The 57,671-nt window shown below is 32.9% G+C and carries 59 protein-coding genes, 5 pseudogenes and 2 riboswitches (1 of these 66 running past the window's edge); of the genes and pseudogenes, 35 read left to right on the forward strand and 29 right to left on the reverse strand.

The features are described 5' to 3' along the window. The first annotated feature begins 176 nt into the window (after positions 1 to 176). From LOK41_RS13240 to LOK41_RS13260, 5 genes are all read left to right on the forward strand, one after another. Complete coding sequence (locus LOK41_RS13240; protein ID WP_174099881.1) at positions 177 to 593, forward strand: hypothetical protein; 417 nt, start codon at positions 177 to 179, stop codon at positions 591 to 593. Positions 594 to 769: 176 nt separating this feature from the next. Further along, positions 770 to 2,005, forward strand: a complete 1,236-nt coding sequence (locus tag LOK41_RS13245; protein WP_241816920.1) for a cytochrome P450 family protein — start codon at positions 770 to 772, stop codon at positions 2,003 to 2,005. A 275-nt stretch (positions 2,006 to 2,280) separates the two neighbouring features. Then, complete coding sequence (locus tag LOK41_RS13250) at positions 2,281 to 3,552, forward strand: MFS transporter (RefSeq protein WP_241816921.1); 1,272 nt, start codon at positions 2,281 to 2,283, stop codon at positions 3,550 to 3,552. Next, on the forward strand, positions 3,542 to 4,192 hold the full coding sequence (locus tag LOK41_RS13255; protein WP_241816922.1) for a Vat family streptogramin A O-acetyltransferase: 651 nt from the start codon (positions 3,542 to 3,544) through the stop codon (positions 4,190 to 4,192). The genes LOK41_RS13250 and LOK41_RS13255 overlap by 11 nt, the downstream gene beginning before the upstream one ends. A 72-nt stretch (positions 4,193 to 4,264) precedes the next feature. Then, positions 4,265 to 4,420, forward strand: coding sequence for a DUF1540 domain-containing protein (locus LOK41_RS13260; protein ID WP_174099877.1), 156 nt, complete (start codon positions 4,265 to 4,267; stop codon positions 4,418 to 4,420). Positions 4,421 to 4,519: 99 nt separating this feature from the next. Here LOK41_RS13260 and LOK41_RS13265 read toward each other — a convergent pair whose 3' ends face one another. Beyond that, complete coding sequence (locus LOK41_RS13265) at positions 4,520 to 5,017, reverse strand: PadR family transcriptional regulator (RefSeq protein ID WP_241816923.1); 498 nt, start codon at positions 5,015 to 5,017, stop codon at positions 4,520 to 4,522. 138 nt (positions 5,018 to 5,155) lie between these two features. Here LOK41_RS13265 and LOK41_RS13270 point away from each other — a divergent pair, with 138 nt between their 5' ends. The 3 genes from LOK41_RS13270 to LOK41_RS13280 all read left to right on the forward strand — a co-directional run bounded on the left by LOK41_RS13270 (position 5,156) and on the right by LOK41_RS13280 (position 9,672). Beyond that, positions 5,156 to 6,367, forward strand: a complete 1,212-nt coding sequence (locus LOK41_RS13270) for a cytochrome P450 (protein ID WP_241816924.1) — start codon at positions 5,156 to 5,158, stop codon at positions 6,365 to 6,367. A 331-nt stretch (positions 6,368 to 6,698) separates the two neighbouring features. Further along, positions 6,699 to 7,559: a Cof-type HAD-IIB family hydrolase gene (locus LOK41_RS13275; protein ID WP_241816925.1), complete on the forward strand. Its 861-nt coding sequence runs from the start codon at positions 6,699 to 6,701 to the stop codon at positions 7,557 to 7,559. 331 nt (positions 7,560 to 7,890) lie between these two features. Further along, entirely contained in the window at positions 7,891 to 9,672 is a 1,782-nt protein-coding gene (locus LOK41_RS13280) for a PAS domain-containing sensor histidine kinase (protein ID WP_241816926.1), read from the forward strand. An 84-nt stretch (positions 9,673 to 9,756) separates the two neighbouring features. Here LOK41_RS13280 and LOK41_RS13285 read toward each other — a convergent pair whose 3' ends face one another. Beyond that, the gene (locus LOK41_RS13285; protein WP_174099868.1) at positions 9,757 to 10,437 is read right to left on the reverse strand and encodes an aspartate/glutamate racemase family protein; all 681 of its coding nucleotides are present in this window, start codon (positions 10,435 to 10,437) and stop codon (positions 9,757 to 9,759) included. 310 nt (positions 10,438 to 10,747) lie between these two features. Continuing rightward, a riboswitch (SAM riboswitch) is annotated at positions 10,748 to 10,865 on the forward strand. A gap of 138 nt (positions 10,866 to 11,003) precedes the next feature. Here LOK41_RS13285 and LOK41_RS13290 point away from each other — a divergent pair. The 5 genes from LOK41_RS13290 to LOK41_RS13310 all read left to right on the forward strand — a co-directional run bounded on the left by LOK41_RS13290 (position 11,004) and on the right by LOK41_RS13310 (position 15,508). Then, positions 11,004 to 11,552, forward strand: coding sequence for an ECF-type riboflavin transporter substrate-binding protein (locus LOK41_RS13290; RefSeq protein ID WP_241816928.1), 549 nt, complete (start codon positions 11,004 to 11,006; stop codon positions 11,550 to 11,552). A gap of 10 nt (positions 11,553 to 11,562) precedes the next feature. Then, on the forward strand, positions 11,563 to 13,263 hold the full coding sequence (locus LOK41_RS13295) for an ABC transporter ATP-binding protein (RefSeq protein ID WP_241816929.1): 1,701 nt from the start codon (positions 11,563 to 11,565) through the stop codon (positions 13,261 to 13,263). Then, positions 13,256 to 14,083, forward strand: a complete 828-nt coding sequence (locus tag LOK41_RS13300; protein ID WP_241816931.1) for an energy-coupling factor transporter transmembrane component T family protein — start codon at positions 13,256 to 13,258, stop codon at positions 14,081 to 14,083. Before LOK41_RS13295 ends, LOK41_RS13300 begins: the two co-directional genes overlap by 8 nt. A 161-nt stretch (positions 14,084 to 14,244) precedes the next feature. Then, complete coding sequence (locus tag LOK41_RS13305) at positions 14,245 to 14,352, forward strand: YjcZ family sporulation protein (RefSeq protein WP_088229366.1); 108 nt, start codon at positions 14,245 to 14,247, stop codon at positions 14,350 to 14,352. Positions 14,353 to 14,728: 376 nt separating this feature from the next. Continuing rightward, positions 14,729 to 15,508 (forward strand): alpha/beta fold hydrolase, encoded by a 780-nt coding sequence (locus LOK41_RS13310; protein ID WP_241816933.1) that lies wholly within the window; start codon positions 14,729 to 14,731, stop codon positions 15,506 to 15,508. 128 nt (positions 15,509 to 15,636) lie between these two features. On the opposite strand, the gene LOK41_RS13315 is transcribed toward LOK41_RS13310, so the two are convergent. Next, complete coding sequence (locus LOK41_RS13315) at positions 15,637 to 16,893, reverse strand: sensor histidine kinase (protein ID WP_241816934.1); 1,257 nt, start codon at positions 16,891 to 16,893, stop codon at positions 15,637 to 15,639. Between the two features lie 435 nt (positions 16,894 to 17,328). On the opposite strand from LOK41_RS13315, the gene LOK41_RS13320 reads away from it, so the two are divergent. Then, the gene (locus tag LOK41_RS13320; protein ID WP_241816935.1) at positions 17,329 to 17,844 is read left to right on the forward strand and encodes a GrpB family protein; all 516 of its coding nucleotides are present in this window, start codon (positions 17,329 to 17,331) and stop codon (positions 17,842 to 17,844) included. A gap of 93 nt (positions 17,845 to 17,937) precedes the next feature. Here LOK41_RS13320 and LOK41_RS13325 read toward each other — a convergent pair whose 3' ends face one another. Together LOK41_RS13325 and LOK41_RS13330 are read right to left on the reverse strand one after the other, a co-directional pair. Beyond that, the gene (locus LOK41_RS13325) at positions 17,938 to 18,261 is read right to left on the reverse strand and encodes a hypothetical protein (RefSeq protein ID WP_241817090.1); all 324 of its coding nucleotides are present in this window, start codon (positions 18,259 to 18,261) and stop codon (positions 17,938 to 17,940) included. A gap of 356 nt (positions 18,262 to 18,617) precedes the next feature. Continuing rightward, the gene (locus tag LOK41_RS13330; protein ID WP_174099851.1) at positions 18,618 to 18,773 is read right to left on the reverse strand and encodes a hypothetical protein; all 156 of its coding nucleotides are present in this window, start codon (positions 18,771 to 18,773) and stop codon (positions 18,618 to 18,620) included. Between the two features lie 360 nt (positions 18,774 to 19,133). Between LOK41_RS13330 and LOK41_RS28965 the strand changes: the two genes are divergently transcribed. Together LOK41_RS28965 and speD are read left to right on the forward strand one after the other, a co-directional pair. Next, positions 19,134 to 19,259, forward strand: a complete 126-nt coding sequence (locus LOK41_RS28965; protein ID WP_277818617.1) for a hypothetical protein — start codon at positions 19,134 to 19,136, stop codon at positions 19,257 to 19,259. A gap of 361 nt (positions 19,260 to 19,620) precedes the next feature. Further along, positions 19,621 to 20,487 carry an adenosylmethionine decarboxylase gene (gene speD / locus LOK41_RS13335; RefSeq protein WP_241816937.1) on the forward strand — a complete coding sequence of 289 codons (867 nt, stop codon included), beginning with the start codon at positions 19,621 to 19,623 and terminating at the stop codon, positions 20,485 to 20,487. Between the two features lie 175 nt (positions 20,488 to 20,662). Here speD and LOK41_RS13340 read toward each other — a convergent pair whose 3' ends face one another. Then, complete coding sequence (locus LOK41_RS13340; protein WP_174099847.1) at positions 20,663 to 21,100, reverse strand: cell wall hydrolase; 438 nt, start codon at positions 21,098 to 21,100, stop codon at positions 20,663 to 20,665. Between the two features lie 526 nt (positions 21,101 to 21,626). On the opposite strand from LOK41_RS13340, the gene LOK41_RS13345 reads away from it, so the two are divergent. Further along, entirely contained in the window at positions 21,627 to 22,358 is a 732-nt protein-coding gene (locus LOK41_RS13345) for a YrrS family protein (protein ID WP_241816938.1), read from the forward strand. Positions 22,359 to 22,442: 84 nt separating this feature from the next. On the opposite strand, the gene LOK41_RS13350 is transcribed toward LOK41_RS13345, so the two are convergent. Further along, complete coding sequence (locus LOK41_RS13350) at positions 22,443 to 22,979, reverse strand: GNAT family N-acetyltransferase (protein WP_241816940.1); 537 nt, start codon at positions 22,977 to 22,979, stop codon at positions 22,443 to 22,445. Between the two features lie 218 nt (positions 22,980 to 23,197). On the opposite strand from LOK41_RS13350, the gene LOK41_RS13355 reads away from it, so the two are divergent. Next, complete coding sequence (locus LOK41_RS13355; RefSeq protein WP_241816941.1) at positions 23,198 to 23,704, forward strand: DUF3189 family protein; 507 nt, start codon at positions 23,198 to 23,200, stop codon at positions 23,702 to 23,704. A gap of 30 nt (positions 23,705 to 23,734) precedes the next feature. On the opposite strand, the gene LOK41_RS13360 is transcribed toward LOK41_RS13355, so the two are convergent. Then, on the reverse strand, positions 23,735 to 24,445 hold the full coding sequence (locus LOK41_RS13360; protein WP_241816943.1) for a hypothetical protein: 711 nt from the start codon (positions 24,443 to 24,445) through the stop codon (positions 23,735 to 23,737). A 562-nt stretch (positions 24,446 to 25,007) separates the two neighbouring features. On the opposite strand from LOK41_RS13360, the pseudogene LOK41_RS13365 reads away from it, so the two are divergent. From LOK41_RS13365 to LOK41_RS13375, 3 genes and pseudogenes are all read left to right on the forward strand, one after another. Then, positions 25,008 to 25,721 (forward strand): annotated as a pseudogene (locus tag LOK41_RS13365) (MFS transporter); the annotation flags it as partial. A 193-nt stretch (positions 25,722 to 25,914) separates the two neighbouring features. Beyond that, positions 25,915 to 26,769: an alpha/beta fold macrolide esterase gene (mle, locus tag LOK41_RS13370; RefSeq protein ID WP_241816946.1), complete on the forward strand. Its 855-nt coding sequence runs from the start codon at positions 25,915 to 25,917 to the stop codon at positions 26,767 to 26,769. Between the two features lie 155 nt (positions 26,770 to 26,924). Further along, positions 26,925 to 27,650 (forward strand): annotated as a pseudogene (locus LOK41_RS13375) (serine hydrolase domain-containing protein); the annotation flags it as partial. A 153-nt stretch (positions 27,651 to 27,803) separates the two neighbouring features. On the opposite strand, the gene pdxR reads toward LOK41_RS13375, so the two are convergent. Further along, the gene (gene pdxR / locus LOK41_RS13380) at positions 27,804 to 29,255 is read right to left on the reverse strand and encodes a MocR-like pyridoxine biosynthesis transcription factor PdxR (protein ID WP_241816947.1); all 1,452 of its coding nucleotides are present in this window, start codon (positions 29,253 to 29,255) and stop codon (positions 27,804 to 27,806) included. Between the two features lie 157 nt (positions 29,256 to 29,412). Here pdxR and LOK41_RS13385 point away from each other — a divergent pair, with 157 nt between their 5' ends. From LOK41_RS13385 to LOK41_RS13430, 10 genes are all read left to right on the forward strand, one after another. Continuing rightward, entirely contained in the window at positions 29,413 to 30,324 is a 912-nt protein-coding gene (locus tag LOK41_RS13385) for a DMT family transporter (RefSeq protein WP_241816949.1), read from the forward strand. A gap of 190 nt (positions 30,325 to 30,514) precedes the next feature. After that, entirely contained in the window at positions 30,515 to 31,006 is a 492-nt protein-coding gene (locus LOK41_RS13390) for a GNAT family N-acetyltransferase (RefSeq protein WP_241816950.1), read from the forward strand. Between the two features lie 112 nt (positions 31,007 to 31,118). Next, positions 31,119 to 31,565 carry an NUDIX domain-containing protein gene (locus tag LOK41_RS13395; protein ID WP_241816951.1) on the forward strand — a complete coding sequence of 149 codons (447 nt, stop codon included), beginning with the start codon at positions 31,119 to 31,121 and terminating at the stop codon, positions 31,563 to 31,565. Between the two features lie 459 nt (positions 31,566 to 32,024). Beyond that, a complete protein-coding gene (locus tag LOK41_RS13400) occupies positions 32,025 to 32,282 on the forward strand; it encodes a heterocycloanthracin/sonorensin family bacteriocin (RefSeq protein WP_174099828.1) in 258 nt (85 codons plus the stop codon). A 165-nt stretch (positions 32,283 to 32,447) separates the two neighbouring features. After that, positions 32,448 to 33,476, forward strand: a complete 1,029-nt coding sequence (locus LOK41_RS13405; protein ID WP_241816953.1) for a serine hydrolase domain-containing protein — start codon at positions 32,448 to 32,450, stop codon at positions 33,474 to 33,476. 29 nt (positions 33,477 to 33,505) lie between these two features. Next, positions 33,506 to 33,649 carry a hypothetical protein gene (locus LOK41_RS13410; protein ID WP_174099824.1) on the forward strand — a complete coding sequence of 48 codons (144 nt, stop codon included), beginning with the start codon at positions 33,506 to 33,508 and terminating at the stop codon, positions 33,647 to 33,649. A 285-nt stretch (positions 33,650 to 33,934) separates the two neighbouring features. Then, complete coding sequence (locus LOK41_RS13415) at positions 33,935 to 35,143, forward strand: L-lactate MFS transporter (RefSeq protein ID WP_241816954.1); 1,209 nt, start codon at positions 33,935 to 33,937, stop codon at positions 35,141 to 35,143. A 433-nt stretch (positions 35,144 to 35,576) separates the two neighbouring features. Continuing rightward, positions 35,577 to 36,014 (forward strand): NUDIX hydrolase, encoded by a 438-nt coding sequence (locus LOK41_RS13420; protein ID WP_241816955.1) that lies wholly within the window; start codon positions 35,577 to 35,579, stop codon positions 36,012 to 36,014. A gap of 163 nt (positions 36,015 to 36,177) precedes the next feature. Continuing rightward, a complete protein-coding gene (locus LOK41_RS13425; RefSeq protein ID WP_241816957.1) occupies positions 36,178 to 36,636 on the forward strand; it encodes a hypothetical protein in 459 nt (152 codons plus the stop codon). A gap of 102 nt (positions 36,637 to 36,738) precedes the next feature. After that, positions 36,739 to 37,443: a hypothetical protein gene (locus LOK41_RS13430; protein WP_241816959.1), complete on the forward strand. Its 705-nt coding sequence runs from the start codon at positions 36,739 to 36,741 to the stop codon at positions 37,441 to 37,443. A 160-nt stretch (positions 37,444 to 37,603) separates the two neighbouring features. On the opposite strand, the pseudogene LOK41_RS13435 reads toward LOK41_RS13430, so the two are convergent. Then, a pseudogene (locus LOK41_RS13435) lies at positions 37,604 to 38,411 on the reverse strand (erythromycin esterase family protein). 450 nt (positions 38,412 to 38,861) lie between these two features. Here LOK41_RS13435 and LOK41_RS13440 point away from each other — a divergent pair. Further along, positions 38,862 to 39,444 (forward strand): annotated as a pseudogene (locus LOK41_RS13440) (LAGLIDADG family homing endonuclease). A gap of 580 nt (positions 39,445 to 40,024) precedes the next feature. On the opposite strand, the gene LOK41_RS13445 reads toward LOK41_RS13440, so the two are convergent. From LOK41_RS13445 to LOK41_RS13470, 6 genes are all read right to left on the reverse strand, one after another. Continuing rightward, a complete protein-coding gene (locus LOK41_RS13445) occupies positions 40,025 to 40,213 on the reverse strand; it encodes a hypothetical protein (protein WP_241816960.1) in 189 nt (62 codons plus the stop codon). Positions 40,214 to 40,491: 278 nt separating this feature from the next. Then, on the reverse strand, positions 40,492 to 41,307 hold the full coding sequence (locus LOK41_RS13450; protein WP_241816962.1) for a YwqG family protein: 816 nt from the start codon (positions 41,305 to 41,307) through the stop codon (positions 40,492 to 40,494). 78 nt (positions 41,308 to 41,385) lie between these two features. Then, complete coding sequence (locus LOK41_RS13455) at positions 41,386 to 41,793, reverse strand: DnaJ family domain-containing protein (RefSeq protein WP_241816964.1); 408 nt, start codon at positions 41,791 to 41,793, stop codon at positions 41,386 to 41,388. A gap of 21 nt (positions 41,794 to 41,814) precedes the next feature. Beyond that, on the reverse strand, positions 41,815 to 43,011 hold the full coding sequence (locus LOK41_RS13460) for an alpha/beta hydrolase (protein ID WP_241816965.1): 1,197 nt from the start codon (positions 43,009 to 43,011) through the stop codon (positions 41,815 to 41,817). A 114-nt stretch (positions 43,012 to 43,125) separates the two neighbouring features. Beyond that, the gene (locus tag LOK41_RS13465) at positions 43,126 to 43,518 is read right to left on the reverse strand and encodes a YxiJ-like family protein (protein ID WP_241816966.1); all 393 of its coding nucleotides are present in this window, start codon (positions 43,516 to 43,518) and stop codon (positions 43,126 to 43,128) included. 18 nt (positions 43,519 to 43,536) lie between these two features. Further along, a complete protein-coding gene (locus LOK41_RS13470; RefSeq protein WP_241816968.1) occupies positions 43,537 to 44,388 on the reverse strand; it encodes a patatin-like phospholipase family protein in 852 nt (283 codons plus the stop codon). Positions 44,389 to 44,579: 191 nt separating this feature from the next. Here LOK41_RS13470 and LOK41_RS13475 point away from each other — a divergent pair, with 191 nt between their 5' ends. Then, a complete protein-coding gene (locus LOK41_RS13475) occupies positions 44,580 to 44,957 on the forward strand; it encodes a PH domain-containing protein (protein ID WP_241816969.1) in 378 nt (125 codons plus the stop codon). 176 nt (positions 44,958 to 45,133) lie between these two features. On the opposite strand, the gene LOK41_RS13480 is transcribed toward LOK41_RS13475, so the two are convergent. From LOK41_RS13480 to LOK41_RS13495, 4 genes are all read right to left on the reverse strand, one after another. Next, a complete protein-coding gene (locus tag LOK41_RS13480) occupies positions 45,134 to 45,607 on the reverse strand; it encodes a GNAT family N-acetyltransferase (RefSeq protein ID WP_241816971.1) in 474 nt (157 codons plus the stop codon). Between the two features lie 5 nt (positions 45,608 to 45,612). Then, entirely contained in the window at positions 45,613 to 46,134 is a 522-nt protein-coding gene (locus LOK41_RS13485; protein ID WP_241816972.1) for a YfiT family bacillithiol transferase, read from the reverse strand. 32 nt (positions 46,135 to 46,166) lie between these two features. Continuing rightward, entirely contained in the window at positions 46,167 to 46,676 is a 510-nt protein-coding gene (locus tag LOK41_RS13490) for a GNAT family N-acetyltransferase (protein ID WP_241816973.1), read from the reverse strand. A 91-nt stretch (positions 46,677 to 46,767) separates the two neighbouring features. Then, positions 46,768 to 48,090: a glutamate synthase gene (locus LOK41_RS13495; protein WP_174099810.1), complete on the reverse strand. Its 1,323-nt coding sequence runs from the start codon at positions 48,088 to 48,090 to the stop codon at positions 46,768 to 46,770. 342 nt (positions 48,091 to 48,432) lie between these two features. On the opposite strand from LOK41_RS13495, the gene LOK41_RS13500 reads away from it, so the two are divergent. Then, complete coding sequence (locus LOK41_RS13500) at positions 48,433 to 48,822, forward strand: cupredoxin domain-containing protein (protein ID WP_241816975.1); 390 nt, start codon at positions 48,433 to 48,435, stop codon at positions 48,820 to 48,822. Positions 48,823 to 49,079: 257 nt separating this feature from the next. Here LOK41_RS13500 and LOK41_RS13505 read toward each other — a convergent pair whose 3' ends face one another. From LOK41_RS13505 to LOK41_RS13535, 7 genes and pseudogenes are all read right to left on the reverse strand, one after another. Then, positions 49,080 to 49,859, reverse strand: coding sequence for an undecaprenyl-diphosphate phosphatase (locus tag LOK41_RS13505; protein ID WP_241816976.1), 780 nt, complete (start codon positions 49,857 to 49,859; stop codon positions 49,080 to 49,082). Positions 49,860 to 49,996: 137 nt separating this feature from the next. Next, positions 49,997 to 50,179, reverse strand: a pseudogene (locus tag LOK41_RS13510) (hypothetical protein); the annotation flags it as partial. Between the two features lie 68 nt (positions 50,180 to 50,247). After that, positions 50,248 to 50,622 (reverse strand): nucleotide excision repair endonuclease, encoded by a 375-nt coding sequence (locus tag LOK41_RS13515; RefSeq protein WP_241816978.1) that lies wholly within the window; start codon positions 50,620 to 50,622, stop codon positions 50,248 to 50,250. Positions 50,623 to 50,713: 91 nt separating this feature from the next. Then, positions 50,714 to 51,277, reverse strand: coding sequence for a GNAT family N-acetyltransferase (locus LOK41_RS13520; RefSeq protein ID WP_241816979.1), 564 nt, complete (start codon positions 51,275 to 51,277; stop codon positions 50,714 to 50,716). A gap of 386 nt (positions 51,278 to 51,663) precedes the next feature. Next, positions 51,664 to 52,083 carry a VOC family protein gene (locus LOK41_RS13525; protein ID WP_241816981.1) on the reverse strand — a complete coding sequence of 140 codons (420 nt, stop codon included), beginning with the start codon at positions 52,081 to 52,083 and terminating at the stop codon, positions 51,664 to 51,666. A 358-nt stretch (positions 52,084 to 52,441) separates the two neighbouring features. Then, complete coding sequence (locus LOK41_RS13530; RefSeq protein WP_241816983.1) at positions 52,442 to 53,557, reverse strand: NAD(P)/FAD-dependent oxidoreductase; 1,116 nt, start codon at positions 53,555 to 53,557, stop codon at positions 52,442 to 52,444. Positions 53,558 to 53,784: 227 nt separating this feature from the next. Beyond that, a complete protein-coding gene (locus LOK41_RS13535) occupies positions 53,785 to 54,435 on the reverse strand; it encodes a YdeI/OmpD-associated family protein (RefSeq protein WP_241817091.1) in 651 nt (216 codons plus the stop codon). Positions 54,436 to 55,003: 568 nt separating this feature from the next. On the opposite strand from LOK41_RS13535, the gene LOK41_RS13540 reads away from it, so the two are divergent. Next, a complete protein-coding gene (locus LOK41_RS13540; RefSeq protein WP_241816985.1) occupies positions 55,004 to 55,837 on the forward strand; it encodes a VanW family protein in 834 nt (277 codons plus the stop codon). A gap of 167 nt (positions 55,838 to 56,004) precedes the next feature. Here the strand turns inward: LOK41_RS13540 and LOK41_RS13545 are convergent, their stop codons facing one another. Both LOK41_RS13545 and LOK41_RS13550 read right to left on the reverse strand, forming a co-directional pair. Beyond that, positions 56,005 to 56,796, reverse strand: a complete 792-nt coding sequence (locus LOK41_RS13545) for an arylamine N-acetyltransferase family protein (protein ID WP_241816986.1) — start codon at positions 56,794 to 56,796, stop codon at positions 56,005 to 56,007. Between the two features lie 389 nt (positions 56,797 to 57,185). Then, a riboswitch (purine riboswitch) is annotated at positions 57,186 to 57,289 on the forward strand. A gap of 306 nt (positions 57,290 to 57,595) precedes the next feature. After that, positions 57,596 to 57,671, reverse strand: partial view of a hypothetical protein gene (locus tag LOK41_RS13550; protein WP_241816988.1) — the end only. It continues 203 nt past the right edge of the window; only the last 76 of its 279 coding nucleotides appear in the window; its start codon lies off the right edge, out of view; its stop codon occupies positions 57,596 to 57,598.

The following is a 57,671-nucleotide window of genomic DNA, read 5'->3' on the forward strand; positions in this document are numbered from 1 at the left end:
GTTGAGAAATCGGGCTTTTTTGTTTGGAGAAGGAAATGAGAACCTCTATAATATTTTGCAGTTATATAAATACATAATCCCTCAACTTCTTTTTTGGGCTATATAAATAAGCTTCATATATAAGAGATATAACATATGATTGGATAGAGTAATTAATCATAAGAGGTGATTTTTTTATGTATAATCAGTCAACGTATTTTCCGTATGTAGATTATAATCAAACAGCATATTATAACCCGCAAACTTTTGACTATGAAGCGTCTCATGAGTCAAGAGATGTAGAACTTGAGGAATATCGACCAGATGATGCAGAAGATGCTCCAACAGGGCCACCTCCATCACAAGCACCTTCTGTACCATCAACGTTTGCGGCTCCTGCACAAAGTGGTCATATAAGAACATGGATGTGTAATTGTTTGGGAAGATGGGGATACTTACGTTTACATCGCCCAGGGCCTTTTGGAAGAGATTTATGGTTTTTCCCGACTGAAGTGAGACGAAATGGGGTATCAGGATACACATGGCAAGGTGGACGTCGCCGAAAAGTAAGTTATAGATATCAACAAATTAGTAATTTTATGTGCTTTTCTTAGTGAAAAAACAAGCGATAAGAAGAACTCATCTTCTTATCGCTCGTTTTTTGAAATGAATTATTTTTCAATATATAAAGTAAGATTATAACGAAAAATTAACAAAATTCCCTCTTTTTATAAGTTATAATTCATATGTTGGAGTGAGTTTCACAAATAGAAGAGAGCGAGGGAGTACGATGTCTTTCAAAAACACGGTGGGCTACAAAATAGAAAATGGTATTCATTTAGCTTCTGCAGAGTTTAAAGAAGATGCTTATGAGATTTATAAAGAATCACGTAAATCACAACCTATTTTGTTCGTAAATCAGAGTGAACTTGGGACAGAATGGCTCATTACAAGATATGAAGATGCATTAGCGTTTTTAAAAGATTCTCGTTTAAAGAAAAACCCTGAAAATGTATTTGAAAAAGTAGAGGTTAATCCATTTCTTTCTGTAGACAATGGAGATTATTTAACGACTCATATGCTAAATTCGGATCCGCCTGATCATAATCGATTACGCTCATTAGTTCAGAAAGCATTTACTCCTAAGATGATTTCACAATTAGATGAACGTATTCAGCATATTGCGGATACTTTATTAGATCATGCCGAACAGAAACGCTCTTTAAACCTTGTTAATGACTATGCATTTCCATTGCCAATCAATGTAATCAGTGAAATGCTAGGGATTCCAAAAGAGGATCAAGAAAAATTTAGAGTGTGGTCTCATGCGGTAATTGATTCACCCGAAACCCCTGAAGAAATAAAGGAAACTGAAATGAAACTAGCAGAATTCATTACATATCTCCAATACTTGGTGGATATAAAGCGGAAAAATCCAAAAGAAGATTTGGTTAGTGCATTAATCCAAGCTGAAAGTGAAGGTAGTAAGTTAAGTGCCCAAGAACTTTATTCAATGATTATGTTACTAATTGTAGCTGGGCATGAAACGACTGTGAATCTAATTACCAATACAGTTTTGGCTTTACTGGAGAATCCAAGTCAACTACAGTTATTAGAAGAACAACCAGAGCTTATTGATTCGGCGATTGAAGAAGGATTACGTTATTATTCCCCTGTTGAAGTTACGACAGCACGCTGGGCAGCTGAACCTTTTATGATACATAGTCAAGAAATTCAAAAAGGGGATATGGTGACTATTTCATTAGCTTCAGCGAATCGTGATGAGAATGTTTTTGTAAATCCAGAGGTTTTTGATATTACAAGGAAAAATAACAGGCACATTGCTTTTGGACTGGGGAGTCATTTTTGTTTAGGAGCACCACTTGCCCGGCTAGAAGCAAAAATTGCAATTTCCACATTGCTAACCCGTATGCCAAACATCCAAATAAAAGGTGAGCGTGAAAAAGTGAAGTGGCAAGGTAATTATTTAATGCGTTCTTTAGAGGAATTACCATTGTCTTTCTAGAATAAATAAATTGAGACACGCATACATGTTTGGTGGTTTACATAGAGTATGTATGTGTGATTTTAAATTGAAACGGAAGGGTGAAGACATCCCAATGATCAACTAATTCTATTTTTTAAGAAATCTTCGTTATAGAACGAAATATTCTTCTGAATAGGATTAGTATGTACATTTTTATATGTAAAAGGGATGTATTTTCGCGCTGCGAATAGACCTGTCTTTTATGATATGATTGTGCTGCCTCCTATTTAGAATGCGGAATAGGGGGCTTTTTTATGTCAATGAATGTAGAAACAAAACCAAAGAGTAATATGTCTGTAGTATTAAAAAATCGATTTGTGCAAGCAATTATTGCTTCAGCATTATTTCTCCAGATTGGAATTTGGATCCGAAACTTTGCGGTACTGCTGTATGTAATGGACATGACGAATGGTGATGCGTTTGCCATTTCCATGATTTCAGTTGCGGAATTTGCACCAATTTTTATTTTTTCATTTATAGGAGGGACATTCGCGGATAGGTGGAAACCAAAAAGAACGATGATTTGGTGTGAAACTTTAAGTTCATTATCTGTATTTGCAGTACTTTTTACACTTATGTTTGGTACGTGGAAAGTTGTATTTTTTGTTACACTAATTTCTGCGATTCTTTCGCAATTTTCACAGCCTTCAGGCATGAAATTATTTAAACAACATCTATCTACAGAAGAAGTACAATTGGCGATGTCTTTATATCAAACCATTTTTGCAATTTTTATGGTATTAGGTCCTATACTTGGAACATTTATATTTCAAGCCTTCGGAATTTACACTTCTATTATTGTGACAGGTATTGCTTTTTTACTTGCGGCGTTAGTCTTGTTATTTCTGCCAAAAGATGCTGAAGAACAGGAAGAAAAGAAAAAAATGAGCATACTGCAAGAAATGGTAGATGGAATTAAATATGTAAAAGCAAAGAAAGCATTAACATTACTTGGTATTTGTTTTATGGCAGCAGGATTAGGAATTGGTCTCATTCAGCCACTAGGTATTTTTATCGTGACAGAACAATTAGGTCTATCAAAAGAAAGCTTACAATGGCTATTAACTGTAAATGGTGCTGGGATGATTATTGGTGGAGCTTTAGCAATGGTATTTGCGAAAAATATCGCTCCGCAAAAGATGTTAATTTTAGGGATGGTTGCACAGGCAATTGGTATTGGTATCATTGGATTTTCGACAAATTTATGGATCACACTTATCGCTCAGTTTTTCAGTGGTCTCGCTCTTCCTTGTATTCAAATCGGGATAAACACACTCATTATTCAAAATTCGGATACAGACTTTATTGGACGCGTAAATGGGATTTTGAGCCCTTTATTTACGGGTTCGATGGTATTAACGATGAGTATTGCCGGTTCATTAAAAGAAGTATTTTCACTTAGTACAATGTATGAAGGAACAGCATTACTATTTATTATTGGTTCCTTATTTATTTTGCCAATATACAATTTGAAACCAATAATAGAAACTTCAAATGAAGGTGGTGCTGTCCAGCATGAATCCTAATCCGAATGTGAAATTTCCTATTGAAGGAAACAAGAGTGTTCATTTTATTAAAAATACAATAACCAAACCAAATATTATTGTTGGAGATTATTCTTATTATGATTCGAAAAATGAAGAAACATTCGAAGATCAAGTGCTATACCACTATGAATTTTTTGGAGACCGATTGGTTATGGGGAAATTCTGTTGCATAGCACCTGGAGTTACATTTATTATGAATGGCGCAAACCATAGAATAGATGGATTTTCAGCATATCCATTTAATATTTTCGGTCATGGCTGGGAGAAATTCACACCTACACTTTCTGATTTACCGTTTAAAGGAGATACGGTAATCGGAAATGATGTATGGATTGGAATGGATGCGACGATTATGCCTGGAGTGAAGATAGGGGACGGAGCAATTATTGCTGCTAAAGCTGTTATAACAAAAGACATTCCACCATATACAATTGTTGGCGGTAATCCTGCTATTGAGATAAAAAAGCGATTTTCAAATGATGTAATAAGTGAATTGTTAGAGATGAAGTGGTGGGACTTGGACATTCAGACTATTTCTAACAATATTCATGTGATTGTAAGTGGAGATATAAGAGCTTTAAGAAAGATTGCTCTAAGCAAAAAAGTACGTCAAAAGTAAAAAACGGATCACCAAATGGTATCATACCTCACAAATTTGTTAATGATAAAAGAATAAGGAGGTGTGATACTTATGGCACAAGATGTTTTATGTGAAGTAAACAACTGTAAATATTGGGGTAATGGAAACAAATGTAATGCAGATGCAATTTATGTAGTGAGTCATAAAGGTAACAAAGCATCGAAAACGGAAGAAACTGATTGCAAAACATTCATTCCTGAAGCTTAAACGAGAAAGGGTAACCGTATGGGGTTGCCCTTTTATTAATTATATTATTGATAATAAATCTCATTTTCATTCATAGTTTTTTTCTTTTTCTGTTATTTTTTATATTTTTTTCATAAGAGATGTAATCCAAGCTAGCTCATGTTCAATACATGATTTTCTATGCTTTACGACCTCAGAAATAAAAAGTGATGTTTCAGCTAAAGATTGAATAGAGGTTAATTGTGTATGTAACACATTTTGACGAGTGGTTAAAACCTCATTACGAGCTTCGGAATCCAGTTTCTCAAAAAGTGCAACACGTACAAGAAATTCAGCATCATTAGTAGCTAGTTTTTCTGGGAACTCTCGCATCATTTCATAAAAGATTTCTTCACCGGTAGGAGTTAGTGCATAAATATTACGGTTTGGTTTACCTATTTGTTGATGAATCTTTTTTGTAATTGCTCCCATATCTTCAAAACGACGAAGAGCAGGATAGAGCATGTTATGATTCAATTCGAAATTTTCTCCAAGGCGATTTTGAATATTTTTCTTTATTTCATATCCATACTTTGGTCCAGAAGTTAATTCTGCAAGTAATAAAATATCAACATACATATGAATCCTCCTAATTTTCTCAAGTTTATATTTGTAACTATCTCCTTTATATATGTTAAAATAACATATGTTAGTCTATACATCTTTGAATTGCCTACCTATTACTTTTTATTTTAAAAGAAAAGGGAGGAAAGAACTATGAATTCGCCTGAAAATGTAATTTTGGTTCATGAAATTTCAAAGTTGAAAACAAAAGAAGAACTATGGAATCCTTACGAGTGGTATAAGCATATGAGGGAAAATCATCCGGTCTATTATGATGCGGAGCAGGATGTATGGAATGTTTTTTTATATGATGATGTGAACCGTGTTTTATCAGATTATCGCCTATTTTCAAGCAGAAGAGACCGTCGTCAATTTTCTGTCCCGCCTTTAGAAACAAGAGTAAATTTAAATTCTTCTGATCCTCCTGAACATCGAAATGTTCGCTCAATCGTTTCAAAGGCATTTACCCCAAGAAGTCTTCAACAGTGGCAGCCGCGGATACAAGCAATTGCAAATGAACTTGTACAAGATATGAATCATTATGGTGAAATTGATATTGTAGAGCAATTTGCAGCCCCTCTACCTGTAACCGTCATTTCTGATTTATTAGGTGTTCCAACAACAGATAGGAAAAAAATTAAGATGTGGTCAGATATTTTGTTCATGCCATATAGCAAAGAACAATTTAGCGATTTAGATACACAGAAAGAAGTTGCTTTACATGATTTTAAAGCCTATCTTTTGCCGATTGTTCAGGAAAAAAGATACTATTTGAAAGAAGATATTATTTCAGACTTAATCAAAGCAGAGTATGAGGGAGAAAGGTTGACTGACGATGAAATTGTTACATTTGCATTAGGACTTTTAGCCGCAGGGAATGAAACGACTACAAACCTTATTATTAATAGCTTTTATTGCTTTTTAGTAGATGCACCCCATGTATACAATGAGTTAAGTAACAATCTAGAGCTGATTCCTCAAGCGATAGAAGAGGTACTACGCTATCGTTTCCCTGTCACGTTAGCTCGTACTATAACGGAAGATACCACAATATTTGGACCAAAAATGAACAAAGGACAAATGATTGTTACATGGATCAGTGCTGCCAATTTAGATGAAAATAAATTCCTGCAAGCAGATCGCTTTGATTTACACCGACCTGGAAATGAAAAACATTTAACGTTTGGCAAAGGGCCACATTTTTGCTTAGGAGCACCGCTTGCTCGTTTAGAAGCTGAAATTGCATTAACTACGTTTATTAGCAATTTTAAAAGACTGGTGCTTTCTCCGTCCTTTCATCTGGAAAACTGTATATTAGAGAATGAACAAACGTTAAAAAAACTTCCTATTCTTTTAATGAATTAAAGCATATTTAAAAGCAAGTGAAAATTCCTGTTTAAGTAGGGATTTTTTACTTGCTTTTCATATTTATCTTACTGTTCTCTATAAATTTTTTAAACGACTTAAAAAATATTCCTTGACCTGAAACGCTTTTCATAAATTATAACTAAGTTGTGCTTAGCAAAGTAAATATGGAAACGATACCTAGTTTCAATATTTATGCCGCTATCTACGAACAGAAAATTTTCCACCTTAAACTTTAGTGAAGGCAAGTGAAGGAATCAACTGTCCGTAAAATCACGATACGTAAAAATTTATCCGAGCATGTTTATTTATAGAAAGTGGTGACGGAACAATGAAACTAATCGCAATTGATTTAGATGGAACTCTTCTTTCAGGAAATAAAATAATTAGTAAAGAAAATGCAGAAGCGATTCGAAAATGTCAGGAGCAGGGGCATGTAGTGGCGATTTGTACAGGGCGCTCTATTGTAGATATTGAGCGCCTACTACTGGAAGCTAATTTACAATGCCCTATTATCGCAGAAAATGGAGCTCTTATTTATGTGGATCAAAAAATGATGAAGAGATACCCAATTCGAAATACACAAGCACTCGAAATTGTCGAGTATCTAGAACGAAATCGTATGTATTATCAACTGTATACAGACAGGGGAGTATACGTTCCGGCATATGGTGAAGAGAGCGTGAATCATGAAATAGAATGGATAAAAAAGTCAAACAAAGATATTAATCAAGATGAGCTTGAAACTATTGCAGCGTTGTACCTTGAGCATACAGCGTTTCATATAATAAAAAGTTGTAAATCAATATTAGAAGAAGAGATTTTTGTGCATAAACTTTTACCATTTTCCTATGATATTGAGAAATTAAAAAAGTTAAAAATGCATTTTCAACATAATACAGAGCTAGCAATTACTGCTTCATATTGGCATAATGTAGAGATTAATCATTGTGACGCTCAAAAGGGCAATGGTTTATATACTTTAGCGGAACATCTTAATATTCCAGTAGAAAATACTGTTGCAATAGGTGACGGTCTAAATGATATTTCTATGATGGAAAAGGCAAAGATATCTATCGCAATGGGAAATGCAGTAGACGAAATGAAGCAGATTTGTGATTATGAAACACTGTCGAATGAAGAACATGGAGTGGCACATGCTCTTTATCAATATGTCATGGTAAAAAAATAAAAAAGAATCCATCAAGGATTCTTTTTTATTTTTTATTAGGGGTAAGGTATTCTATGAGATTCATAGAATACCTTATTACTTTTCATTTTATAGAATATATTGGAATAATTGTATATGTTTTTAAAAATGTTTATGAATATTTTGTGAATATTTCAATTTTAATATATTGATATGAAAGGAATTATAGAATGTTGGGAATGTTTTTTTATTGAAAAATAAAATTTATTTGAATAATTATGCTCTTGCTATATACCTATGAGAACATTATTCGTATAATGGAGAAGCGTGAGTAAAAAATGGTATTAATTTTACATATAGAGGTGGAAAGAGAATGAATGCTCGGCTATTGGAACTCATTGACGTGAACACAATAGAAACCATGGCAGAACAATTTTATAAATTAACAAATATTTCACATCAACTTCTTGATCAAAATATGGAATGTATTTTTTCATTTGGTATGAATCGAGAAAAAAATATAGAACTTACAAAGATTGAAATTCCGTTTTTTTTATATGAGCAACATCTTGGATCATTTGTTGCTTGTTCAATAAAAAAGGACATCCGTACTTGTCAAAAATACTTCGAAATGCTTTCAAACCTCATTGTAGATAGTGCAATGGATAAACTTCAAAATCAAACAAAAAATATACATTTACTTTCTAAAAAAGAAGAACAGTTACATACAATCTTACAAAATATGCCCATTATGGTTGATGCTCTTGATAAAGATGGAAATTTTATATTATGGAACCGGGAATGTGAGCTTGTAACAGGTTATGCTGCAGAAGAGATTATTGAAAATCCAAAAGCACTTGAATTGCTATATCCGGATGAAAGTTATCGCAGACACATTCAAAAGAAATTTTCGGTGCGTGGAAAAAGTTTTCGAGATTGGGAAATGAAATTAACATGCAAAAATGGAGAAATAAAAACAATCATGTGGTCAAACATCTCAGAACATTTTCCAGTACCTGGTTATAGTTATTGGGCAGTTGGAGTTGATATTACGCATCGAAAAGGAATTGAAGAACAATTAAAGCAACAAACATCTGAGCTAGAGCTTATTTTCAAAGCATTACCTGATTTGTGTTTTTTAACCGAGGCTGATGGAACAATTATAGATTATAAAGCTGGTTCACCATCTAAGTTTTACGTACCTGCTGAATCGTTTATGGGGAAAAAGTTTTATGAAGTCTTGCCATCACCTGTAGCACAGCAATTTCGAGAAGCGATTCACCAAGTACAACAAAAAGAATCTACAGTTATTGTTGAATATCCGTTAACACTTAAAGGGAGTATTAGTTTCTTTGAAGCTAGGTGTTTATCACTTTTACAAGATAAGATTATGATAATTGTTCGAGATATTACTGAGCGGAAAAAGACTGAAGAGTTATTGAATAAATCAGATACACTTGCAGCAATTGGACAGTTAGCTGCTGGGGTAGCACATGAAGTTCGAAATCCACTGACAGTGATTAAAGGATTTATTCAACTCTTTCAAATTAATCAAGAAGATCAAGATAAATATTTCGATCTTATGCTGTCAGAAATTGAGCGAATTGAATCTATCCTTCATGAGTTTTTATCAATTGCAAAGACTGATGTCATTCCAACTGAAAAGAAAAATATTTGTTCGATATTAAGAAATGTCGTTTCGTTAATTAATACAAAGGCAATCATGACCAATATTCAAATTGATCTGCATATAGAATTAAAGGAATTAATAATAGATTGCTGTGAAAATCAATTAAAACAAGTTTTTATTAATATTTTGCAAAACTCAATTGAAGCTATGCCAGATGGAGGGAAAATCTCCATTTCTGTGAAAAAATCAGAATGTAAGGAAGTTATTATTAATATAGTGGATGAGGGCGTAGGAATCCCTGAAGAAAGAATAAAAAGGCTTGGTGAACCTTTTTATAGTACGAAAGAAAAAGGAACTGGCATTGGGTTAATGCTCAGTTATAAAATTATTGAAAGTCATCAAGGAAGAATTAGTATTATGAGTGAGGTAGGAGTAGGAACATCCGTTACTATTTATTTACCTATGTTTCAAAGTGAGCAAGGTACTTCTCATTCAGCTATGCCATCTATAACCGGGTCTTTATAATAGAGATTAATTTCCATTTCACATAGAGTAGCAGCAAAGAAAAGAAGCTATCTTACTACCTTGTAAGATAGCTTCTTTTTTTGATTAGCCAGCGAATTGTACTGCAATTTTGGCATGTAAAAAAGCAGTGTCAAATACAGGGATAGAAAGATCTTGTTGTGAAATGAGTAACGGTATTTCTGTACATCCTAATAAAATTCCTTCTGCCCCGTTTTTAATGAGATTTTGAATAATTTGTAAGAAATGGTCTTTGGATTGCTTTGAAATAATACCTTTACTTAATTCGTGGAGAATGACATGATGAATGAAATTTCGTTCATCTTCTTCGGGAATAATTGTTTCAATACCATAATTAGCTAGTCTCGTTTTATAAAAATCTTGTTCCATTGTTTGTTTTGTTCCAAGCAAACCAATCCGTTTCACATTATGTTCAACAATTTCTTCAGCGCTTACATCGCCAATATGAAGAAGTGGGATAGAGATTGCTTTTTCTACTTCTTCCGCAAATTGGTGTACTGTATTTGAACACATAAGTATACAATCTGCACCGGAGTGTTCTACTTTTTGAGCTACTTGAACGAGTTGATTTTGCACTTCTTCATATTGTTGATTTTGTAATAAATTTGTCACTTCACCAAAATCCATGCTATAAAGAACAAGCTTCGCATTATGATTATACTGAGATAAAGTTAGCGTATTAATATGTTTATAATAAAGAGATGTTGATTCCCAGCTTAATCCACCAATTAATCCGATTACTTTCATGTTCAATTCCTCCCGTTAGCTCGCTTTGTTACATCAATTATTCCATAATTCCGATAAGAATACAATGTTTTATTCATCCCGCACTAACGGGCAGTAATACTCCCACCTCAAAATTCGGCGGGAGCAAAGAAGTTAGGTGGGAGATAAACTGCCCGTAAAGGCCCGATTGGTTCAACTAATAATCAGTGGGGGATGAGGAAACCCCCCACTGATTAAAGTTTCACTTTATCTATTTTACACAAAAGTGGAAATAGTAAGAAAAATATTAAAATTAATTTACGTTAATGAAATAATACAAATTACAAACGAATACTTATCCAGAGAGGTGGAGGGAACGGCCCGATGAAACCTCAGCAACTCCTATTTATTCATACAAATAGGAAGGTGCTAATTCCACAAAGGACATATTGTCTTTTGAAAGATAAGGGAATCATATATTTCATATACAAATGGCCTCTTATAACAGAGGTCATTTTTTATTAGGGAGAAAGGAAGTGAATGTTCATAATTCAATGATTTTTCACATAGGACTAATAGAAACTAACTAGAATGAGAGGAGAATTCATATGAACAAATTATCTACAAAATTAGTCGTAGCAATTGGGATCGGTTCTGCAATATATGGTGTATTAGGTTTATGGGGACTTTCAATTGCCCCAAACACATTTATAAAACCTGCTCTGGTTATATTAACAATTTTTGGTGCAATTTTCGGTCCATTTGCAGGACTTTTGATTGGTCTTATTGGTCATACAGTAACAGATACTATCGCTGGATGGGGAATATGGTGGGGATGGGTACTTAGCTCAGGCATTATTGGATATACGATGGGACTTGTACAAAAACGAGCAAGTTTCAGTGTGAAAAATGGAACATTCCATAATCGAGATATTACATATTTTGCTGTAACAGGTTTACTTGGGATTGTTATTGCAATTATATTTGCAGGCGCTTTCGATATTATCGTGATGGGAGAGCCTTTAGATAAAATTGTTATTCAAGTATTTGGTGCAACGATTGCAGATGCCCTTGTTTTCTTAATCCTTGGTTTACCAATTACACTTGGATTAGCGAAAGCAAATAAAAAACATACACATTTAAAAATTGAAAAGTAGGGATAGCACAATGAAGCCGATTATTTCCTTTGAACAATTTACATTTCAATATCAACAAGTGACAGAACCTACTTTAAAGAATATTACACTCCATATTTATCCAGGTGAAAAAGTATTGATTGCTGGTCGAAGTGGATCAGGAAAATCTACATTGGCCCATTGTATAAATGGGCTAATCCCTTTTTCCTATGAGGGATCAAGTACTGGGAACATTTCAATATGTGGTAAGGATCCACGAAAAAGTAGTATTTTTGAGCAAAGTAAGCTTGTAGGAACTATTTTGCAAGATCAAGATTCCCAGTTTATTGGGTTAACTGTAGGGGAAGATGTTGCATTTTCGTTAGAAAATGATTGCGTAGAACAGAAAAAAATGAAGGCTGTTGTTATGGACTCTTTGCAGAAAGTTCAGATGCATACATTTCATTCACGAAGCCCACATGAATTATCTGGTGGCCAAAAACAAACTGTTTCTCTTGCTGGTCTACTAACGACAGATGCCGACATATTACTATTCGATGAGCCATTAGCAAATTTAGACCCAATAAGTAGTTTAAAAACAGTAGAACTTATTCAAAATGTACATCAACAATTAAATAAAACAATCGTTATTATTGAGCATAGAATAGAGGAGATATTAAAATTAGACCTAGATAAAATCATATTAATAGACGACGGAGAAATTGTAGCAATCGATTCACCAAAAAGGATTTTACAAACAAACATGCTACAAGAAATAGGATTAAGAGAACCTGTATATATTGAAGCATTAAAAAACATAAAAATGAATATTTTAGATGAAGAATTATATCCAATTGGAAGTTTAAATCATGAGAGGTTGAATAAAGCGGTTAAGCAATGGATGTTAAATTCTACTACGTGTAAAAAACAACAAAAAAAAGAAATCCTATGTAAAATAGAAAACATTTCATTTTCATATTCTCACAATGGTTTTACATTGAGGGACCTAACACTCTCCATACAAAGAGGAGAAATTGTAGCATTATTAGGACATAATGGTGCAGGTAAATCTACATTTGCACATTTATTAACTGGAATGAACAAAGCACAGAAAGGAAAAATTGTACTTGATAATGATAATATAACTTCATGGTCTATTCGGAAGCGTGGAGAAGTGATATCTTACGTTATGCAAAATCCTAATCACATGATTACACAATCTATTGTTTGGGATGAGGTTGCTTTTTCATTAAAATTACAGAAGGCTTCTAGCTCAGAAATACATAAACGAGTGGAAGAGGCGTTGCAAATTTGCGGGCTATATCCATTTCGAAATTGGCCGATTCAAGTGTTAAGCTACGGGCAAAAAAAGAGGCTTACCATTGCATCAGTTTTAACAATGAATCCGAAGCTCATCATCTTAGACGAGCCAACTGCAGGACAAGATTATTTTCATTATAAACAATTTATGTCTTGTATAAGTGTATTAGCAACACAAGGAATATCATTTATCTTTATTACACATGATATGAACTTAGCTTTAGAATATACAGACCGTGCAGTTGTTCTTCATCAAGGAAGAATACTTGCTGATGATACTGTTCTAATCGTATTAGCAAATAGCGAAGTATTGCAGCAAGCTAATTTACAGGAAAGTTCGCTAACTACATTGGCAAAATTGAGTAAATTCCCTTTTCCAGAAGTTTTTGTACAAATGTATATGGAGAAAAAAAGGAGGGGGGATTATGAGTAAATCAGGTTTATTCTATATAGAAAATCATACATATTTTCATCGTATGGACGGCGCAATTAAGTTGTTGTTATTTATAATCTGGATGACTCTTACATTCATATTTTTTGATTTTCGTATTTTATTATGCTTGTTTTTCGTTGGTTGTTTTGGGTTAGTGATCGCTAAAATCCCGGTAAAAAAAGTTGTAATTATATTTAGTGTCATTTTCACATTTAGTATGTTAAATTCAGCGATGATTTTATTGATTACACCAACCCATGGATCTGAGATAACTGGTACAAGTACAGCATTCTTGCATGTTGGATACGCTACTATTACATTCGAAACGCTTTTTTATGCTCTTACGCTTTCGTTAAAATATTTTACGTTATTACCATTTACACTTATTTTTATATACACGACACATCCAAGTGAGTTTGCTAGCAGCCTATATAAAATTGGTTTACCGTATAAGATTGCCTATGCAATAAACATTGCACTCCGTTACATACCGAATATACAAGCGGAATACAAATTGATTAAACAGGCTCAAGAAGCAAGAGGTGTACCATTTGAAAGAGGAGAAGCGAATTTTTGGGAACGTATTAAAAACCGGGTACTCATTTTTGGGCCACTTGTTACTCAATCTTTAGAGCGAATCGATACCGTTTCAAATGCGATGGATTTACGAGGATTCGGAAAAAAAGAGAAACGAACATGGTATTTTACAACAAAGGCAAAACAAGAGGACTATATAGGGCTCATTATTGGTATTATAATTTTATTACTTGCCATTTATTTGAAATTAAATGTTTTCAAAGGGTTTTGGTATCCATTGTAAGTTTCTCAATGTTATTCGGATAAAATTTAGGCACTCGCGGAGTGCTTTTTTTAATTTATCCAAGACATGCTCCAAAATTACATAGATACATACTGTATAATACGAACCCGTTAATAAACGATCAATTATCCATTGGTTTTATACTAAAAGGAGGAGAAAATATGAGTCACGGTGGTTCTTGCGGTTTTGGCGGAGGATTTGCTTTATTAGTTGTTTTATTTATTTTATTAATTATTGTTGGATGCAGCTGCTGGGGCGGAGGGTATTAAAAAACAAACGATTTTTTAATCATTCGTCGCAGAATTATAGAATCAGAAAAACTATTAAAGATACTTTTTTCGTATCTTTACAAGATTCAACATGAAAAAGGAGCTATCATGCTCCTTTTTCCAATAGAAATTTTCTAGAGTTTTGATTTTTTTGTGTACCGGTGATTGATTCTGATTGAGTTTTACAAATAAAAAACTTAATACATACATAAAGAGTGGTACAGCTATGCTAATCAATGAAAAATGAAATAGGGACGGCTGTGATTTAAATCAAAATTGTACTGAAATCAATTTTTAGTATGCATCATTTTGGAAGATACTTTTTTTCTTGAAAAAGAGTTAGGGATGATTTTAGATTGTTGAGGTGATTACATACATGCCAATGTTGGATGTGGACAGTAGTAGTCTATATTATATCGTTAAGGGAAAAGGGGTTCCTATTGTTTTTATTCATCCCCCTGTACTTACTTGTGTGAATTTTGAGTACCAAATCGAGGAATTATCCCAAAATTTCAAGGTAATTGCTTTTGATATTAGAGGGCACGGAAGGAGTCAGTATTCAAAACAACCGATAACTTATCCATTGATTGCTGAAGACATTAGATGTTTGTTGGATCATTTGGAGATTAAAAAAGCATTTGTATGTGGATATTCGACTGAAAGCTCTATCGCATTAGAATTTTTATTGACTTTTGCTGAAAGAGCGTTAGGGGGGATGTCAGAAGTTAGGGGTGGATATCTAAAGAATAAGATTTCACTTGGCGTGAAACTTGCGAAATTGGGAGCAGTTTCATTTTTAGCATGGTCTATTTCATGGGGCAATTCAAATACACATAAATTGTTCAAAAAGATGTTTAAAGAAGCACGAAAAGGGAATGCCAAAAATATCTGGCAATATTATCGTTATAGTTTGCATTATAATTGTACGAATCAGCTCGGGAATATCCAGCTTCCGGTTCTGTTAGTTTATGGTCATAAAGATAAGGTATTTTATAGTCATGCGAAATTACTGCATGGAAAATTGCCATGTAATGAATTAAAATTCATTGATAACGTAAAGCATCAAATTCCTACAAAAGCAGCAAAATGTTTAAATGAAATGATTCAGCAGTTTGTTTTTATTCATACCGATATGAGACTTTTTCCATACTCATAGAGATGAATGGATATTAAGGTTTTTATATAACTAATTTATGCAAAATCTTATAAAAGCATAGCTAATTTTTATATAAGGGAAAACAAAAAGGAGCATAGGAGCTCCTTTTAAATCAAGATTTTATTTTATTAAGCAACCTCATTATTTTGTGGAAATGTAATCGTTAAAGTCGTTCCTTTATTAACAATACTCTTTATACTTAAAGTGCCGTTCATCGTTTCAATGATTTTCACTGCAACCATCGTACCTAAACCGGTTCCTTTTGTTTTTGTGCTAAAATACGGTTCGCCAAATCGATTTATTTGTTCTGGCGTCATACCAATTCCACTATCCTTAATAACAATCGTAACTTTGTTTTCAAAAACCGATGATTGAACACGAAGTTTCCCGCCATCTGGCATTGCTTCAATGCTATTTTTTACCAAGTTTAAAAAGCATTGTTGAAAATGCTGTGTATTCCCAATAATGGATCCTGTTACTAATTCTTCAGAAACATTTATAGAATTCATATTACATAATGGCATCATCATACTTATTACTCTTTTTAATTCTTGATCTATTATAATGTTATCAACTTTTTGTGATGCAGGCTTAGCGAATGTTAAGTAATCATCAATGATAACTTGTGCACGGTTTAACTCTCCCAGAATATGTTCAATATATTGTTCTCGTGACTCTTGTGATAAATCTGGTGTTTTAAGGAGCTGAGTAAATCCTTTTACTACAGTAAGAGGATTTCTAACTTCATGCGAAATACTTGCAGCAAGTTGACTCACAATCTCCATTTTCTCCATTTTTACTAATTTGGATCTCATCATAAAGGCATCTCTTAAAACTTCATTCATATATACAACAAATAACATGATAATCGGGGGCAGTATAATAAAATAAATAATATATGGCTGTGTAATTGGAAAATCCGATGAAATTACAGCGATAAATGTTGTAAGTAAAGCAAGGGAAAAAGGTAAAAATATTGACATAATGAGTTTCTTTCTTCTATTTAATTGATTAAATTTAGAAGAGGCAAGAGCGGTGAAAATTAGCATTACAATATAAACAATAACAGTTAAAAAGTTCACACCATAAAAAACAAATCGAATTAATAACATGATAGTTAATAAAGCAATTCCAACCGGTAAGCCACCATAAAGTGTACCTATGAAAAATGGAATTTGTCTTAAATCATGAACACAATTTTCATCGATATATATAGGGTATCTCATACATAAAATTAACGGTATACTCGTGCAGATTACAATAAGGGTTTTTTTGTATTTTTTGAAAAACATCCCGTTATCATATATAAAATAAAAAACAAAGACGCTACTTAAAATGTAAAGCAAATTATTTAATACGTTTTGATTGATGTATATAAAATTCATCTAGCATGCCTCATTATTGTAGTTTTCAATACTAATAAGTATTATACAGAAAAAATGTAATTTCTTCATTATTAATTATTTTACTACAATGAGAAGGTCTGTTACGAGTAAATCCCTATGCTAAATAAAACTCTTTCACTTGCGTATAGCGTTGATTTTTTTCAATACCGAAGTAAATATTCGCTGAATCTTACTGATCTAACACTGCAAATACTCTACCAAGTCTTACAAGCCAATCGAAATCTTGATATTCCTTTAATTGAAAAGGGACATCATCTAAATGAATTGTTATCGGAATTTCGTTCATTTTACACCTCTTATTCTATATAATTAGATTAAAAATTGATATATTCGAGAGTAATGCTGAAAGTCCTGTTTTGATTCATAAAAAAGATAGCTTATAAACTTAGATTATGAGTATAAAAGGAGGAAGAGATGGATAAAGAAATAATCATTGAATCGTATAATTTAAATTGGCATACGGAATTTTCGAAAGAGAAAGAGAAATTTATCGCATTACTAGAAAAGGACATCTTAGAGATTGAACATATTGGAAGTACGTCAGTAGAAGGATTAGACGCGAAACCGCTTATTGATATGATGATAGGTGTTAAAGATTTAAAAGTAGTTGATCATTGGATAGAACCTATGCAAACAATAGGATATGAATATGTATTTCATAAACATTTTCCACAGAGACGTTTTTTTAGAAAAGGGAAATGGAGAGCAGGTACACATCATTTACACGTCTATACGTATGGTGGTCAAGAGTGGAAGAACAATTTATTATTCCGTGATTTTATGAGAAATCATGAATGGGCACGTATGGAATATAAACAATTAAAACAAGAGCTTGCCATGAAGTATCCATTTGATCGAGTGGCGTATACAAATGAAAAATCTCCATATATTGAGAAGATTATTTCGTTAGCAGAAGAAGCATTAGATTAAATTATTTAAATATAATCTCGTATTTATTTGTCAATCAGTAAGAGATTTCCGCGGTTTGTTAATAGAAATCTCTTACTCCAAAATAAGATTTGTTCAATGATCTGTATACATCATCCATCCATTTTCTGATCGCTTTGCTTTAAATTTACCGTAAGATAAAAGCTTCATCGCTGAACGTATAGCTGTGTAGAAGACTAAGATTCCGATCCACTCATCTTCCATTTCACTAGGATAATGCGCGGACTGATGAGCATAATAAGCAGCCATGATACAAGGGACTACTTGCTCCGGATCAAATTCATATGCAGTTGCATCATCGATAATTAAATCAATAATACGTTGGTTTCTATCTTTAACCTCTCTCTGAATTAATTTGTTAACTGCTTCTGGTACTAACTTTGATATTTCATTTTTCATTACAGTCACCTCATACTTTATCATGTCCAAATAGTGTGGAAAGATATTGAACGCATTGTGTTAAATTGGGTGAAATTCGAACCTTAATTGCGCAGGCTGAAAGAAGCTTACATCTAACGTATAAGCTTCTTGAATTAATTTTATTCTGTTTCTAGTAATAAAAATCGCTTCTTCCATCAGTAATTGGACTCAAGCAGTAACCACCAATGGAAGAGAGATAATCATACAAAATCCGAGGTAGTAAGTATTCTTGATGAGCCCAAAAAAGGGAATGCCACGTACTCGTTATTTTTTGACAAACGATATCAATGAAAATTATTAGAAATGAAAAAGCCCAGGAGAAATCCAGGTTTTTTTCATTTGTTCTTCGGTCTTTCAGCACGAAGAACAGCGTCATTCGTTGGTGTGTTAGGTACAAAATTACCATGGCTGTCGATGCTGTGTGCTTCTTTATCGTATTGTCCGTTGGCATTACGCTTCTTTGTTGTAAACGGGTTTTGATTGTGTCCCATGATTGTCACCTCCAATAAACGTAGTATGCACCAACAAGTAAGTGTTTTGCCAAAAAGAAATTTCATAAAAAGTGGAAAATAGTTATAAACCTCATCGATCGACTCATAGTGCATTAGACAAAAGAGATTAAAACGATGAACAAAACATACACTTTTTGTATTCATTAAAAGAAATGAATAATTTTTTTATGAAGGAATCCTACTGCAAAAGATAGTAGGTAACAAATTTTCTTATTTTATAAAATAAGAAAATTCACTAAAATCCCCAATAATACGAGACTATACATACGAAAATAATCTGTATGAAATAGTTCCTTTTGTACAAAATAGGTACGAACGTTAATAAGAGGGGGATAAATGATGACGAATCGGAATGATAATCGAAAGCGTAAAGATCAACATCTGAATAATCTAAAAAACGATACTGAATTTTCAAAAGATGTGAATATTAGAAGTGAAGTAACAAAAAAAGATTTAAACAAATAATGTTTTAATTGAGACTAATTATTCAGATTAACGCAGTATCTAAGTAGTCTTGACTACAAAGAAAATGAAAAGATGTACAGGGTGATATGAACTCGTACATCTTTTCATTTTTGGTTAATCTGGTCACAACGTTTTCTTGATTCAAATTCTACATTGTTGCTATTCTAAATTTCATTTACCGTATTTTTACAACAATAAAATATATTCAATTCAATTAATTGTCAGTCATGAATTAGAAATAACTATTATATTTCAATTCATTCTAATTCAAAAGAGTATGCATGAAAAAGTTGTAGTATGGAATTATATTGCGTAAAGGGTTTATCAAATATTATTGAACAGTAGAATGGGGAATTTTATCATGAAACTAACACCAGAGCAACGGATTCAATTACATGGATTCAATAACCTTACAAAATCATTAAGTTTTAACATGTATGATATTTGCTATACAAAAACAAAAAAGGAACGAGAAGCTTATATAGAATACATAGATGAACAATATAATGCAGACAGATTAACTAAGATATTGAAAAATGTCTCGGATATTATAGGAGCACATGTATTGAATATTGCTAAACAAGACTATGTACCACAAGGCGCAAGCGTAACTATATTAGTATCAGAAGGCCCAGTGGTAGAAGTGCCAACTGAATCATTCACTGAATCTCCTGGACCTCTTCCAGATTCAGTTGTCATGCAGTTAGATAAAAGTCATATTACAGTACATACGTATCCTGAATATCATCCGAATGAGGGTATCAGCACTTTTCGAGCAGATATTGATGTAGCTACATGCGGTGAAATCTCACCTCTTAAAGCGTTAAATTATCTAATTCACTCATTTGATACAGATATTATGACAATTGATTATCGTGTTAGAGGCTTTACAAGAGATATAACAGGTAACAAATTATTTATCGATCACGAAATAAGTTCTATCCAAAATTACATTCCAAATAACGTGAAAAATCTCTATGATATGATTGATGTTAATGTCTATCAAGAACATATTTTCCATACAAAATGTAAACTAAAAGAATTTGATTTGAACAACTATCTATTTGGATATACCCAAGAAAAGTTACCCGAAAAAGAACGTGAGGAGATTACAAAAAAATTAAAAATGGAAATGGATGAAATATTTTACGGAAAAAACATGAATCATGGCTTAATTGAAGAGGGCTTGAATGATAATGCTTCTCCGGAAAATACAAACAACTTCTAAGTCCATTTAGCAATTAATTATGGAATCTTAAAAAGGAAAAGCCTTGCTAATAAGACTTTTCCTTTTGGCTAACTTTTGAACGAGAAGAGGAAGTTAAGAATGTTTTAAAGGTATATTCATTTACATAATCCTCATTATTTGTAGTAAATCTTTGAAACACTCATAAAATAAACACTTATTTTCCAGCATATACTTTTGGGCAATCCGCTTGTGTTGGCTGATAGAAACAATGTTCCTTGAATTGTCCTGCTAATGTCTGATTCCACCAAACGGGCGGACAATTTCCTGTAGGATTAAAAAACCAGAGAGAATTAGTTGCGGGATGCCCTCTCCAATATTCCAGGCATTTTCTTGCCAGTTCCTTATCAGTTTCTCTTGCACGTTGATAAAAATATCCTTTTGTTACAGCCTCGAATGAATAACTTCCGCCTTGTTGTTGATACACCATTTGCCCAATATTTGTAATCCCTTTAAAGTCTAAACAATTACACATCACTCTGTTCACACCGACATTTCCAACATCCAGCATCCCTTGTTGGCCTTCGCCTTCTGCTTCTGCTCTTATTAGACGAGCTAACAAGTCCACATCAGTTTCTGTGTACGAGATTCGCATGAATATCCCCCCATTCTTTTTATAAATATATGTAAAAAGAATAAAAAACACGAATTAAAGTTTGTGCAAAACAGGCAATTTCACGCACCGTATTTATATAAAAATAAAATAATCAAAATTAACAAGCATATATAAACAGCCTATTTCTGCGCATATCAATTCTTCGTATAGTTAATGTTTTGTATTTTTTATTACAATAGTTGCTACATATAGAAGATTTGCATAAACTAAAATTAGAACAACTGTTTGGTTTCTCGTAAAGCAAAACTAATACAGAGTTAAGTTTATTGCGTTTTAACTTATAGTTATTATGGTTGAATCAAAAGGAAGGGCAAAAAATAGTTATTGAAGTTCTGAATATTAAAATGTAATATAAAAAAGCAGGTTTATTAATAAATGTATTTAGAATAAAGGTTAGTGTAGGTGATAAGGGGAAAAGAGGTAAGAACTATATATAGAATTCGAAATTTAAAGTAATGAAAGTAGTATACAGTTTCACTGTAACAGTCACATGGAGGTTCCAGGAATGGGAAATGAAAGTAGGTTTCAAGAAAAACAACAATCACGTCGAATGCGCGGTGTTGTTAATATTGGATTAAGTTTAGTATTACTGACAGTCAGCATGGTATCTTATCAGTTATTTTTTACTGATCAAACAAAAGGAAAAGAGCGTTCAGAAGAAAAGAAAGTAGCACAATATGCATCTGAAGAGGCGAAAAACAAAAAAATAGAGGAACAAAAAACAAAACAATCCGAAAAAGATGTAGCAAAAGAACAAATAAACAATGAGATTGAAAAACAAAAATTAATAGAACAGCAAAATCAAGAAACAGAAAGCTTGAAAGAAAAAGAAAAACAGAACAACGAAAATCAAGTAAAAAAACAAGAAGAACAAAAGAATAATAAAGTCGAAGAGCAGAAGGTTAATGAAGAAGTAATAAATAAAAATCAATCGGACAAAAATGCAGATCAAATAGAACAAAAAAAGCAATGGGAACCAATTGGTACAGAACAAGGGACAAAGCCTGCTATGCAATTTCAAGAGGGAACGACAGATTGGAATGAGATGAAAAAGGCAATTTCCTATGCTGTTAATGTTCCTGAATCACAACTCATTTATGATTTCATCGGAAATAATGGAACAAATAAAGCATATGGAAATGTGCGAGATAAGCAAAGCAATAAAAAATATAAAGTATATATTGATTGGGTTGAAAACAAAGGGTGGAAACCAGTATCAGTTCAGGCTGTAAAATAAGTATACCGGCAAATGCATCATAAAATTAGAAAATGTAAAAAAGACTCTCCCGAATGGAGAGTCTTTTTTACATTTTCTATATCTCTACTGTTCATTTATGTAGTTTTCTTTTCGTTTATCAAATACGAACAGGTTAAGTTCTTCAGTGTCATTAGGCAATCGAATCAATCGTTCAAACTGCAATCCTACTTTTTTAAGAAGCTTAGCTGAGGCATAATTGTCTTGGGTAGTAATCCCTACAATACGATTTAACCCTAGCTTATCTTTCCCATATATCATTACCGCTGAAGCTGCTTCATAGGCGTATCCTTTTTCCCAGTACTTTGGGAGAAAAGCGAATCCAATATCAACATCTTCCAAGGAATCTCTTTTTACAAGACCACAAATTCCGATTGGAACATGATCCTCTTTTCGCTCTACTAAAAAAAGACAGAAACCAAATTGTTCATACATGTGAATTGGTCCATTCAAAATATAGTCTCTTGCATCTTCTAGGGTTCTTACACCGCGATCTCCTATAAATCGTAGCCAAGAGGGATCATTCAAAAGCTCAAGGATAAACGCTGCATCTTCGGTTGTTTGTAGGCGAAGAGTAAGCCGCTCTGTTTCGAGAATATTCAAAAGAAATACACCATCCTTTCAGTAATATATAATTATATCTTATCTAAATTAGAAGCGGAATAAGAATATCATTGCCATTATGTTTATCATAGTTTTATCACAAGCAAAAATCACTAATTAAAACAAGTAAGTTATAAAATCAAAATCTCTCTTGATTAGTAAATGTTGAAATGGTGATACTTATAAATATTGAATGTGAATGAAAAAGGAATGAGACTATGATTTTTATTTACACTGATTTCGGTGGAACCCATACAACTTCACTTGCAGCAGCATACCATTTAAATAAACTCCCCACTGATCGAAAACTGACTAAAGAAGAAATTTTAAATGTAGACTATTTCAATAAACTCAAAACTTCAGATATGGGAAAATTAATTTTTCGAGGGCGAGACGAGGGAGGAAATCCAGTTTACACAATAGGACACGGAACAGAAAAGTTAGTCGTTCCAGCAATGAAGAACTTAGGAGAGATCCTTCAACAGCAATATCAAAATAAGGAAAAAATCATTTTTTCAAATACATCACCAACAGTTCCACTTCCCATGACATTTGGAGGATTATTTTCAAGAAGGTTACATATTGATTTTATTGGTGTACCACTACTCGTATGGGGAGCAAAATTGTGTTGCGATAATATCCAACGACTTGTTAGTTATACAAAAGAAGCTGGTAGAATGACTAACGATTCTGTTGTTATTTTAGAAAACGAGACTTTCAAATAAAAAATGCAGGATTGCAATCCTGCATTTTTTCTATATTAACTCTACCTTTTTTCGAATCACAATTTTATCAATATCATCTTCTTCATCACCAATATATAAGCCACGTTCTTTTAAGTATGTTTCAAAATATAAATCCGCTTCTGCACGTTCATCATAAGGTTTTACAGATAAAACAAATCCTAATTTGTTTTGTTCCTCTAAATGTGAGGTAGAGATATAAGCAGGAGTATTATGGCGTAAAAAGAGTTCTTTAACAGGAATAATCATATCTTTCATTAGTTTTGATAGCATGCTCATCTCAAAATCAAAATTAAAACGATCGATACTAGATAGATCAGCAAATACCACTCCAATAAACCCTGTATTAAATACTTCTTGAAATTCAGCGTCTTGATTATCGTAAAAATTTTTTTCAATTAAGTAATTTTTAAAATAAGCAACACCATCAGCTTCTTCAAAAGGTTTTGTTGAAAGAACAAAACCGATTTTCTTTTGTTTATGTAAATACACACAAGACATATGTGCAGATATATTATGTTCTTTAAACAAAGAACTTGTTGCACCTGCCAAACCATCTAATACATGATGGACAATTTGTAACTTTTTACGAGCAAAATAATAGGATTTTTTTTGTAGTTCCAATGTATCAATAAACACAGCGCCGATAAAGCCTGTATTTGAGATAGTAGGTGTATGCTTTTTTCTTCCTCTGCGCTTGTTTTGAGCCATTGTAAAAATCATCCCTTCAAGTACGATTAAAATAAAAGAACGTTTGTTCGTATATTTATATTTTACTATTTAATTGCCGTAAAGTAAAGGGATTTTCATCAAAAAACAATAAAAAAGACACCTTTTAAAGGTGCCTTGAACGTGATAGGGAAGAGGTTTCGACCCACTTAATTTGTAATTTATATTATGAAACAGAGACAAGCTCTTCTGCATCGTCTACATCTAAATGACAATCCATTGTACGTACATCTTGATCTTCATGACTTCCGAAATAAATAGTAATTTTCATATGTATCGCTCCTTTATTCTAGGAATACCTAAAATAATTACTAGTAATGTTACTGCTTATTATATACCACTTTTTCCATTTCGACAATCTTATCCAGTTTATAAAATATCTTTGTGAATATTAAGAATTTTTGTTACGATACAATTAATTAAACGCAAGGAGGAATTAACATGTCAAAAACTTTAAAAACATTCTTAAATGAGGGAAGAGGAGTGAATAGCATTTAAGCTAACTTAGCACTCCTACTTCCGCAAAGAATATAAATATCGGAAAGTAGGAGAACGTTTGAAGAAATATACACTAGCAAAACATAATATTTCTATTTTATTTTGGGTTCATATTTTTGGAACAATTAGCTTTTTACAAGCGGTTATGACGTTGTTTTATGTGGAAAGAGGATTAACTCCTTCCAATATTTTTCTCGTATTAATGTGCTGGAGTGGAGCGGTTCTAATTGGAGAAGTACCAGCAGGCGTGTTTGCAGATTGGTTCGGTTTAAAACTCTCTTTTATAACAGGCACTTGCATAAAGATTATAAGTATTTCTATATTGTTTTTTGCTGATGACATATGGTTATTTTGTTTATATAGTTTATTAAATGGTTTATCAGTCACTTTCTTCTCAGGTGCTGATGAATCTTTAAAAGAAACAAATGAACAACATCTTATGGATAAAGCAATGGGCAAGATCCAATCAGCTAGCTTTATTTCAATGCTAATTGCTGTTATTTTCGGATCTTATTTTGCGAAAGATTTGAAGGAGGAACAATTTCAAATTTTAATTTTAGTTGGGTTACTACTCCATTTTGTAGAATTGATTTTACTTTTATTTGTTAAAAATCCAGTAGCGGGATATGAATATGATGGTTCATCCTATTCACAAATAGTCGAAGGGATACAAGTTATTCGAAAGGCACCACAGTTACTCATTATGTTTTTAAATGTATCTCTTGTATTCATTCCGGCAAGTGCAGTTTTTGACAACTATGATCAGTTACTATAATAAATAATGGGCTAAAGCCTCTTATCCATTCCCTATAAGGAGAGTGCTTATCATGATTATTAAGTTCATTCGTTTCCGTTAATTTAAGGTACATTACATTTATACTCATTCATTTTTTTAGTGAATTTTGGGTTGTTTGGGTGTACCTTTTTTTAAAATGACCAAATTCGAATGAAATGAGGAATGAATCATGAATGAAAAGATAAATAAAATTAATGGAATTGATATATGCACAGAGTGTTTTGGAAACCCTAATCATCCAGCGACCTTACTGATTATGGGCGCAATGTGTTCGATGGTATACTGGGATGGAGAGTTCTGTCAAAGGTTAGCAAATACAGGTCGATACGTTATTCGATATGATAATCGAGATGTTGGGCGTTCCGTTGCCTACGAGCCAGGAAGCTCTCAGTATACTGTGGTAGACATGGCGGATGATGCTGTTGGAGTGCTCGATGCATACGATATTAATCAAGCACATATTGTTGGAATGTCTTTGGGAGGTATGATTGCTCAAATTATCGCAGTAAGACATCCTCAAAGAGTTCTAACAATGACTTTGATTGCATCAAGTATTTATGGGTCTGATGAAAATAATCGAAATTTACCGCCAATGGATGAAGACATTCTTACTTATCATGCGAATGGAAGTAAATTAGATTGGACAGATAACGAATCTGTTGTGAATTATTTGGTTAGAGGATCAGCATTACTCTGTGGACCAAAGCATAAATTTGATGAACAAAGAGTTACGAATCAAGTAACAAAAGAAGTAAAGCGAGCAAACAATCTACTCAGTATGTTTAATCATGCACTGCTTAAAGATGATGATTACTACGAGGGGAAATTAAAAGAAATAAATATACCTGCGCTAGTTATTCATGGCACAGAAGATAAGGTACTTCCGTATGAGCATGCTTTGGCTCTTGTTGATGAAATTCCTAATGCATCGTTACTAACACTAGAGGGAACCGGTCATGAAATTCATTTCGACGATTGGGCTAATATAATTAACGCTATTTTGAAACATACTTCAAGAGTATAGGAAATTACACAATCTAAATTCAACATAGAAAGCATTAATATTCTTACTATTAAAAATATAATTACCCAAATTAAAAACTGATAAATCAAGGATATTTAGAAAATTGTATTACCATAGAAAAAAAGATAACAGAGTAATCTTCAACGCTTACACTATTTCATTTATTATTTCAAACAAGCGGATTACCGGATACATTTGAGGAAAGTAATAATAGTCTTAAAAAACGCATTGTCCATGAAGACATGAATATTGATTTTGATGAAATGATAACACTGACTAAGACGTTAAAACCACATTTTGCACCTAATAAGATAAAAAGAGCTTATTATGCAGATATAAACTTCGATATGCTTGGAAAAGTAATTGAAACAATTACGAATGCCACATTAGAAGATGCATATAAGCAGTTAATTTTTGCCCCATTAGACCTCAAGAATACCTATTTTCTAGAAGATGAACATGATTTCGTTCCTAATGTTTTTTATAAGAATATTAGCCTTTACCGCCCCAAATTTATCAAAAGTAGTCGTGCAAGCGGTGGTGGTATTTCTACAACTCTTGAATTAATGAGATTTATCAAAGCTTTCTTTGGAGGAAAGCTGTTTAATAAGAATATTTTTCATGAACTAAAAATATATAACAAATTACAAGGTTCAATGTTTCCAATTCAATATAGTAGTGGATACATGCGAATTCCATTAAATGGTCTTGCAACACTTTTTATGGGAAAAGGCGAGTTGATAGGGCACTCCGGCACAACAGGATCATTTGCGTTTTATTATCCTTTGAAAGATTTATTTTTTGTTGGAGATGTAAATCAAATGGAAAACCCTGCACTTCCTATACGCCTGGCGATGCGTCTTGCTATGTCCCTAAAATGAAAATTCTTTTCAAATAAAAATGAGTGCTTTAGTGACATATGAATCATAGAAATGATCGAACTTTTTTAAAATATTTACAAACATAGATTACTGATATGATAATTGATATTTATAAAACAAAAATCCTCTTCCCATATGGAAGAGGATTTTTTACTAGGAATCCATCAACTCTCGAACAATTTCATTTAATTGATAGATTCCTTTCGTAAGATCTTCCACAGATGCATAGCTATACGATAGTCGAATATGCTGATCAGACTCTTCTCCATAAATACGCCCTGGGTTAAGAAGTATTCCTCTAGCTAACGCTTTTGCGTATAGTTTTTTCATTGGAATTTTCGGCTTTATTTTTAACCATATAAAAAATCCACCGCTAGGAACATTCCATTCTGTAATATTCTTACAGTATATATTCAATGCTTTAAGCATCACGTATCTTCGCTCCTGTAGCTGTTTTCTCACAGATTCTACATGCCTCTCATATAAGCCGCTAGATAACCATTCAGCAGCAACTCTTTGTGATAAAGAGCTAGAACCATAATCCGTTTGCATTTTTATATCTGATAATCTTTCAATTACAGGTTCGGGACCGATAATCCATCCAATCCTCAAACCTGGACTTAGCGTCTTTGATAAACTCCCGATATGTAATACATGTCCGTGTCTATCCATTGCTTTTAATGGGAAAGGAGGTGATCCGTCAATCCACAACTCTCGGTAAATATCATCTTCAATAATAGGAAGTTGTTCTTTCTCACATACTTTTATAAGTTCTTTCCGCCGATTTTCTGACATTAAAGTTCCGGTTGGGTTATGAAAACTAGGAATAGAATATAAAATTGTTTTCTCACCAGTGTATTTATTTCGTCTAGATAGATCACTTGGTAAAATCCCTTGATGATCGATTGATACCCCTGATAAATGCATGCCTGCTGATTGAAATACATGTAGCGAATAGAGATATGAAGGTTGTTCAAGTAATACTGTAGATCCTTTATGGAGAAGACCAACAGATATCAACTGTAAAGCCTGCAAGGCACCAGAGACAATTAATATGGAAGATGGAGAAACTTGAATACCAAATGATTTTACATAATTACTAATAGCTTCACGTAAAGGTAGAAAACCCTTTGGTTCTTCATATCCAAAAACAGTGAGATTTTTAGATACTTCTTGCATGACTGATTGCATTGTTTCTAATGGGAAAATATCAGAAGCAAGTTCTCCTTTACTAAGGTGAATGAATTTTTTATTTGATTCCACTTTATTTATTTCTTGAACCATTCCTTTACTTGGTTTATGTAAACCTGCTTTTACATACTCATCCCAATTAGGCGGTGGGTCAGTAGCTAATAGGGTCCATGTATTATTGACCACAATTGTACCCATACCCATCTTTCCTTTGATTAAACCATCTGCTGTTAGTTCCTCTAATGCAGTAATAACCGTACTTCGATTTACATCAAATATCTGTGCCAATTTTCGTTGGCTTGGTATTTTGCTACCTATGGGCCATTCTCCATTTGTAATTTTTTCTTTCATATAATCCATAATCTGTTGGTACTTAGGAGATTGTTTATTCAACTTTCGATCATACGTACTCATAAAAAGCTCCCTTTTTTCCACTAATGAACTAGAAAGTGGTTGGTTTTTTCATTAAAGAAGTGGTTGAAGACATTTTATCAACGATTGAATATTATGAAAAGAAATAATTAGAAAAGGAAAAGTGGTTGGCTTTTTCTATATGAAAGGAATGAATGATATGAAAAATAGTAATTGGAATTTCCGTATTTTATTTGCGCACTGCATTACGATTGTTCTTTGGGGTTCTGCATTTCCTGGAATTCGTGTTGGTCTTGAAGCGTATACACCGGAACACCTTACACTACTACGTTTACTAATCGCTTCATTAGCTTTATTTATTTTGGCAATCATAAGTAAAATGCGTCTACCAGAATTAAAAGACATACCAGTAATATTCATACTAGGCGGCTTGGGTTTTACCGTTTATCATATCACCTTAAATTACGGAGAGAAAAGTGTGAGTGCAGGCCCTGCAAGTTTGATTGTATCAGTCACCCCTATCTTTACTGCAATTCTTGCTCTTATATTTTCCCACGAAAGATTTAAACTATGGGGATGGATAGGAGCAGCAGTTAGTTTTATAGGGGTAGCATTTATATCAATGAGTACAGGTGATGTATTCCAATTCAATGCTGGTATATTACTTATACTTCTTGCTGCATTTTCAGAAAGTCTATTCTTTGTTTTTCAAAAACCATTTCTAAAACAATATGGAAATCTGCCCTTTACTGTATATACGATATGGGCAGGAACTTTATTAATGCTAATTTTTTTACCAGGACTCGGCTCTGAAATAGTAAAAGCTCCTATAGAGATTACTCTTAGCGCTGTGTATTTAGGTCTTTTTCCAACTGTACTTCCTTATATCGCCTTGGCTTATATAACTTCTCATGCTGGAGCCTCTGAAGCAACGAGCTCACTTTATTTAACACCAGCTTTTGCATGCTTTATCAGCTGGATATGGTTGGGAGAGATTCCAACTATGTTATCTATACTTGGGGGTGTCATAATAATATTTGGCGTTGTACTTGCGCATATAAAAAGCGAGAAAGATCACTACATACGAGTGAAGAAAATAAAAAGTTTATAAATAAGTTACATTCACTTTGAATATTTCAAAATCCATAAGTAAAATAGGAAATGAATGGAATGAGACGAATCTAGAAGAATACGAAATCTTTTCGGAAATGTTATTAAGATATTTGAATTCCACAAAGAAACAATTACTAAACAAGGGTTTTTCAATAAATTCATAATCAGTTATTTCAAAGGAGTTTTATATGGTAAACATACAATTAAAAATCGTGACAAGGGAAAATTGGGAGGAGGCATTAAAATTACGAGTATCCAAGGACCAAAAGCAGTTTGTACCATCTGTTGTTGTATCACTTGCAAAAATATATATAAAACCAGATGGCGATAACGTAGAATATATACCATTTGTTATATACGATAACGATGTAATGGTTGGATTTATTATGCATGCCTTTGATAGAAATACAGAAGACATGTATTGGGTTAATGGTTTTATGATTGATGAAAAATATCAAGGAAAAGGATACGGAAAATCCACTTTAGTAGAAATGATTAAATGGATTACCAATCATTTTTCTCAGTGTAAAGAGATTCGTCTAACTGTTCATAAAGAGAACACTCGAGCAAAAAAATTATATGAAAGTTATGGTTTTGTAGATCTTGGTCATGTTTATGATGGAGAACAAGTATATTGTTTAACTTTAATTAAGAAAAAACGTGAAAATAAGCTTATTTAGAGGTGTATTCAAAATCCATTCACGATAGTTATAGAAGAGAAAAAAATAATAATAAGGATGTAACGAAAATAAATACTATAGAGCAGTTACTGCATAAAGAGGAGGAACCTAATTGAAAACAAAATTCCATCATATTGTAAGAGGGATTATTATAAAAAATAGCAAACTTTTAATAGCAAATTACAAAGGACATCATTCTTTTTTACCAGGTGGCCATGTGGATTTAGGAGAACCTGCCGAATGTGCATTAATTCGCGAATTAAAAGAAGAAATAGGTATAGATTGTGAAGTTAAGCGTTTTTTAGGAGTGATTGAAAACGAGTGGCAAGATAGTGAGACGCTTCATTATGAAATTAACCATGTTTTCGAAGTCTATAGTAAAGACTTACATAGTGATATAACACCGATTTCTAAAGAATCTCATTTGGAATTTCATTGGGTTATTCCTAATCATGAAAATCTAATTACATATAAAATAATGCCCGAACCCTCTGTTCAAAGATTAATAGAAAAGGTACAAAAAGAAGATTTATCAAATTGTTGGATTAGCAATTTATAAAGTATTTTCTGCATAGCGTTGGGTACTTAAGTGTTAATAATACTGCATAAGTACCCAACTTATTCTTTCCCACTCCAATTCGCTTTGAAATTCCCCATAGTTTCTAGGATTTAATACATGAACAGCTTCCCAAAAAGAGCTGGAATCCTCATCAAGTAAAAATAATCCATTCACCCCGATAAATTTAAATAGCATTTTCTAATTCCATATTATTAAAATCACTTTTATTATTTCGTTTATAAAAATGAATCCAACATACAAGCTATCTAAAAATAGGCAACCGAACAAGGTACATCACCCAGTAAAAGCTCATATTTTGTTGTTGTACGTATTGAAATTGATTTATAGATTCTATATCTATCGCTGTTTATTACAGAGATTAAATAAGCAAAAAACATAGAAAAACATCGATGAATTGCGCTGGATAGAAGCTTAAATTTATAAACGGAGGTCATAAAAATGAATGAATTTCAACAAGAACTGCAATCATTAAATTTAAATGATTATCAAGCTGGAAATGTTGTGTATTGGGATCAACAAAACCAATATCCATATTATTATGTTCAAGAAGATGCTCGTCAACAATTTGGTGGTTGTGGACGTTGCGGTGGATGTGGTGGTTGCGGGCGTTGTGGCGGATGCGGACGTTGCGGTGGATGTTTCAGATGTTTCAGCTGCTTTAGTTGCTTTGGTTGCTGGAGCTGGTGGTTCATTTAAGTTTGAAACATAGGTAAAGTTTTGTATAAAAGAAAAGTGCATATACATGATTGGATTACAAAAGCACTTTTCTTTCATTTTATAGAATAGACAAATTAAAGGATAATTTCTGTTTCTAACGAATTTAATATTCGATATAGAGTTCATATCGAGGTGAATAATACATTGGATACATATCAGAAATTAGTTTCATGGGTAGAAGAGATAAAAGAACGGAATCATAGTTCTGCAGCAGCACTTTTTATTATAAAAGATAATGAAGTGGTACTTGAACATTATAGTGGAAAACATTCTAATACTGAAAACAGCGTCTCCATAACAGCTTCTTCACAATTTAATGTTGCTTCGGCTAGAAAAAGTTATTTAGGTTTAGCAGTTGCATATGCACTTTATGAAGGGAGGATAAAGAATCTCGACGAATATGCAGCTGATTATTTTAAAGACTATGATAGAAATTTGCTTGCTAAAACAACATTAAGACATTTAGTAACCCATTCGCATGGTTTAAATGAAAAAGAAGACGGGACTATTTATCGAGAATTTGAACCTGGAAAAGGGTGGGCATATAGAGATATTAACGTACGTATGATAACACGTCTTATTTATCAGCTATACCAAAAAAGATTCCCTGAATTATTAAAAGAACGTATTTTTATACCTGCAGGTTTTAAGGAAACAGGATGGAGAAAAAAACATTATGAGAATTTGGTAAAGGTAATAGTAAATCCCCATGAAGAAGCAATTTGTAGTACTGGGATATCAGATGATGGAACAGAAAAAAATCTTTTTGTTTCTGCTAGAGAATTCGCCTATTGGGGAAATTTACATTTAAATGAAGGACACATAAACGGGAAACAAATTGTACCGAAAGAGGTCATTAAAATTGCAGCAAGTCTTCAAAGTCCAAAATACGAAAACATGGACTTACCACAAAACGGGTGCTTTTGGTTTGTGCAAAACACACCAGCTTTACAAAGCGAACTTGGGGAAAGGGTACCTAAAGGTTCGTATCAAATATTAGGCATTACAGGACCCACCATTTTAGTTATTCCTGAATACAATGTTGTCGTCGCTAGAATGTATAACAAAAGATATAACTATGGGGGCGAGAACTATCTGTATTATTTACGAGAATTTAGCAATTTAGTCGCTGATACATTTCGTGTCAGTAAAAATGACCCAATTAGGGTATAACTACTTTTATAAAAAAGGAGTGAGCCTTAATGAAAAAGCAGTCGAACAAAAATAATAAACAAACTGTAAAAGATATGAGTACCGAACAAAATGCTATATATAGTGATCCAAAAGATGCTGCCAATATGCAAACTGTTCCCCAACCAAAAGATTATGAGGAAATTGAATATTAATTATACGACTTTCTTATGAAAGAAAAATACATCTTTAGCCCCATAAAAATAAAGATAGTATTTGGTACTATATATATAAGCATTTGAAAATGTCTTATCTTAACACAGCTTTTTACAATAAATCCGTATTTAATCTAATCGACAAAAAGACGTTTCTTAACGAAGCGTCTTTTTGTTTATTTTATACAAGATACAAATTTCCAGTCTTAAATTAGTATCTTGCATTTCACCCTGGATATACTAAATTGTGATAAATCATAACATGATAAGAGAGGGACAGTTAGCATGAAACAAGCATCTATAAATCCATGGCTTATTGTCCTAGGCACAATCATTGTACAAATTGGTCTTGGAACGATTTATACATGGAGTTTGTTTAATCAACCTTTAGTTAGTAAATTTGGATGGGATCTTAATACTGTAGCTATAACCTTTTCCATTACCAGCTTTTCTTTATCATTTTCAACTTTGTTTGCAGGGAAATTACAACAAAAAATGGGACTTCGGAAACTTATTGCAACCGCAGGAATTGTTCTTGGGATTGGATTAATACTTAGCTCACAAGTTTCCTCATTACCATTACTTTATTTACTCGCTGGTGTCGTGGTAGGATATGCAGATGGAACAGCCTATATCACATCATTATCAAATTTAATTAAATGGTTTCCAAATCGGAAAGGTTTGATCTCTGGTATATCAGTTTCGGCGTATGGAATGGGAAGCCTAATTTTTAAATACGTGAATGGAATGCTCATTGATACAGTGGGTGTTTCGGAAACTTTTTTATATTGGGGTACTATTGTATTAATTTTAGTCCTTGTGGGATCTTACTTCTTACGTGAAGCTGCGACAAATGAAATAGTATCTGAAACATTAAGTCATAACTACTCACCGAAAGAAATGTTACGCACAAAACAAGTTTATTTATTGTTTTTTATGCTATTTACATCATGCATGGGTGGCCTATATTTAATCAGTATGGTAAAAGATATCGGAGTTCAACTCGTAGGACTTAGTGCTGCCACCGCAGCCAATGCAGTTGCGATGATTGCGATTTTTAATACTGCAGGCCGAATTATTCTTGGGACATTATCAGATAAAATAGGTCGATTAAAAATCGTTTCAGCAACTTTTGTTATAATTGGTTTATCTGTTTTCACACTCAGTTTTATGAATTTAAACTACGCTATTTATTTTATATGTGTTGCAAGTGTTGCATTTTGTTTCGGGGGCAATATTACCATATTCCCCGCAATCGTGGGTGATTTCTTCGGTTTAAAAAATCATAGCACAAATTACGGAATCGTATATCAAGGATTTGGCTTTGGAGCGCTTGCAGGTACATTTATCGGAGCGCTATTAGGTGGATTCCAGCCAACTTTCAATACAATCGGTATACTATGTATTGTTTCCTTTATTATTTCTATTTTCATTCGACCACCGAGCAAAGAGAAGAAGAAAGAAACACAAAAATTATATCGAAAAACAGCTTAACATTTTGCATGTGTTTTGTATAGAAAAGAGCCCTAATTGAATATTAGGGCTCTTTTAAGAGGGAATTAAATTGTTTATTTCCAGAGTACGTTACCATAAAGCAAATTATAACAGTCAATTCCCTATGCGATTTTGAATCCACTATGTAACAACCAAATTCCACAAATGCACCTAATAGACTTAAAATAAATAATCCTTCAAACAATTTTTTGATGTTAACCCCACATTGAATTAAAAATTCATTAAACGTTCTCCACTTATGTCTTTTCTTTTTATGAGGTTTTATTTCATCCATCTACAATCATTTTTTCTACTAATAAATAAAAATAAATGATACCCTAAAAACTCCATATAATTACATTTTAAATTTACTAGCAAGGGAATACAACGCTTTATATAGAACTGTATATTAGGAATTTATTAAGGGGTTCATATGGAAAAAGTAACTGTAACATACGTACTACTTTATGATACGTTTCGAGAAAAAGCATTGATGGTTAAAAATATAGGGAAAAATGGTTCTTATTTCACTTTACCAGGCGGTGCAGTTGAAGTTGGTGAAACGTTAGAAGAAGCAGCCATTCGCGAAGTAAAAGAAGAAACAGGATTAGATATAGAGGTAGATGGGATTTTTTCAATAAGTGAAGCATTTTTTGAAGAAAAAGGGCACCATGCTATGTTTATTAACTTTGTAGGAAAAATTACAGGTGGAGAAATACATATATCAAGGCCTGAAGAAATCGGGGAAATTACATGGATGAAGTTACAAACTGTAGAAACATATTTACGACTTCCCGAACATTTAAAAGGTCTATTGCAAAGAAAAGAAACTGTACCATATATTTTTAATGGGACAATTATTCACGAGTAATAAAACATTTATTTTAAGATGAAACAGATATGGGAGGAACGATACTTGATAACCAAGAATATTCCATTGAAAATATATTAGAGTAATCGATTCAAAATATTACTGAAAGTATCACCTTTTAATCATTATGTACAGAAAAAATAGAGGGGGAGGAGGGATAACTATGCAAGTATATAACGAAATATTTAAAAGCGAAAAACTTGAAGAACTTATTCTGAATGAAAGCGGAGAAATACTAGGAAGTTTGAATAACAAAGAGATGTTTATTAGTAGTTTTATTGATTATTTTACAAAAGCATACGGTAATTCGAAATGTAATTACATTGATCTATTTGATATTGGCAGTCCAGACTATATGAAAATTGAATTCATTGATAACAAAGTATTTGTTACTGCTTCTTTGTTTGCGGGATTGTCTTTATGGTTAGATAAAAAAGCGCTAGGAAAAGTAACAGCTACTCTAGAGGGTGTTTATTCATTTATATTGATTGATAAAGATGACAACATTATTACATTAGATGAAAAGTTACATCTAGAAGAGAGTTCTTTTGCTATTATAAATTTTAAAGTAGAAAAACTACAAAGTATCGATCAATATTTTGATGACTATACGATTATATAAGTAATAGTTGCTTTGCATTAATATTAAAAACGCCTTATATATTTTCTTGTCGTTATTACAAACAAATAGTACATAGAAACAAATGGAAAAAGGGGTAAAACCATGGATTATAACACATTTCTTAAACAAGTCATTAATGGAGATTGGGAGTCAACTCAAAAAGGTTTTATTGTTTATACTCCTGAAAAAACTATTGAATATTTTGAAGATATCTCAAATGAAAAAGATATATTTTTAGCTGATTTTAAGTATGTTGAAGATTTATTTTTTGAGACATGTTCTAATGTCATAGAAAAATTTTCTCATTCTGAAAATAATAAAGATGTATTTGTACTCGCATTGTACGTCGATACTGAGGGAGGCTACTTTGGTATATCAATAAATACCGAACAGGCATACGGAAAGCTAGTTGATAAATGGTATTCTGATGAATCAGAAGAAGAGCTTAATAGCTTATATGGAATTCGGTACCATGATTCATCATTTCCGTTTACCTTTTTCAATGAATTAACCACCCCACAATTAGAAGAAATCTCAAATGCATACTATTGTATAAATACGGAGCATCCAATACTTAATGTTGAAAGAAAGATAGCATTTCATAAATCGTTTTTTGAAGAGCAGCTGGTTTTAATAGGAATCAATGTAATGAATAGACTTAAAAACACATTTTCGTTGTTGGATACAACAGAAGATTTCTTCGCCTATGTAACTCTACATGATGTTGGTGCTGAAGTTTACGAATTGTTAATAAAAAAAACGGTTCCTTATTCATTGTTCAATAAGCTATTTCCAGAAAACAAATGAAACTAACATAAAAATAAAAAGTATTTCTATTTTCTATAATAAGTTTAGATTTTTTAACAACTTTAAAAGCCTTCTGTCATTCAAATATACAGAAGGCTTTTTTATTTTTGAGATACAATTAAATAATTTTATTATCTCTGTACTGATAGCGATTTTTGTTTTATTTAATTCGTGAAGGACTAATATGCTCTAACCATAGAATTCCATCATATTGCTGATTAGGTATCATAATTTCATCTGTTACTCCCCAATACTGTCCTATAATAGGCGTATACATCCAAGAAGTTTCAGGGCGATTTTCCTCACCTTTTAAATTTACAAATACTTGCGGATGGTGCGCAGCTTTTAAAACTTGCTCAATACTATTGGCTTCATGTTTTTCCTTTACATAGATAATAGTTTTATTGTCTATAGAGTCTAGGCTACTTCCACTATATGCAAACAAACCAATAGTATACATTTGGTCTTTTATACGTTTTGACAGATAATCTATCATATTTGGCCCTAAGAATCCATATTTGTAGGTTTCAGTCCAATCTTGGATCATTATCTTCTGTAGACCACACGTTAGAAATAGCTTTCTTCATAGCTTGTTCAGCTGTTAAATCATCTATATTTTGATACACAGCATTCGCTTCTGCAAAGCCTGATTCAAATGCAATCACATCATAACCCATTTCTTCATGCAAATACTTAAGCATTCGAACTTTTGATTGATTCATTTCGGTTGAACCATGAGTAGATTGACCTAATAAGACAATACGTTTGTCTTGTAAGGTTTTCTTTAAAAATGATAAATCCTCATTAGAACTAGCAGTAGTGGGTTCCTGTAATTTAAATGCATGTTCACTAACCCATTTCTGCCATTTTTGTTGATCTGCAAGTAATTCTTCAGCAGATGCTACAGTCGAAAACATTGTTAGTGCAAATAAAGTAGTTACTAATCTTTTTTTCCATTTCGAAAACACACATACCCCTCCTAAATTTATATAAACTTTATTACATAAACCTAATCATCTATGATTCATGTAAACAAAATGGATGCAATTAGATTTATACATCTATACTAAAGGATATAATTTATACAAATCAAAAAGAAAAAGGAAATAATTCTGTTAAATTTAAAAATTCTACCAATTAAAAAGATGTAAAAATAATCCCCAGAAGAGAACCCGAGGAAGTATGCTATATAGTTGCTCCAAATATAGAGCAGATAGCAGCAGAAAAAAGGGAGGGTATGAAGATCTACAGTGAATAAAAATGTTACTCCAATTTCAATAGCTAAAATAGACAGAACATTAGTTCTTTTCTATGATATAGAAGAAGATGCACACCTAATTTATATCTATTAAAAGGAGAGAATCAAAGTGGTTGACAGGAGCAAAAAGAAGTCTAAATGTACACTGGAAAAAGACGAAATGATTAAGCTTTATTTAAAAGGGGAGAGCACGTCAAATATTGCAAAAATGGCTAATGTTTCACCTAGATATGTTCGGATGGTTTTAACGGATAACAATGTTGAAAAGAGAGCAAGAGGGAGCTGGAAACGAAAATATCATTTAAATGAAGATTACTTTAAGAATTGGTCTAATAATACGGCATATATATTAGGATTTTTTATTGCAGATGGTGTCATTACAAAAGATAATCAAACCGTAAGTATTTCTCAAAAAGAATCGAGAATTTTAGAAGATATAAAAATCGAACTCAATTCAAATCAGCCGTTGTACCAAAATAAAAACACTGGCGTTTATATGTTAAATTTAAATAGCAAAATCATGAAATTTCGTAAGTTTTGTTGGTGGTTCATATCACTTTATGAATTCTTTAAAACAAATTCTTACGGAATACAACTATCAACCAAAATTCATTAATAAAGAAAAACAATATCGTATATATTTAAGTGGTAAAAATACCATTAAAAAATTCTCGGAATGGATTTATACCGACAAAGAATTATTTTTACAACGAAAACATGAAATTTTCCAACTAAAAAAATAGTTTTTGTGAATTTATACTAAAACAAACTCGATCAGTACGTATGCACGACTAATTATTTAGCGTACGTACTGTTTTTTTATCTGTACATTATATCTGCTTACTCAAAAAGTAATTGAAGTATCCAAAACTAACGGTGATTGAAAATAAAAAATTTAGATAGCGAAGGGGAAAGATAGTAATAACTATAAATAAGTTTACTACTTTTTTCTAGTAGACATAATATATATTATCAGAAGTTATATAAATAAAAGGTTTTTAGGTCTCATATAGCGAGTAAACTATACATTTTGAGATAAAACGAGGATTTTCAACGCGATTTACATCTAATTATAATTTTGTAGATCACAGCAAATTTATGCTGAAATTTTACTGATGTATTTATGATTATGATACTGAAGATTATAAATGAATTTATGAATGAAAAATTTTTATAAACTAAATCCGATTTTAATCAATCAATTCATTTATAAAATTTCTCTCCAAATTTTAATCGTTACATCTATATCTTATTTGTTAAATGTAAGTGAATTTAGTACTTAACTACATATTGTTTGCTATGTATCTTGAAATTTCTCCTTAGTTAACATAATGTGGTTTTGTTTAATAAGAGTTCATGAACCAGACTAAAATCTTGATAAATTCTAGGTTGATACGTATTTACATAACAAATGTATTTCTCTGTATCTGTAGAACGAATAAAACCACCCAGGGACGAATCTTGAATCGGTGCTTCAATAAAAAAGCGATGTGTTGCGGCACCTTCAATCATTGTCCAGCCTTTTGGATGGTAATATTGTCAATCTTTTTTCATTAAGTTTTCTACTTCTAATGTAATTATTTTATTTCCTTCGATAATTTGAGGGAGATTTACAAAATGAAGGATTGATCTCTACTATACGATAAGGTCACAAAGTTTTGTAATTGTCGTAACCCCTCTTCCCCGCTTTCTGATAGCATTCCACCTGCTGAAAATAGAAAAAAATTCTTTTAGGGCGAAGAATAAGGCCACCTTCCATATACTCATGTAGAAAGCGGCCTTGCATTTCCTTAACAGCAATCCCAATTATAAAGTACATTAGTAAAATCTAACTTGATTAAATCTTCTTTTCTTATAAAGAAATTCGCAACGCCACAATCTCCCCACATAATCCCTAAAGAATCATCTGTATCAATTTGTAACAATAAAATGTTGTGTTCTTGATAAGATTCTTGCCAATCTCTTGGATCTGTTTGTGTAAAGAATGGATATCCGCCTATTTGATGCCCTTGACCTCTAAAAGACTCCTCATACAATTCGCCAAATTCTATTCCCTCTTCGTTATCAATGATCTCTTCTATATCAACTGTATCTTGAAAAAGCGATTCAAAACGATAATCTTCTATTGTTATAGGTTGATAGGCTAGTTCAAATGTTAATTTAGCAGCATGCGGTATAACAAAATATTCTAAATTCAAATGATTCAAATAACTAAAATCCGTTACAAGCTGCGATTCATCATAAATTATTTCAGAATGATAAATAATTCGAAAATCTTTTTGTTCTGTTAAACAATCAAAATTAGCACCAAAAATGTCATCTTCACCGTTTACAAAAAACTGCAACAGTCCTTTTGTTGGCATATATTCAATTTGTGGAATTTCTTCAAGATTCAATTGCGCTAGTAACATCAGCGGTTTCCCATTTGAACCTTTGGGATGTGTATGATGAAGCGGCAAATATGGGTACTTACCGAATTTACTTTGAAATAGCGTTGTTTCACTTAGTTTTCCTGTAACTTTAATATAAGGTCTCACACTTTTTTCTATAATATTTCTATACGGCTCTAACTGCTTTGGTACTTGTAAATGATATGTATTTGTCATTCTCCATTCCCCCCTTACATAATAAGTAAAATAAACCTATCTTAATTATATAACAAGCGAAAGACTTAGGAAAAAATACTAAAAATCCATTTTCACTCTCATCTTTTGTGCAGTTGGTGGACACAAAAGATTATGTTCTGACACTTTTTTATTAATAGTTTCAATTAACTTCTCTGCTTCTATAGAATCTGTAATCTCTTTCAGTTTCTCTTTTAAATAATCAATTTCCTTCGAAAGCTCAATCCATCTAGGTAAAACGTGGTTATCTTTCAACGTTTTATAAAGTTGCTTTTCGGGATGATAAGAAAGGTTTTTATCGATATTAAGCGGCTTCCCCTTGCCAGATAAATTATCGAAAGCACCTGCTTTTTCTGCACGTTTAATGATAGAACTAATATGATCTTCATATGTATAAGACCAAACTTTCTCATCCTTTACTAAAATCTCTTGCTTTTTCAACATTTTATCTATATCCTTTTCATTCATAATTTCTTCCTCCCCTTCTTTTTAAAGTGTTGCTTTTGAATGATTTAGAGCTAGTACCCCCTCAGCAAACTTTTCGCGCCACCAGATTTCGTCATGACCGCCTTGATACTCATCATAGGCAACCAGATACTCTTTTTCTCTAAGTGTCTTAGAGAGGTTTCTATTAGCCTTTAAAAGCGGTTCGTTTTCAAGCGTGCCAGCTGCCATATACATACGTAATTGCAATGCATGATGAAGTGATAAAAATTGTTTCTCTATCCAAGGAAGTTTCTCTTCATATCCGTCCTTCTTCCAATGCACAGAACCTGACAAAGACAGCACATTTCCGAAAATATGAGGATTCTGAAGTGCTGCATAAAATGCTGCTAGACCACCAAGACTTAAACCTGCAATTGTTATATGCGCTGGATCCTTATGTACATGATATTTTGTTTGAATCCAATGAAATAACTCTTCTGTTAAAAATGAGTTCATTTTGTCGTTGTAAGTAAGCTCATTTAATCGATCTACATGATGATCAATGCCAATAACAATACAAGAAGGGATTTCTTGTTTATGTATGAAATGATCGAGTGTTGCTGGTGCTGAAAGATTTTGCATAAATGTCTTTCCATCAAATGTTATAAGAAGGTTTTGAAGGTTTGAAGTGCGAGAATAATCATGAGGTGTATAAATATGGATTTTCCGTGTATTACCTAAAATAGAACTGTAAAAAGAATATGTTTCAACTTTCCCCTTAGGATTATAATTTTGAGGGGAATTTTTATCGTACTGCATTTCCATTCCCATTTCTAAAACAGCTGCTTTATCTTTTCCTTTTCCGAATATGTTATTGTTAAATGAATCTAACTGATACTGTTCACTACGTGCTATCCAATCATGTTCAAAATAATCATTAACTGAAAAGTGATAGGTAGAAATAAACATTTCATTCGTTCGAAACGTTTTGTACCATAAATTCGTGTCTGAAAGCCGTTCTAGTCGATTAGAATGAAGGTCCCAACCTGGGTAACTACCAAACACATATACATTTTCAGTTTCTTTATCTCCTAGCCATATGTAAGTTATAAGGTAATACTGCCTATTCATTGGACAAGTTTCTATAATCGGTGTTCTATTTGTTTTGAGTTCATGTAGAAATAAATGCATAGCTTGTGTATTTCCATTATTTAATTGATCCGCAAGTTCAGCTATCTTAGGACTTATGATTGACTTCATTTTGACTCCCTCCTTTACTATATTCTATATGTACTTCTTTTTTTGCAAATAAATCTCTATATAAACAAGTTACTAATGTTATATATTTTATGAACAAAAAACACACAAACAAGTTTAGTCTGTGTGTTGGGTCTTTTCATAAGTCAGATAATAAAGTAATAATTTACGTGCTCTTTCATAATACATATAGTCTCTATAGAATAAGTGGTAATCTTCAATATGTTTTTCTAAAAAGCGAAATTGTTTAAAGTGATCAAAAAATGATACGCGAAATAATTTTATTTGCTCAAATGGAATTTTTTCTATCCTTCCATTTAACACATAACTTAATGTCCCTGAAATATTCATCCAATATAGATCCAAATCAGTATTTATACAATCATCCTCAGAAAACATCTTCTTAGAATCTCGATACATGTTACGTGTATCGAGATATGGGAATGGTTTATGCAAATGGCTATATAGTTTCTTTAACTCTTCAAAAATCACCTTTTTTCCTAATATCAATTGCTCACCTCAATTTTCTTAGTTATTTATCCATCGCAATAAGTTATCGTACTGTTCTTTTGCATCCTGATACCCAAGATTATATAAATCAACAAGCTTATCTTTATTTCTTTCAATCCCACTAATAGGAAGTTGCACACTTGGTTGAATGACAAAGAAATTTTCTTTTTGTGAACTTGAAGACATATAAGAAACGGTTTCGTTATAAAACCGATAATGTTCTACTAAAAGTTCCGAGATTTTCGGGTATCGTCTATATATATACTTTGCCATAGGCGAAAATCTATTACGTTTTTTCACATATCCTTCCGGTTTCGTCATAATAACAACATTCTTTTTATATCCATCTTTTTGTGCTTTTCGAACAGGAATAGGATCAATGATTCCTCCGTCTAAAAGTTTTTTACCATCATAGTCTACAGCTGGAGCGATAAATGGCACAGAACTTGATGCACGAATGATTTTCAATATATCATCCCCGTGCTCTTGCTTATTATAATAAGCAGCTTGTCCTGTCTCACAATCTGTTGTTCCGATTACAAACTGCTCATTTGTATATAAAAAAGTTTGGAAATCAAACGGCACAATTTTATTAGGTACTTCATCAAAAAGAAAATCCATACCAAACAATTCTCGTTTTCGTATAAAATTCCGATAAGATATATAGCGATGATCAGACACTAACTCTGTATTTACTTTTTTATTTCTTCCCTTTTGACGAGACAAATAAGTTGCACCCATACATGCTCCTGCGGATACTCCAACTACATATGGGAAAAATAAATCATTTTCCATAAAGTACTCGAGTACACCAGCTGTATATAATCCTTTCATGCCTCCGCCTTCTAATACTAAACCGATATTTTTCATGTATACTCCCTCTGCATTTGTTTCTTAATTTTATAAACACTTATATTTTAGCACAAGATATTATGATGAAGTATTAATAAATTCATTGCATTCACTTCAAAAAGCTCTTGCTGCATTGTAAGAATCTCTTATCCTATTACGTGATACAATAAAAGAAACTCATTCCACAGATTATAAAGGAGGAATTTCATATGGGTTTATTTAGTGGCATTTTAGGAAATGCATCTGATACGAGTGTAGAAAATGTTGAGCGTGACTTAGAAAAGATTATGCTTGATGATGAACAAGTTGAGTATGCGTATAAATTAATCCGAGATTTAATTGTATTTACAAATCGACGAATGATTTTAGTAGATAAACAAGGGGTAACTGGTAAGAAAACAGAACATCATTCTATTCCATATAAAAGCATCACACAATTTAGCATTGAAACAGCAGGACATTTTGATTTAGATGCTGAACTTAAAATTTGGATATCTGGCATGCACGAACCAATCACAAAAGAATTTAAAGGCGATGACAGTATTTTAAGTGTTCAAAAAGCACTAGTAAAATACACAACGAAATAGCCACTTTTTGTATATTTATACAAAACTAAAAGTATATACCCCGTATTTTTTGGAACAACATGCATTAAAAACTTTTAAAAATACAAAAAGACATTCCATATCATTGCATTATAAGAACCACAATAAAGGGATAGACAATACAGACTTACTCTGTTTTATCTATCCCTTAAAATTTATTATAATGTCTTCTTATAATAAATAAGTGTTGTATGATTATTCAACTTCTTTTTTAACCCCGTTTGAGTGTAACCCGCTTTTTCATATAGATAACAATTGCGTTCTTCTTCAAGGATTGTAGCTAATTCCCAACTAATTGCTTGTGGGAACATCTTTTCTATTAAAGTGAGTGCTTTCTGAGCAATCCCTTTCCCTTGATAATTAGGTAGAATAAACATAGGACTAATCCAGAATTGTGTCGTCGTAGCTTTCCAAAATACACAAATAGCTCCCACAAGAGTATTATCAACTAATATTTTATATAACCCACCATTAGGATTGTTTATTCTTGCAATTACTTTATCAATCGTTTCATTAGCAGGATTCGTTTTATAGTCCTTATATTTTTCTAATAACGGTTTAAATGCCTGTACTTGAATATTAAAAATAGATTCTGCATCAAACCCGATTGCTCTTTCTAATATGACTTCCATAGCAATTACCACCCTGATCTTTCCCGTAAAGAAGTAATATGTGCCGTGTGATGAAGACCGTGCCATGCATATAATCCAATTGCGACCTCTAGTTTTGTTTCACCTGATTCTGGATGATTAAAAGTTTTTTCAAGGTCTTCCTGTTCTAAAGAGTTTAATAAGTTTACCCATCTTTTATGTAAGGAATCTAATAATACAAGAGAAACATCTACAGGTAATTTTGAATCAGGGAGTTCTGCCCATTTCTCTTCCATATATGGTTTAATAGTTGGATTATTTTCTGTAAGAGCTAACTTAAAACGAATATAGCTATTCATATGACTATCAACTACATGATGAACAACTTGTCGTACTGTCCATCCACCCTTTCGATACGGTGTATCTAACTGATCTTTATCTAAATCTTTAATTGCTGTTGTTAATTCTTTAGGGAGATTTTCAATTTCTTGAATCCACTTTTCTACTATTTCCTCCGTAATATCTCCTTCATAAGTAAACGTCCCAATTGGATAACGTAAGTCCTTCATTGCATTGTTCCCCTTTTGTTTTAAAATTTCTTTTATAACATTTTAGTATGCTTCCAAACGTAATGAATGAAATCATTTAACTCTGTAGCTGTTTTATCAATTTCGGTACGTAAAAATCCACTTTTCCCCAATACAATTTGTGAAGCAACATTGGTATTTGTTGTCTTTGCATGAATTTCAGTAATTTGCTTTTTTGCTGCTTGATTTAGGAGTAATTGGACGGCTTTAGTTGCGATTCCTTTTCCAACAAAATCTTTTCCTACACGATAGCCAAGATATCCTGATTGTCTATCTCTCTCAATGTCTACTAAGTTGATTCGGCCCACAATTGATTTTTTCATATTTCTTATAAGATAAAAGTAAGAAATTCCTTCTTTTTGTTCCTTTAACAATCCATCATGTTTTGGCTGGAACGTCTCATAAACATAGTAATTATCACCACAACTTGGTACCATCTTTTCAAAAAAATCTCTGTTACAACACTCAAAAGCAAACAATTCTTCTGCATCTTGCTCCTTTAATTTTTCTATGTATATTTCCATTCATAATTCATTCCTTTTTTATTCAATTAACTATTATAAGTTCGCCATTTAATAGTTAATTCCCTACTATAAGTATTAGGATTAACCCCCTTTATTTTTGTCGAGTTTTAAGAATAGCAAACCATACCTTAGGATGAAAAAGATGTAGAGGACTACGCATAAGATTCATTACTCTAACTAAACGAATATAAATGTCTGGATTATTCGCAGAAAGCTGGTATATTTTTTTCGTATACCATTGTTGAAATGGTTGTATAAAAGACTTCTCCCCTTTTATTTTAGGATGACGGAATGCCTCTGTAGTAGCCATTTCCCACGGCGTTTTAATAATTTTCGAAATTCGCTTATAGAAGCCACGAGTAAATCCTTTCTCTAATGCTTTCCCCTTCTTTAAACACATTTGTAATTCTTCAGCTTCCATAGCAGCGACAGAAATTCCTTGTCCAAAAACCGGATCAAAGCGACAATGAGCATCTCCAATTACTAAAAATCCTTCTGGCATATTTTTCACTAAATCGAAACGCCGACGAACTTGGTAAGGGATCTTATGTATTTTTATATCTGTAATCGGTTCTGCTTGTTCAAGAAAATGAATGACATCTGGGGCAGGTAACTTATGAGCAAATGCAAGGAGCTCTTCATCTGTTTTTGGTGCCTTTTCATTGGCATATCCGCTAAAAGTCACGAAATAATGATTGTCTTCAATCGTTTGAATAAAGGCACCATAAGGATTTTCAGGAAAACTAGGGGAAATAAGTAAATTACACCAATCAGGACGCTCATTCTGTTTTAGACGGAATACCCTAGTCGCGTAAAACAATTGAATCCATACTTTTTCTTCTTTTACATCTATGCCCTGTGTTTCTAACCACTCTATATTTTTTGAACCAAATCCGCTCGTATCAACAACTAGGTCTGCGTGAAGATCTTTTTTCATTCCTGTTATTAAACACTTTGTTTTCACACCAGAGATTTTGTTACGATGTGGATCGATTATCAATTGTTCAACTACTGTTTCATATTTCGTCGTAATATTAGTTACTTCACTCATTCTTTTTTGTATATGCCACTCAAGCATAGGACGACTCTGTTGAACCGCATTCAACTCTCCAATAAATGGTTGTTTCCATAAACCAAAATGATGCCATTTCAAATCTCCCGTAAAATTATTTACAATACCACCATCTTCTTTTAATTGGTTCATAATTGCCGGGAATAATTTCTCAATTGCTCCTTCACCACCTTTTAATAACACATGAGGATGATATGTTTGGGGCACTTTTTTTCGAGGGCTTTTTTCATTCCACTCTTCGCCTGCTTCTAAAATCATTACTTCTTGAAAAAAATCTGATAGAGCTTTTGCTGCTAGTTTTCCAGCTATACTTCCACCAATAACGATTGCTTTTTCTAACATTCTTTTACCTCCTGATAGATATTTCTGTGACTTTAAAATAAAATTCTAAAAAGATCTTTTTTGTAGAGCGTTCCTTTGTTCAACAATAGGTCCAAATTATGGAAGATCAACTTGAAGATGATGAAAATATTTTATTTGAATGTGAAGTATTACACTTAAACTAATGGTGCAGATTAATTGAAGAAGAATGGATTCCATAAGGTCGTTATTAGAGTCAATCTTTTTTCTCTGTCATTGTTTCAGATAAAAGAGTTACTATTTGAAGCACGTTGGAATCCCATTTATAATGATAATATTTTATTAATTGGAAAACAATAGTACTTAGGAAAGGAAGGATTGCGAATGTCTGTGAAAAAGCGGTTAACTGGATTGGTCGTTTTCCTTGCAATGATTGTGGTTGTGACAACGCTAGGCTCACTCAGTGTATTTGCCGAATCCGGCGTCGTAACACAGCCTATTGAGCCAGTGAAAGTGATTGAGGTCGAGTTGAACGATGATTACTTTAATCCGAAAGTCATCACTATTCCGATTGGAAGAACGACAACGTTGATATTGAAAAACCAAGGTAATAAAGAGCACACCTTCACAGTGGAAAAACTCGGAATTGACGCCGAAGTCCAGCCGGGAAAAGAAAAAAACATTACCGTGAAACCTAACAAGCCCGGTACATATGAACTGATATGTCGGTACCATTTCCAGAAAGGAATGGATGGACAAGTAATAGTCAAATAACAAGCAGGGCCAATCGGGCCTTGCTTGTTTAATAAGCAACGGGAACTTACTTATTATTACCCAGACATTATTATAACAGCTAAATCCCCTCCGCAAACGGATACTCTTATAAAAAAGTAAAGAGGGAAGCTTGTTCAAAAGGATGATTTAATTAATTGTAGAAAAAAATAACGGTGTTAAGTTTATCTAATAATATCCACCAGCAAGACCCAGCATAAAATCCGCTTACTACTTGATTGTATTTTAAGGATTTTCCCTTAAAATACGCCAGTGAACTGTAAAGTTAAAATTAAAACACCTAAAGCCCATACATAATACGCGAACACTTTAAGGGAATGCTGTTTTAAATATTGAATCATCCAAGATACCGCAATATATCCGAAAAATGCAGCAGATAAAGCTCCAATGATTAACGACGTACTTGAAATCGTTTCAGCTTTCCCTTGAAACACATCCACAGATTGTAAAACGATAGCGCCAACGATAGCAGGTGTCGATAATAAAAAAGAAAAATAAGCCGCTGTTTCACGATCTAACTTTCTCCAAAGCGCAGCGACAATTGTCATACCAGAACGAGAGATTGCTGGGAAAATAGCAAACGCTTGAAACGAACCAATAATAAAAGCATCTTGATATGTAATATCATCCATTTTCTTACGTCCATTTTTTTGTTTCTCTGCCATATATAAAAACAAACCGGTCACTAAAAACTCCCATCCAATTGTTACACCTGTTTTTGAAATTTCTTCAAAGAAATCTTTAAATAATAGCCCGATAACGACCGCTGGAATTGTTCCAACAATAAGTAAAAAAGTAAGTTTTGAAAATGGGGTTTTCATCAAATACACAAACTCTTTTTTATAATAAATAAACACAGCGATCAGTGTCCCAATATGAAGCATTGTATCTAAGAACAGACCCGCTTCATCTAAATTGAATAAATGTCTTCCTAAATATAAATGTCCCGTACTGCTTATAGGTAAAAATTCCGTTAATCCTTGAATAATTCCTAATATAAAAGCTTCTAACCAGTTCATGATGGTCTCCTTTCTTGTTTGCTTGTACCAGTATATGTTTGTTTTTACCTGTTATGAAAGAAAGGAAAAGGAATTCAAGATTTAAGAACTTTTTCAGACAACAAAAAAAGAGGGTATATCCCCTCTTAACATAAACCCTATTTAATTTGTTCTTTATGCTCATGATTAACAAGAACATACCATTTACCCGTATCAAACTTTTCTTTATTAATCACATAAACTTTATTTTCTCTCTTTACATCCCCAGGTTTTAATTCCTTAGTAATAGTAGAGGTCTCGCCTTTTTCAACCTCATAACTACTAGTTGCCCACACATCACTAATGTTTTTTATTGCATATAAAAAAACATGATCTTGATGTAGTACCAAGATCATGTTTTACATTGATTTTATTTATAAAATACTTTATCCACATTATACTTCGCTTGAAACTCGTTAATCATATATGTTTCGTAAATTTCTCTTTCCATTGGATCTTCTACAATACATACATCAATGCGGTATACTTCATCACGATGATTTTTAATTGGTGAAACATTGTCTTCAAAGTGTTTTTTAATACGTTGTCTTATTTTACGTGCTTTCCCAACAAAAAGAAGTTCGTCATTAATGTTATAAAACATAAAAATGCCGCCTTTATCTCTTGGGAACAGGTGGAAATCAATGAATCCATGAATTGGGGTGATTCTTGGTTCATCGCCTTTTATTACTTGTTTTCTTTCTGTGATAGAAACATCAACTGCAGGTAAATCAATTTTAATCAAGTTGCTTCACGTCCTCTTTTATTGTAAAGGTAAATAATAGCACATGTATGTAAGAAAAGCTATTCATGCTGAGTAAAAATACCGTTTTTTGCTATTTACTAAATATTATAGGTATATCATTGATACGTTTTCTCCAAATCATATGATCATACGCCTCGCCCCAATAATCCTTTAACAAAAAGTTAGGCTCTCCAAATTTTTTCTTCCATATTTTCTGTGCGTTCGTATACCCGCTATCTAAACAGAATTCTTTAATCCCTCTACTTAATAAGGTAAGGAGTACTACATTTAAAAGCAAATTCCCTATGCCGCGTCTTTGATAATTCGGCAGTACAAAGACAGTCCCTACTTCATATAAGTCTTTTAATACGCCATCTGTACAACTATTAATAAGTTTACTTGATGGACCAAACTCAATTGTACCGATAATTTTATTACAATGTTTATCTACAGCGATTAAAAAATATCGATTTTTCCCATCGCTATCAAAGTCGCATTTCAAATACTGCTTTTTTGTTTCAATCTCATCTTTTATGTCATCAACCAACTCCGATAAGCCCTCTTTAGCAAACGTATCTATAATAACTGTATGGAAAAATTGATTTAACTCTTCATAATCACCAATGATTGGTCTTCTGATCTCAACATGATCCACCTAAGGCAACTCCTTAATTTCCTTAATTTCAAAATTACAATCCATATAGCTTTTCTCAAAAACGATTAAATTTTCCCTTTGTGCTTTAGAATAATATTTGATCAAATTGATACTAATGCCCTTGGTAAACGAACAAAAAGAAAGAGCTTATTTTGAAAAAAGATTAATCAAAACAAACTCTTAATATATTCAATTGAATCATTTTTCATAAAAAATTTTGATTATTTCTGTGATCCTTCTTCAATTAATGCGCCCATTAGCAGAATACTAATTGGTCATTTTCATTTGTTCGTGTAAACGATTTTGTAAAATACATTGTGTAAGCATACCAGCAATGCGAATGGTATGTACTGGACATAGGTTAAGCTGAATGCAGACAGCACGGGTCACTCTTTCCTGGTTGAACCCAGAACTTCCAAGTAGTGCTGATTGTACATAATGCCTAGGATGTTCCCAAAAGGATCAATCACGGAGGCAGTAATGAACCCCTGACCGCGAACTGTGGGTGCTTCATGTTCTTTCGCTCCCATAGACAGTAGCTTCTCGAAAGTTGTTGTCACATCGTCGACGTGCCAGTACACGACAGCACCACCGGCTGGTCCGGTCGTCGAACCATCGGGCGCATAGCGGCTATCGATCAGGCCCAACTCGTGCTGGTAGTCGCCGAGGCGAAACTCGACATATCCTGGGCGCTCGAAGTATGGAGCGATGCCCAATAGTTCAGCATACCACTTCTTTGCCGCCGCTAGATCAGCCGCCCAAAAACTGACGGTGGTGAGTCCTCGTAATGTCTTTGTGTCGCTCATAATCGATTTCCTCCTCAATGTTGAGTAAGTAATTATAATCAATATTTAGAGTTGCCGAGTAATTTCCTAGTTGCTGTTTCCACAGCTATTGTAAACTTCTAATGCTGAAAACAGTATGTCAGTGGAAATGAATATTTTTTCAAAAGTGCTTTGAACATTTACTCCTTTGATTAACTTCGATTTACTTACGAATAGTCCCTTCTTTTATTCAAGAAAATGGTCCTTTAGTGGAGTAACATGACTGAAGCTTTACAACATCAACAAGAGCAAAAAAGAACTCACTACGTACAATGTAAAAAGAAACAAAAAAAAGATTAGGAATAACACCCTAATCTTTTTTTGTTTCTATATCAAATAACTATTCAATTGCACCGGCTACATCATAATGACTTAAATCTAATTCTATCGGTTGTCCTAAAGCCAGTTTCGAAAGTTCAGCACCTAAGTATGGACCTGCTGTTAATCCCGAAGCACCTAGACCATTCGCAACGAGTATACCTTTAAAATCAGGTAACGGACCGATAACTGGAAGGAAACCTGGTGTAAATGGTCTAAAACCAACTCTTGTTTCTAACATCGTACTATTTTCTAACCCTGGTGCCACAGATAATGCTTTATCAAAGACTTCATGCAAACCGCCGGCTGTAACGCGATAATCAAGACCAGTATCATTTTCATGCGTTGCTCCTACAACTATACGGCCATCTTCAAAAGTTAAAATGTATTGATCGTTTGGCGGCATTACAACTGGCCAATTTTCAGTATCCATGTTTAGCATATGCAAATGAACAATCTGAGCTTTTTGGAAAGTCACAAGAAAGTTAATACCAAGTGGTTTTAGTAATTCATTTGCCCAAGCTCCTGCAGTGACAATTACTTGATCCACAATTAATGTTTCGCCATTTACATGGATACCTTTAACATGATTATTTTCATGAATTAAAACTGCATCTCCTTTTATAAAAGTAGCACCATGTTTTTTCGCAGCATTTACAAGAGATTGACGCAGTGCTCTTCCATTAACACGAGCAGCACCACTTATATGTACAGCTCCATATTCTTCTGATAACAGCGGGAATAATTTTTTTGTTTCCTCTGGCGATAGACGAGTAATTTCACCAATTTCGGGTGCATCCTCGCGCCTTTTATATGCTCGCTCTTCCATTTGATCTAACTTTTTATCATCTGTATGTAAGCTAATAGCACCTACTCGGCTATAACCTGTATCTGTTTCGCCATCTTCTTCTAATTGCTGAATTAAAGAAGCGTAATAGCGCGCTCCACCTTTTGCGATTTTATACCAAGCTTGATTACGTCGTTGTGAAAGCCACGGACATACAATACCTGCAGCTGCATCCGTTGCTTGCCCTAAATCTTGGCGATCAACTAAAGTAACATCAGCTCCTTCTTTAGCAAGATGATAAGCAGTAGACGCCCCTAAAATTCCAGCTCCAACTACAATATACGATTTCATTTCAAACACCTTTTCTTTTTCTTTCTTATAAGTTTTATATACATACCATCACTATTTTTAGTCAAAATAGCAAATTTCATAAATGATGAACCATATTCAGTATACTTGAAGGAGATGCTTTTTCAACTTTTTCATTCTATTATTTATGCCATTCGTATAAGTTTTCATCGTAAATTTCACATAAAAAACACATCCTTATGTAACAAGGATGTGTTTTTGAAACTCTGTTATTTCTTCTTTCTGCGGAATAAATCAATTGATTTATAACCTTGTGAAAGGATTTCAATCATTTGCTGCGCACGCTTTTCACGTGTTTGTTGCTGTTTTGCTGAGAATATGTGACGCGCCCAATCCTTTTGATATCCTGGCGTTAAATCTTGATAAAATTGAAGTTCATTAGGATGATTCGCTAATAACACTTCTACATCTTTAATGTTTTCGACATAATCAGAGACGCATTGACTAGCAGCTGATGTCTTCTTAGCTTTCTTTTGTTCACGTTTCAAACCAACGACAGTGAAGACATCGTCCATACTTACCATTCGTGCAAATTTGATATCACTATTACCTACATATCCATCTTCTCCAACGTTCATTGCTGGAAATATTTCATCTCTGTGAACAAAAGTTTCATAACGAGTGTTACCTTTTTTCGGATAAGCAAAAAATAAATAGCCTTTTTCGAGTAATAGCTGTTTATTAAGAATAAGTTGTGTGTGCTTTACCATCTCATCAATTGTTTCTACAAAAATGAAAATAGCATCATGGTCTGTAGAAAGTGTAGTTGCTTGTTCAGTAAAAATATCATAATCATTTGGCTGGTTGACTACCACCATATTTGTATACTTATTAAGATTTAATTTAGCGATAATTGTCATTGCTAGCTCCCTTTTTTTATTCATTGTTGTTTTTATAGTACAATATTACTATAAGCGATACCGGCGGTAAATCGAATATGTTTACTGCCAGTTCCTTATAGTTACAGACTCATAAAGTTCGAATCGATATTAAAGGTTCATCGCTTCGGTAATCTAGTAAACCTCTGGACGAAAAACTCCCGAAGCTCACGCTCTGTTTCGGACATAGAGCACCCTTCAAACCGTGCAATTTAGTAAATGCGCTGACAAATAGATCGATATGCACTAAATAAAAGGACCGCCCTATCCCTGTCTGCTCAATTAGAGGGAAAGTAATACCAAAATCGATATCTCCATTTCAAGGCTATTACATCTTTCCCCTCTCTAAACTTAGTAATGTATCTGTATATTTTCCACAAAGGATAAGGTATAATTCTTGTTGTAGAGCAATCTGTAAACCCTATTTAAACATGTAATAAGAGAGCCGAATGCTTTCTTTTTTATTTTATTAAAAATATTATAATATATGGTTTTTTTGTTTTTTTACGATACAAATGTATTTTATAACATGTCAGAGAGAGGAAATAAAATGAATATAGTGAACTTACGTCCTAAACAGCGATCTAAGTATCGCATTATGCTAGGAACATGGTATTACTCTACAAAGAGGTACATCCAGTGGTTAACAGACGGAAAAACATATGCAAAAACTTTACAACAAGAAAAATTACCCTGTACAGCTATTCAGCACCGAACGATATTACTTCGTAAACTCAAGGATGTAGATATGTGGTATCAACAGAATAAAGTTGTTAATTTAAAGATTGCCATTAAACAGCTAGATGGTATCATTATTAGACCGGGAGAAACATTCTCTTACTGGCGTTTAATAGGTAAGCCTACGAAGAGAAAAGGGTATGTAGAAGGTATGATACTACACTATGGGTCTTTTCAAGCAGGCATTGGAGGAGGACTTTGTCAACTCTCAAATTTAATATATTGGATGACCTTACATACACCACTTACAGTAACAGAGCGATATCGTCATAGCTTTGATGTCTTTCCTGATTCCAAGCGGACCCAACCATTTGGAAGTGGAGCAACTTGTTCCTATAACTATTTGGACTTACAAATTAAAAATGAAACGGACCAATCGTATCAACTTCACCTTTATATCACAGATACACATTTAGTTGGCGAATGGAGAACAACCTATCCGCAGCTTTATCAATATGAAGTTTACGAAAAAGAACACTCAATTCAACCTGCATACTGGGGTGGTTATATAAGACATAATGTTATTCAACGTAGAGTATATAGCCAACAGAAACAGTTTATAGAAAATCAATATGTAACGGAGAATCACGCTATAATGATGTACGAACCATTATTAACTTGTAATAATGAAGAAAGTGGACATTAATTTCGCGCACCAGTAATTAATCTGACTCTAATGTGAAAAATGATGTCATTGTGTAAACTGAAATTATTCAAAAAAACCCCAAATGCTTAAGTCGATGGTAAAGTAGTTTAACTCCATCAACTTAAGCATTTCTTTGTTCTCAAAATGAAATATAAATTACATTGTTTTTACAGTTTAATATTAAATTTATCCTGTAATATCTCTGTATATTGTTGTTCTGTAAGTAACTTTTTATCTTTCTGACCATTTATTGTTTGAGTTAAACTTTCCTTTGTTAAAGAAATGTACCCAGAATCCATAAGTTTCACAACAATTGGTCCTTTATTAAAGCGGGAATTTTCATCTTCTACCACTTTCTTTTGCACTCGATTTAAGGTTCTTTCATCAATAGTATCTATATGAAAAGCATGACATAATTTCCATTCTCTCTTCTCATCTGATTTAGGTAATATATTAACGTCTCTTCTCTCTAAAACGTAGGACCCTTTATCCGTATTTTTTCTCCTAACACGATATTCACCATTTATCGACTTAACAACCTCACCAGTGAATGGAACAAGCACCAAAGGCACAACAGAAGCAAGCCCTACTTCAATTAGATATAATGCATGATTATAATTTAAAATGGTTGTAACATGCCCTTCCTCAAGAGCCCAAATTTCTGCTTCTCTATCATAAACAGTACCTAATGCTAATTTAACATCGAAACCACAATCTTTTAAAAAGTAATACATAATTGAATTCAACTCATAACAAAGACCGCCACGGGAATTTATTAATATTTTTTCTTGTAAATTTTCTTTTGAAATTTCTTTTGTATCACCTTTTACAATATCCAAATTCTCAAAGGGAATTTCGTAAGCCATTGCCTGCATTATTATATTTAAGTCTTCAATTTCAAGTGTTTTTTGTTCCTCAAGATTCAATCTTGAAAAGAATAATTTCTGTAATTCTGTCATATAAAACACTTCCTCTACAATTTTTTGTACTATGAATATGTCTTATTAGAACTTGATCATTATCAAGAAAAAGTGAGAGTATCATCTCATCTTAAAGGGTATTGAGTAAAATAGAATCATGATCTAATATCCTTCTTTACTATATACTCATTCTAAAAATCAAGTGACTTATAAACAATGTATATTTAACAAAACTGTACCGGTACAAAAGTGCTAGAAATACACTTTCGTTGTACTGTATTTTAAATTAGATATCACTATTTGAGTATTAAACTCCTAAAAACTAACCCTTTTTTACTTCAAAACAATCAAAAACCGAACTTTATTTTTTTATAAAATAAAGTTCGGTTTTTGATGAATATCCATTATAAGTTTGCTATATTATAGTAATCATCTTAAATATCATCACTCGTATATACTCGGTAATATGGTCCGAGCGTTTCTACCTAGTTCCCAATAAAAGAACTGGACTACGGGTTAAAGTAATCGGTTGTTAGACATATTCGTCGCTACCGTTTTATAAGCATCCTTGTTTGCTTAATTAACTATACTTTGACTTCCGTAGTTCTAGAAAGTAGAATACGTTTATGAAATAGTGAAAAAATATATAGCAACAATGCCAAACAAATAGTTTCAATGAAAAAAACGAAGTGATTTTAGTATGATTTCTATACTAATCTCCCCTCGTTTTTTATCTTTAGTTTGATATTACAAGTTCAGGAAACCCCGCTCGGCTCCACAACCATAAAGGTGTATGAATATCAATTGGAGCAATCCCGCTGCCAGATAAAGCTCTTTCCTATGCATGAGCTACAGTTTGACGACTATCAGCTGTACCATTTAATACTGCCTCTGAACATAATCCTAATTTAACA

It is taken from the genome of Bacillus sp. TL12, assembly GCF_022625245.1.
Taxonomy (GTDB): domain Bacteria; phylum Bacillota; class Bacilli; order Bacillales; family Bacillaceae_G; genus Bacillus_A.

What these genes read in the sequence shown, in the direction of transcription:
- mle (WP_241816946.1), top strand. Translation starts at nt 25,915, where the DNA reads ATGAATGAAAAGATAAATAAAATTAATGGAATTGATATATGCACAGAG.
- LOK41_RS13470 (WP_241816968.1), bottom strand. Translation starts at nt 44,388, where the DNA reads ATGAAAAATATCGGTTTAGTATTAGAAGGCGGAGGCATGAAAGGATTA.
- LOK41_RS13450 (WP_241816962.1), bottom strand. Translation starts at nt 41,307, where the DNA reads ATGACAAATACATATCATTTACAAGTACCAAAGCAGTTAGAGCCGTAT.
- LOK41_RS13485 (WP_241816972.1), bottom strand. Translation starts at nt 46,134, where the DNA reads ATGAAGGACTTACGTTATCCAATTGGGACGTTTACTTATGAAGGAGAT.
- LOK41_RS13305 (WP_088229366.1), top strand. Translation starts at nt 14,245, where the DNA reads ATGAGTCACGGTGGTTCTTGCGGTTTTGGCGGAGGATTTGCTTTATTA.
- LOK41_RS13445 (WP_241816960.1), bottom strand. Translation starts at nt 40,213, where the DNA reads ATGATTGAAGGTGCCGCAACACATCGCTTTTTTATTGAAGCACCGATT.
- LOK41_RS13415 (WP_241816954.1), top strand. Translation starts at nt 33,935, where the DNA reads ATGAAACAAGCATCTATAAATCCATGGCTTATTGTCCTAGGCACAATC.
- LOK41_RS13345 (WP_241816938.1), top strand. Translation starts at nt 21,627, where the DNA reads ATGGGAAATGAAAGTAGGTTTCAAGAAAAACAACAATCACGTCGAATG.
- LOK41_RS13325 (WP_241817090.1), bottom strand. Translation starts at nt 18,261, where the DNA reads ATGAAAAATGAAATATCAAAGTTAGTACCAGAAGCAGTTAACAAATTA.
- LOK41_RS13260 (WP_174099877.1), top strand. Translation starts at nt 4,265, where the DNA reads ATGGCACAAGATGTTTTATGTGAAGTAAACAACTGTAAATATTGGGGT.
- LOK41_RS13410 (WP_174099824.1), top strand. Translation starts at nt 33,506, where the DNA reads ATGAAAAAGCAGTCGAACAAAAATAATAAACAAACTGTAAAAGATATG.
- speD (WP_241816937.1), top strand. Translation starts at nt 19,621, where the DNA reads ATGAAACTAACACCAGAGCAACGGATTCAATTACATGGATTCAATAAC.
- LOK41_RS13390 (WP_241816950.1), top strand. Translation starts at nt 30,515, where the DNA reads ATGGTAAACATACAATTAAAAATCGTGACAAGGGAAAATTGGGAGGAG.
- LOK41_RS13535 (WP_241817091.1), bottom strand. Translation starts at nt 54,435, where the DNA reads ATGACAATTATCGCTAAATTAAATCTTAATAAGTATACAAATATGGTG.
- LOK41_RS13360 (WP_241816943.1), bottom strand. Translation starts at nt 24,445, where the DNA reads ATGATTTTTACAATGGCTCAAAACAAGCGCAGAGGAAGAAAAAAGCAT.
- LOK41_RS13275 (WP_241816925.1), top strand. Translation starts at nt 6,699, where the DNA reads ATGAAACTAATCGCAATTGATTTAGATGGAACTCTTCTTTCAGGAAAT.
- LOK41_RS13290 (WP_241816928.1), top strand. Translation starts at nt 11,004, where the DNA reads ATGAACAAATTATCTACAAAATTAGTCGTAGCAATTGGGATCGGTTCT.
- LOK41_RS13400 (WP_174099828.1), top strand. Translation starts at nt 32,025, where the DNA reads ATGAATGAATTTCAACAAGAACTGCAATCATTAAATTTAAATGATTAT.
- LOK41_RS13475 (WP_241816969.1), top strand. Translation starts at nt 44,580, where the DNA reads ATGGGTTTATTTAGTGGCATTTTAGGAAATGCATCTGATACGAGTGTA.
- LOK41_RS13420 (WP_241816955.1), top strand. Translation starts at nt 35,577, where the DNA reads ATGGAAAAAGTAACTGTAACATACGTACTACTTTATGATACGTTTCGA.
- pdxR (WP_241816947.1), bottom strand. Translation starts at nt 29,255, where the DNA reads ATGAGTACGTATGATCGAAAGTTGAATAAACAATCTCCTAAGTACCAA.
- LOK41_RS13540 (WP_241816985.1), top strand. Translation starts at nt 55,004, where the DNA reads ATGAATATAGTGAACTTACGTCCTAAACAGCGATCTAAGTATCGCATT.
- LOK41_RS13285 (WP_174099868.1), bottom strand. Translation starts at nt 10,437, where the DNA reads ATGAAAGTAATCGGATTAATTGGTGGATTAAGCTGGGAATCAACATCT.
- LOK41_RS13320 (WP_241816935.1), top strand. Translation starts at nt 17,329, where the DNA reads ATGGATAAAGAAATAATCATTGAATCGTATAATTTAAATTGGCATACG.
- LOK41_RS13270 (WP_241816924.1), top strand. Translation starts at nt 5,156, where the DNA reads ATGAATTCGCCTGAAAATGTAATTTTGGTTCATGAAATTTCAAAGTTG.
- LOK41_RS13355 (WP_241816941.1), top strand. Translation starts at nt 23,198, where the DNA reads ATGATTTTTATTTACACTGATTTCGGTGGAACCCATACAACTTCACTT.
- LOK41_RS13340 (WP_174099847.1), bottom strand. Translation starts at nt 21,100, where the DNA reads ATGCGAATCTCGTACACAGAAACTGATGTGGACTTGTTAGCTCGTCTA.
- LOK41_RS13295 (WP_241816929.1), top strand. Translation starts at nt 11,563, where the DNA reads ATGAAGCCGATTATTTCCTTTGAACAATTTACATTTCAATATCAACAA.
- LOK41_RS13525 (WP_241816981.1), bottom strand. Translation starts at nt 52,083, where the DNA reads ATGAGCGACACAAAGACATTACGAGGACTCACCACCGTCAGTTTTTGG.
- LOK41_RS13250 (WP_241816921.1), top strand. Translation starts at nt 2,281, where the DNA reads ATGTCAATGAATGTAGAAACAAAACCAAAGAGTAATATGTCTGTAGTA.
- LOK41_RS13495 (WP_174099810.1), bottom strand. Translation starts at nt 48,090, where the DNA reads ATGTTAGAAAAAGCAATCGTTATTGGTGGAAGTATAGCTGGAAAACTA.
- LOK41_RS13300 (WP_241816931.1), top strand. Translation starts at nt 13,256, where the DNA reads ATGAGTAAATCAGGTTTATTCTATATAGAAAATCATACATATTTTCAT.
- LOK41_RS13425 (WP_241816957.1), top strand. Translation starts at nt 36,178, where the DNA reads ATGCAAGTATATAACGAAATATTTAAAAGCGAAAAACTTGAAGAACTT.
- LOK41_RS13255 (WP_241816922.1), top strand. Translation starts at nt 3,542, where the DNA reads ATGAATCCTAATCCGAATGTGAAATTTCCTATTGAAGGAAACAAGAGT.
- LOK41_RS13385 (WP_241816949.1), top strand. Translation starts at nt 29,413, where the DNA reads ATGAAAAATAGTAATTGGAATTTCCGTATTTTATTTGCGCACTGCATT.
- LOK41_RS13265 (WP_241816923.1), bottom strand. Translation starts at nt 5,017, where the DNA reads ATGTATGTTGATATTTTATTACTTGCAGAATTAACTTCTGGACCAAAG.
- LOK41_RS13240 (WP_174099881.1), top strand. Translation starts at nt 177, where the DNA reads ATGTATAATCAGTCAACGTATTTTCCGTATGTAGATTATAATCAAACA.
- LOK41_RS28965 (WP_277818617.1), top strand. Translation starts at nt 19,134, where the DNA reads ATGACGAATCGGAATGATAATCGAAAGCGTAAAGATCAACATCTGAAT.
- LOK41_RS13480 (WP_241816971.1), bottom strand. Translation starts at nt 45,607, where the DNA reads ATGGAAGTCATATTAGAAAGAGCAATCGGGTTTGATGCAGAATCTATT.
- LOK41_RS13545 (WP_241816986.1), bottom strand. Translation starts at nt 56,796, where the DNA reads ATGACAGAATTACAGAAATTATTCTTTTCAAGATTGAATCTTGAGGAA.
- LOK41_RS13455 (WP_241816964.1), bottom strand. Translation starts at nt 41,793, where the DNA reads ATGAATGAAAAGGATATAGATAAAATGTTGAAAAAGCAAGAGATTTTA.
- LOK41_RS13460 (WP_241816965.1), bottom strand. Translation starts at nt 43,011, where the DNA reads ATGAAGTCAATCATAAGTCCTAAGATAGCTGAACTTGCGGATCAATTA.
- LOK41_RS13500 (WP_241816975.1), top strand. Translation starts at nt 48,433, where the DNA reads ATGTCTGTGAAAAAGCGGTTAACTGGATTGGTCGTTTTCCTTGCAATG.
- LOK41_RS13310 (WP_241816933.1), top strand. Translation starts at nt 14,729, where the DNA reads ATGCCAATGTTGGATGTGGACAGTAGTAGTCTATATTATATCGTTAAG.
- LOK41_RS13505 (WP_241816976.1), bottom strand. Translation starts at nt 49,859, where the DNA reads ATGAACTGGTTAGAAGCTTTTATATTAGGAATTATTCAAGGATTAACG.
- LOK41_RS13330 (WP_174099851.1), bottom strand. Translation starts at nt 18,773, where the DNA reads ATGGGACACAATCAAAACCCGTTTACAACAAAGAAGCGTAATGCCAAC.
- LOK41_RS13315 (WP_241816934.1), bottom strand. Translation starts at nt 16,893, where the DNA reads ATGAATTTTATATACATCAATCAAAACGTATTAAATAATTTGCTTTAC.
- LOK41_RS13245 (WP_241816920.1), top strand. Translation starts at nt 770, where the DNA reads ATGTCTTTCAAAAACACGGTGGGCTACAAAATAGAAAATGGTATTCAT.
- LOK41_RS13280 (WP_241816926.1), top strand. Translation starts at nt 7,891, where the DNA reads ATGAATGCTCGGCTATTGGAACTCATTGACGTGAACACAATAGAAACC.
- LOK41_RS13490 (WP_241816973.1), bottom strand. Translation starts at nt 46,676, where the DNA reads ATGGAAATATACATAGAAAAATTAAAGGAGCAAGATGCAGAAGAATTG.
- LOK41_RS13430 (WP_241816959.1), top strand. Translation starts at nt 36,739, where the DNA reads ATGGATTATAACACATTTCTTAAACAAGTCATTAATGGAGATTGGGAG.
- LOK41_RS13530 (WP_241816983.1), bottom strand. Translation starts at nt 53,557, where the DNA reads ATGAAATCGTATATTGTAGTTGGAGCTGGAATTTTAGGGGCGTCTACT.